General features: G+C 45.9%; 42 protein-coding genes and 1 riboswitch (2 of these 43 running past the window's edge). Of the genes, 25 read left to right on the top strand and 17 right to left on the bottom strand.

Annotated features, from left to right (window positions below; genetic code table 11):
- Positions 1 to 1,981: the 5' portion of an NADP-dependent malic enzyme gene (locus KSX81_RS05855; RefSeq protein ID WP_004297675.1), read on the bottom strand. Its footprint begins 311 nt before the window's first position; only the first 1,981 of its 2,292 coding nucleotides appear in the window; the start codon lies at positions 1,979 to 1,981; its stop codon lies off the left edge, out of view.
- A gap of 269 nt (positions 1,982 to 2,250) precedes the next feature.
- On the opposite strand from KSX81_RS05855, the gene KSX81_RS05850 reads away from it, so the two are divergent.
- The 8 genes from KSX81_RS05850 (at position 2,251) to KSX81_RS05815 (ending at position 15,618) form a co-directional block, all read left to right on the top strand.
- Positions 2,251 to 2,817, top strand: coding sequence for an RNA polymerase sigma factor (locus KSX81_RS05850; RefSeq protein ID WP_004297676.1), 567 nt, complete (start codon positions 2,251 to 2,253; stop codon positions 2,815 to 2,817).
- 97 nt (positions 2,818 to 2,914) lie between these two features.
- On the top strand, positions 2,915 to 3,910 hold the full coding sequence (locus tag KSX81_RS05845) for a FecR family protein (protein WP_004297677.1): 996 nt from the start codon (positions 2,915 to 2,917) through the stop codon (positions 3,908 to 3,910).
- Between the two features lie 227 nt (positions 3,911 to 4,137).
- Positions 4,138 to 7,380: a TonB-dependent receptor gene (locus KSX81_RS05840; RefSeq protein ID WP_217725602.1), complete on the top strand. Its 3,243-nt coding sequence runs from the start codon at positions 4,138 to 4,140 to the stop codon at positions 7,378 to 7,380.
- Between the two features lie 11 nt (positions 7,381 to 7,391).
- Positions 7,392 to 8,867, top strand: coding sequence for a RagB/SusD family nutrient uptake outer membrane protein (locus KSX81_RS05835; RefSeq protein WP_004297680.1), 1,476 nt, complete (start codon positions 7,392 to 7,394; stop codon positions 8,865 to 8,867).
- A gap of 33 nt (positions 8,868 to 8,900) precedes the next feature.
- A complete protein-coding gene (locus tag KSX81_RS05830) occupies positions 8,901 to 10,283 on the top strand; it encodes a DUF5016 domain-containing protein (RefSeq protein ID WP_004297681.1) in 1,383 nt (460 codons plus the stop codon).
- A gap of 38 nt (positions 10,284 to 10,321) precedes the next feature.
- Positions 10,322 to 12,832 carry a family 20 glycosylhydrolase gene (locus KSX81_RS05825; protein WP_004321768.1) on the top strand — a complete coding sequence of 837 codons (2,511 nt, stop codon included), beginning with the start codon at positions 10,322 to 10,324 and terminating at the stop codon, positions 12,830 to 12,832.
- 20 nt (positions 12,833 to 12,852) lie between these two features.
- A complete protein-coding gene (locus KSX81_RS05820) occupies positions 12,853 to 14,481 on the top strand; it encodes a beta-N-acetylhexosaminidase (protein ID WP_004296726.1) in 1,629 nt (542 codons plus the stop codon).
- 21 nt (positions 14,482 to 14,502) lie between these two features.
- Positions 14,503 to 15,618, top strand: a complete 1,116-nt coding sequence (locus tag KSX81_RS05815) for an acyltransferase family protein (RefSeq protein ID WP_004321766.1) — start codon at positions 14,503 to 14,505, stop codon at positions 15,616 to 15,618.
- A gap of 126 nt (positions 15,619 to 15,744) precedes the next feature.
- Here KSX81_RS05815 and KSX81_RS05810 read toward each other — a convergent pair whose 3' ends face one another.
- The 3 genes from KSX81_RS05810 to KSX81_RS05800 form a co-directional block, all read right to left on the bottom strand.
- Positions 15,745 to 17,358 (bottom strand): hypothetical protein, encoded by a 1,614-nt coding sequence (locus KSX81_RS05810; protein WP_217725603.1) that lies wholly within the window; start codon positions 17,356 to 17,358, stop codon positions 15,745 to 15,747.
- Between the two features lie 79 nt (positions 17,359 to 17,437).
- A complete protein-coding gene (locus KSX81_RS05805) occupies positions 17,438 to 18,472 on the bottom strand; it encodes an HlyD family secretion protein (protein WP_004321762.1) in 1,035 nt (344 codons plus the stop codon).
- 79 nt (positions 18,473 to 18,551) lie between these two features.
- On the bottom strand, positions 18,552 to 19,871 hold the full coding sequence (locus KSX81_RS05800) for a TolC family protein (protein WP_004306866.1): 1,320 nt from the start codon (positions 19,869 to 19,871) through the stop codon (positions 18,552 to 18,554).
- A gap of 564 nt (positions 19,872 to 20,435) precedes the next feature.
- Between KSX81_RS05800 and KSX81_RS05795 the strand changes: the two genes are divergently transcribed.
- On the top strand, positions 20,436 to 21,644 hold the full coding sequence (locus KSX81_RS05795) for a multidrug effflux MFS transporter (RefSeq protein WP_004306867.1): 1,209 nt from the start codon (positions 20,436 to 20,438) through the stop codon (positions 21,642 to 21,644).
- A 121-nt stretch (positions 21,645 to 21,765) separates the two neighbouring features.
- Here the strand turns inward: KSX81_RS05795 and KSX81_RS05790 are convergent, their stop codons facing one another.
- The 5 genes from KSX81_RS05790 to KSX81_RS05770 form a co-directional block, all read right to left on the bottom strand.
- Positions 21,766 to 23,202, bottom strand: a complete 1,437-nt coding sequence (locus KSX81_RS05790; RefSeq protein ID WP_217725604.1) for a calcineurin-like phosphoesterase C-terminal domain-containing protein — start codon at positions 23,200 to 23,202, stop codon at positions 21,766 to 21,768.
- Between the two features lie 3 nt (positions 23,203 to 23,205).
- The gene (locus KSX81_RS05785; protein WP_004326049.1) at positions 23,206 to 23,763 is read right to left on the bottom strand and encodes a hypothetical protein; all 558 of its coding nucleotides are present in this window, start codon (positions 23,761 to 23,763) and stop codon (positions 23,206 to 23,208) included.
- 69 nt (positions 23,764 to 23,832) lie between these two features.
- Complete coding sequence (locus KSX81_RS05780) at positions 23,833 to 25,311, bottom strand: SusD/RagB family nutrient-binding outer membrane lipoprotein (RefSeq protein WP_004296736.1); 1,479 nt, start codon at positions 25,309 to 25,311, stop codon at positions 23,833 to 23,835.
- Positions 25,312 to 25,321: 10 nt separating this feature from the next.
- Positions 25,322 to 28,579: a SusC/RagA family TonB-linked outer membrane protein gene (locus KSX81_RS05775; RefSeq protein WP_217725605.1), complete on the bottom strand. Its 3,258-nt coding sequence runs from the start codon at positions 28,577 to 28,579 to the stop codon at positions 25,322 to 25,324.
- A 247-nt stretch (positions 28,580 to 28,826) separates the two neighbouring features.
- Positions 28,827 to 29,675, bottom strand: a complete 849-nt coding sequence (locus tag KSX81_RS05770; RefSeq protein WP_004296739.1) for a helix-turn-helix domain-containing protein — start codon at positions 29,673 to 29,675, stop codon at positions 28,827 to 28,829.
- Positions 29,676 to 29,833: 158 nt separating this feature from the next.
- Here KSX81_RS05770 and KSX81_RS05765 point away from each other — a divergent pair, with 158 nt between their 5' ends.
- From KSX81_RS05765 to KSX81_RS05750, 4 genes are read left to right on the top strand one after another with little or no spacing between them, the layout of a single operon-like run.
- A complete protein-coding gene (locus KSX81_RS05765) occupies positions 29,834 to 31,036 on the top strand; it encodes an efflux RND transporter periplasmic adaptor subunit (protein WP_217725606.1) in 1,203 nt (400 codons plus the stop codon).
- 18 nt (positions 31,037 to 31,054) lie between these two features.
- A complete protein-coding gene (locus tag KSX81_RS05760) occupies positions 31,055 to 34,252 on the top strand; it encodes an efflux RND transporter permease subunit (RefSeq protein WP_217725607.1) in 3,198 nt (1,065 codons plus the stop codon).
- A 42-nt stretch (positions 34,253 to 34,294) separates the two neighbouring features.
- Complete coding sequence (locus KSX81_RS05755; protein ID WP_217725608.1) at positions 34,295 to 35,659, top strand: TolC family protein; 1,365 nt, start codon at positions 34,295 to 34,297, stop codon at positions 35,657 to 35,659.
- A 10-nt stretch (positions 35,660 to 35,669) separates the two neighbouring features.
- A complete protein-coding gene (locus tag KSX81_RS05750) occupies positions 35,670 to 36,278 on the top strand; it encodes a TetR/AcrR family transcriptional regulator (protein WP_195358949.1) in 609 nt (202 codons plus the stop codon).
- 103 nt (positions 36,279 to 36,381) lie between these two features.
- Here the strand turns inward: KSX81_RS05750 and KSX81_RS05745 are convergent, their stop codons facing one another.
- From KSX81_RS05745 to KSX81_RS05720, 6 genes are all read right to left on the bottom strand, one after another.
- Positions 36,382 to 37,257, bottom strand: coding sequence for an Rpn family recombination-promoting nuclease/putative transposase (locus KSX81_RS05745; protein ID WP_004296746.1), 876 nt, complete (start codon positions 37,255 to 37,257; stop codon positions 36,382 to 36,384).
- A gap of 109 nt (positions 37,258 to 37,366) precedes the next feature.
- Positions 37,367 to 38,359: a DUF4373 domain-containing protein gene (locus KSX81_RS05740; protein WP_004296747.1), complete on the bottom strand. Its 993-nt coding sequence runs from the start codon at positions 38,357 to 38,359 to the stop codon at positions 37,367 to 37,369.
- Between the two features lie 33 nt (positions 38,360 to 38,392).
- Complete coding sequence (locus KSX81_RS05735; RefSeq protein WP_004296748.1) at positions 38,393 to 38,836, bottom strand: N-acetylmuramoyl-L-alanine amidase; 444 nt, start codon at positions 38,834 to 38,836, stop codon at positions 38,393 to 38,395.
- Positions 38,833 to 39,594 carry an HNH endonuclease gene (locus tag KSX81_RS05730; RefSeq protein ID WP_004296749.1) on the bottom strand — a complete coding sequence of 254 codons (762 nt, stop codon included), beginning with the start codon at positions 39,592 to 39,594 and terminating at the stop codon, positions 38,833 to 38,835. Before KSX81_RS05730 ends, KSX81_RS05735 begins: the two co-directional genes overlap by 4 nt.
- Before the next feature lie 93 nt (positions 39,595 to 39,687).
- The gene (locus KSX81_RS05725; protein WP_004296750.1) at positions 39,688 to 39,918 is read right to left on the bottom strand and encodes a hypothetical protein; all 231 of its coding nucleotides are present in this window, start codon (positions 39,916 to 39,918) and stop codon (positions 39,688 to 39,690) included.
- A 2-nt stretch (positions 39,919 to 39,920) separates the two neighbouring features.
- Complete coding sequence (locus tag KSX81_RS05720) at positions 39,921 to 40,283, bottom strand: SH3 beta-barrel fold-containing protein (RefSeq protein ID WP_004296751.1); 363 nt, start codon at positions 40,281 to 40,283, stop codon at positions 39,921 to 39,923.
- Positions 40,284 to 40,640: 357 nt separating this feature from the next.
- Between KSX81_RS05720 and KSX81_RS05715 the strand changes: the two genes are divergently transcribed.
- Positions 40,641 to 41,111 (top strand): hypothetical protein, encoded by a 471-nt coding sequence (locus tag KSX81_RS05715; protein WP_004296754.1) that lies wholly within the window; start codon positions 40,641 to 40,643, stop codon positions 41,109 to 41,111.
- A gap of 18 nt (positions 41,112 to 41,129) precedes the next feature.
- Here the strand turns inward: KSX81_RS05715 and KSX81_RS05710 are convergent, their stop codons facing one another.
- On the bottom strand, positions 41,130 to 41,354 hold the full coding sequence (locus KSX81_RS05710) for a carboxypeptidase-like regulatory domain-containing protein (RefSeq protein ID WP_004310107.1): 225 nt from the start codon (positions 41,352 to 41,354) through the stop codon (positions 41,130 to 41,132).
- A 571-nt stretch (positions 41,355 to 41,925) separates the two neighbouring features.
- Here KSX81_RS05710 and KSX81_RS05705 point away from each other — a divergent pair.
- The 8 genes from KSX81_RS05705 to KSX81_RS05670 all read left to right on the top strand — a co-directional run bounded on the left by KSX81_RS05705 (position 41,926) and on the right by KSX81_RS05670 (position 53,947).
- Positions 41,926 to 45,054: a SusC/RagA family TonB-linked outer membrane protein gene (locus tag KSX81_RS05705; protein WP_004326044.1), complete on the top strand. Its 3,129-nt coding sequence runs from the start codon at positions 41,926 to 41,928 to the stop codon at positions 45,052 to 45,054.
- A gap of 40 nt (positions 45,055 to 45,094) precedes the next feature.
- Positions 45,095 to 46,648, top strand: a complete 1,554-nt coding sequence (locus KSX81_RS05700; RefSeq protein WP_195456032.1) for a RagB/SusD family nutrient uptake outer membrane protein — start codon at positions 45,095 to 45,097, stop codon at positions 46,646 to 46,648.
- A 20-nt stretch (positions 46,649 to 46,668) separates the two neighbouring features.
- Complete coding sequence (locus KSX81_RS05695) at positions 46,669 to 47,580, top strand: putative zinc-binding metallopeptidase (protein WP_004326042.1); 912 nt, start codon at positions 46,669 to 46,671, stop codon at positions 47,578 to 47,580.
- Between the two features lie 61 nt (positions 47,581 to 47,641).
- Positions 47,642 to 48,952 carry a DUF4302 domain-containing protein gene (locus KSX81_RS05690; RefSeq protein WP_117610867.1) on the top strand — a complete coding sequence of 437 codons (1,311 nt, stop codon included), beginning with the start codon at positions 47,642 to 47,644 and terminating at the stop codon, positions 48,950 to 48,952.
- Between the two features lies 1 nt (position 48,953).
- Positions 48,954 to 50,123 carry a BACON domain-containing protein gene (locus KSX81_RS05685; RefSeq protein ID WP_117513842.1) on the top strand — a complete coding sequence of 390 codons (1,170 nt, stop codon included), beginning with the start codon at positions 48,954 to 48,956 and terminating at the stop codon, positions 50,121 to 50,123.
- A 217-nt stretch (positions 50,124 to 50,340) separates the two neighbouring features.
- The gene (locus KSX81_RS05680) at positions 50,341 to 51,540 is read left to right on the top strand and encodes a hypothetical protein (protein ID WP_217725609.1); all 1,200 of its coding nucleotides are present in this window, start codon (positions 50,341 to 50,343) and stop codon (positions 51,538 to 51,540) included.
- A gap of 65 nt (positions 51,541 to 51,605) precedes the next feature.
- The gene (locus KSX81_RS05675; RefSeq protein WP_004321716.1) at positions 51,606 to 53,399 is read left to right on the top strand and encodes a hypothetical protein; all 1,794 of its coding nucleotides are present in this window, start codon (positions 51,606 to 51,608) and stop codon (positions 53,397 to 53,399) included.
- A gap of 20 nt (positions 53,400 to 53,419) precedes the next feature.
- Entirely contained in the window at positions 53,420 to 53,947 is a 528-nt protein-coding gene (locus KSX81_RS05670; RefSeq protein WP_004321714.1) for a hypothetical protein, read from the top strand.
- A gap of 196 nt (positions 53,948 to 54,143) precedes the next feature.
- On the opposite strand, the gene KSX81_RS05665 is transcribed toward KSX81_RS05670, so the two are convergent.
- A complete protein-coding gene (locus KSX81_RS05665) occupies positions 54,144 to 54,395 on the bottom strand; it encodes a DUF4248 domain-containing protein (RefSeq protein ID WP_004321706.1) in 252 nt (83 codons plus the stop codon).
- 247 nt (positions 54,396 to 54,642) lie between these two features.
- Between KSX81_RS05665 and KSX81_RS05660 the strand changes: the two genes are divergently transcribed.
- The 3 genes from KSX81_RS05660 to KSX81_RS05650 all read left to right on the top strand — a co-directional run.
- Positions 54,643 to 55,155, top strand: a complete 513-nt coding sequence (locus KSX81_RS05660) for an HU family DNA-binding protein (RefSeq protein ID WP_004296776.1) — start codon at positions 54,643 to 54,645, stop codon at positions 55,153 to 55,155.
- Positions 55,156 to 55,654: 499 nt separating this feature from the next.
- Positions 55,655 to 56,491 (top strand): Rpn family recombination-promoting nuclease/putative transposase, encoded by an 837-nt coding sequence (locus KSX81_RS05655; protein WP_004296779.1) that lies wholly within the window; start codon positions 55,655 to 55,657, stop codon positions 56,489 to 56,491.
- A 281-nt stretch (positions 56,492 to 56,772) separates the two neighbouring features.
- A riboswitch (cobalamin riboswitch) is annotated at positions 56,773 to 56,967 on the top strand.
- Between the two features lie 39 nt (positions 56,968 to 57,006).
- A protein-coding gene (locus tag KSX81_RS05650) for an anaerobic ribonucleoside triphosphate reductase (protein ID WP_004296781.1) crosses the window boundary here: on the top strand, positions 57,007 to 57,671 show its 5' end (the start). Its footprint extends 1,729 nt past the window's final position; the window shows 665 of its 2,394 coding nt (coding positions 1-665); its start codon is at positions 57,007 to 57,009; the stop codon falls past the right edge of the window.

The following is a 57,671-nucleotide window of genomic DNA, read 5'->3' as shown; positions in this document are numbered from 1 at the left end:
CCAGTTCCGGATATTCTTCCTGCATGTGGGCAACAGCTTCGTGCACTTTCACAGGGCTACCTGCAGTATCAGCACCGAAGTTGGAGTATGACAACATTGAGATAACCGGCGTGTGATTGAAGAAGCGAACTGTTTTATCAGACAATTTAGCGATGTCAATCAATGTTTCCGTATCCGGGTGGCGGTTAATCAGTGTGTCTGCCAGGAAGTAAGTACCTTTCTTGGAGTTCAGGATATGCATTGTTCCGAAGTGTTTGAAGCCCGGTTGGATACCGATTACTTCTTTGGCCACTTTGATCGTATTGCTATATCTTGTATAAAGTCCGGTGATGAAAGCATCCGCATCTCCTGTTTCCACCATCATCATACCGAAGTAGTTGCGTTCGAACATTTTATCGTTGGCTTCTTCATAAGTAAAGCCTTCGCGTGCACGTTTTTCTGCAAGAATGCGTGAGTAACGTTCGCGGCGTTCCGATTCGTCCGGGTGACGGAGATTGACGATTTCAATACCTTCCAGGCTAAGATCCATTTCTTCTGCCAGTTTTCCGATAGCCTCGTCATTTCCTAATAAGATAGGATGACAGATACCTTCGGCTTTCGCTTCAACGGCAGCTTTCAGCATATTCGGATGGATACCTTCGGCAAATACGACACGTTGCGGTGAACGGCGGGCTGTATCATACAGCTGACGGGTCAGTTTGGATTCATAACCCATCAATTCGCGCAGGTGAACACAGTAAGCATCCCAGTCTTTAATTTCAGTGCGGGCCACTCCGCTTTCCATAGCAGCTTTTGCCACTGCGCAGGAAACTTCGGTGATGAGGCGTGGATCTACCGGTTTCGGGATAAAGTATTCCGCACCGAAAGAGAGGTTGTTCACGTGGTATGCCGCATTAACTACATCGGGTACCGGCTGTTTTGCCAGATTAGCGATAGCGTGTACGGCTGCAATCTTCATTTCTTCGTTGATAGCTTTAGCGTGAGTATCCAAAGCACCGCGGAAGATATACGGGAAACCGATTACATTATTAATCTGGTTCGGATAGTCAGAACGTCCGGTAGCCATCAGTACGTCAGGACGTGCTGCCATGGCATCTTCGTAAGAGATTTCCGGTGTCGGGTTAGCCAATGCGAACACAATCGGCATCGGAGCCATGCTGCGCACCATATCCTGGCTTAACACATTTCCTTTCGACAGGCCGAGGAATACATCTGCACCTTTGATTGCTTCTTCCAGCGTGTGAATATCCGTGCGGTCGGTTGCAAAAAATCTTTTCTGTTCGTTCAGATCCGTGCGCGCCTTGCTGATAACGCCTTTACTATCCAGCATGACGATGTTTTCGAGACGTGCACCCAGTGACACATACAATTTAGTACAAGATACGGCAGATGCACCTGCACCGTTCACAACGATTTTTACATCTTCGATTTTCTTTCCGGCCACTTGCAGGGCATTCACCAAACCGGCACTGGAGATAATAGCAGTACCGTGCTGATCGTCGTGCATGACAGGTATATCCAGTTCTTCTTTCAGGCGACGTTCGATTTCAAAACATTCGGGAGCTTTGATGTCTTCCAGGTTGATACCTCCGAAAGTAGGAGCAATAGCCTTTACTGCAGCAATAAATTTCTCTGGATCTTTTTCATCCACTTCGATGTCGAAAACGTCGATGCCCGCGTAAATTTTGAAAAGCAGACCTTTACCTTCCATTACAGGTTTACCGCTCAATGCACCTATATCACCCAGTCCGAGTACGGCTGTACCGTTGGAAATAACGGCTACCAGATTACCTTTAGCCGTATATTTATACGCATCTTGCGGATTCTTCTCAATTTCGAGACAAGGTTCTGCTACACCGGGAGAATATGCGAGTGATAAGTCGGTTTGTGTACTGTAAGGTTTGGTAGGCACTACCTCAATCTTACCGGGTTTGCCCTGTGAATGATAGAGCAAAGCGGCTTCTTTCGTTATTTTAGCCATGGTATTTATGAAATTTGTTAATAAGTTATCATTTGACCGCAAATGTAGGAATAAAAGTTCGAAATTGTAGCTGTTGATTAATAATTTCTATTAATTTTATAGCAAAATGGCTGAATTTATGATATGATATGTCAAGGATGTGTTTTTGTATTCTATTCCCTTTTAAATGCTATGATATTGATTTATTGAAATTTTAACAAGTGCTTTGGTTGTCGGCTTTAGTTATTTCGCTATTTTTGAATCGATATATGATTTAACCTTATTTTATAATGATTACCACCCAGCAACTTCAATTATTGAAAGAAGGAAATAAAAATGCTTTTGAGGCATTGTATCGTGGATACAATGCTCGCATTTATAATTTTGTCCTTTCTATGGTGAGCAATGCCGGGGTGGCGAAAGATATCACACAAGATATTTTTCTCCATATCTGGGAGAAGCGGCTTAATATCGATCTGGAAGGGAATTTTGACGGCTATCTTTTTAAAATATCCCAAAACATGGTATATCATTATGTAAGACGCGAACTCCTGCTTCAAAATTATGTAGACAGGCTTGCGAATGAGTCATCTGACGAATCCGTAGAGATAGATGAAGAACTGGATTATTTGTTTTTGGAAGAATATATCCTGAAACTTTTAGAAGAACTGCCTCCAGCGCGCCGGGAAGTTTTTATGCTTTATTGGAAATCAGGGTTGAACTATCGTGAGATAGCCGACCAGTTGAATATCTCGGAAAAGACTGTTGCCACACAGGTACACCGTTCTTTGGATTTCTTGCGTGACAAACTGGGAATAATTGCCTTTTCAGTCTCTCTCTTCTTACATGATATCTAATATAGAAGTTTTAATAAAAGTTAATATCTGAACTATTTCGATTTCTCTGTAGTCCTTTTCTGTCTCTCAAGACTAGTATAAATAGAACAGGAAAATTATGGAGCAACACGATTACATAGTACTATTGGAAAAATTCTTCAAAAAGGAGGCCTCTTCTGAAGAAAGAAGGATACTTATTGAATGGATTCGTAAACCCGGAATTCGTAATGAGTTTAATCTGCTTTGCGAGCAAATGTGGAAAGAAGCAGCCGTCGAAATCGATAAGACAGTGGAAGAAGAAATGTGGAACCATCTGCAGAGGAATCTGGATGAGCCCAAGATACTATCTCCGAAGAAACGGCGCTGGCAACCTATTATATATAAGGTGGCAGCCACTATCTTATTACCGGTTTGTTTGGGACTGGCCACTTACTTTGGGGTAGAACACATGAATAAGGTGTCACAGGACCCTTTCATGGTGGCTGTCGATTATGGACAGAAAGCGAATCTGACTTTGCCCGATGGAACGAAAGTCTGGTTAAATTCGGCTACTCATCTTTCTTATGATGCGGAGTACAACAAATCCGACCGGAAAATCTATTTGGACGGAGAAGCCTATTTCGAAGTGGCGAAAAACAAAGATAAACGTTTTATCGTCTGCTGCAATGATCTGGAGATAGAAGCGTTGGGAACCACCTTTGATGTGAAAGGCTATTGTGACGATCATTCTGTCACAACACTGCTGGCAGAAGGAAGCGTCAAGGTTTCTAATAAAACGGACGTAACCTTGTTGAAACCCGGGGAGAAGGTAGAATACCATAAGAACAAGCAGACATTTACTAAATCGCCCATCTCGGATATGCGTGAAATCGACTTTTGGCGGAACAATATGTTGATTTTTAATTCATCCTCTTTAGCGGAGATCGCGACTACGCTGGAGCGGATGTACGGAGTGAAAGTCGTGTTTGACTCCGAGAAACTGAAGAACGTGCTATTTTCCGGAACCATCCGGAACAGTAGCTTGCATAATGTATTTTACATTATAAGCCTTACTTATCCTTTAACCTATGAGTTAGAAGGAGATACGGTGAGAATAGGAAGTAGTATTAACTAAAAAAGGACAATTTATGGAAGACACCTCATAATAAAATAAAGAGGGTAGAATTATGTAGCAGCATAATTCCACCCCGAAATCAAATACGGTTTATACATGATAGTAAAAAAGAAATTTTCCTTATGCGGATAAGGGAAAGGGAATCCTTTTTGCTTCACGATTTTACAAAGATAATAAAAAGTCTAATTTTCAGACTTATATTTTAAAGAATTTAAAGCTAATTACTAATGAGAAAACAATTACATATCATATTCAGGCTTGTTATGTTCAGTTGTATCTTGTTGTTTGTGTCTCAAGAGGCAAGTGCGCAGATCACTTTCTCTGTGAAGAATCAGACGATACGCCAGACGATACGAGTGATTGAAAAGAAGGCTGATTACAGCTTTTTTTATACGGATAAGCTTCCCGGATTAGATCAAAAAATTTCATTGACAGTGAGTAATGAAAGTATTGATGCGGTTTTAGAAAAAGTTTTCAAAGGATCATCTATTAGTTATAAAATAGAATCGGGTAAGCAAGTGGTGCTTACTCTGAAAAGTGAACAGAACGCCCCCCAGAAAGGCGATAAGAAAACAATCACCGGTGTTGTGGCCGACCGGAGGGGAGAACCCTTGATTGGTGTCACAGTGAGAGTGGAGGGAGAGAATATTGGAACCGCTACCGATATAGACGGTCGTTTCTCTTTGGAAGCTCCTGTGGGGGCAAAAATCAGTTTCTCCTATATCGGTTATGTTTCCCAATCTCATACGGTCAATAAGCAGAACATATACAATGTGTCATTGAGCGAAGATTCGCAGGTACTGGAAGAGGTAGTCGTAGTGGGATACGGTTTTATGAAACGGAAAGATATTACGACTGCGGTATCTGTCGTTTCCACGGCAGATATTGAAGAACGTCCGATTATGACAGCTGCACAGGCTATTCAGGGAAAGGCAGCCGGTATTCAGGTTGTGCAGCCGTCGGGTATGCCGGGTTCCGGAGTGACAATCCGGGTGAGAGGAGCCACTTCGGTACAGGCATCCAATGAACCGTTGTATGTGGTGGACGGTTTGCCGTCGGATGACATTTCGAATATCAGTCCGAATGATATTGAAAGCATGCAAATTCTGAAAGATGCCTCATCGGCAGCTATTTACGGAGCACGTGCGGCAAACGGAGTAGTGTTGATTACGACTAAAAGAGGAAAGATCGGTGCACCACAAGTGAAAATGAGTGCTTATGTGGGTTTCTCTAAATTAGGGAAAAAAATAGATGCGTTGAATACAGAACAATATAAAGACTTGATGAAAGACTTGAAAGCAGTTTCGGATGTTGCCCCAAATATCCCCGAAAGTGAAACGCGCTATGTGGACTGGACTGATTTATTCTTCGGTACGGGTGTCAATCAGAACTATCAGTTGTCTGTGGCAAATGGAATCGAGAAACTGCAATATTTTGTTTCCGGAGGTTATTCCGACGAACAGGGTATCGTGGAAAAAGCACATTTCAATCGGTATAATTTCCGTGCAAACCTGGATAGTGAGCAGACCAAATGGCTAAAGATGGCACTCAATTTTGCATATTCGCATACAGGCGGACAATGGGTGAACGAAAGCCGTAGTTCTTTGCGTGCCGGTTCCATCTTATCCGTTGTGAATACTCCTCCGTTTATGCAGAAGCGGAATCCGTATGATCCGAACGAATATGATGAACAGGCTTACGGTGCACGTATTCTGAATCCGCTGGCTGCCAATGCCGCAGACAGTAACACGAATACAGACCATATAAATGGCTCACTCGGCTTCACGGTTGACATACTCAAAGGACTGAAGTTTAAAACCACTTTTGGCATTGAACTGACCAATGAACATTGGGACTACTATCTGGACCCGATTTCAACTTCGGACGGACGGGGTACAAAAGGGCGTGTGGAAGAGAGTTTCTCACGAAACTTCGAATGGCTTTTTGAAAATTTGCTGACCTATGATTGTTCATTCAACAAACATAACCTTTCTATTTTGGGAGGGGCTACCCAGCAGCGTGCACAATATAACGGTTCGTGGATGGCAGGTTTCGACCTGGCAGAGTCTTATCCCGATATTCATTCCATCAGTGCCGCCAATCAACTGGATAAGGACGCTTGCGGTTCTTCTGCTTCCGCATGGACGCTGGCCTCTTTTCTGGGTCGTGTAGCCTACAATTACGACAGCCGTTATTTGCTGACGGTTAACTTCCGTGCAGACGGTTCTTCTCGTTTTGCCCCGGGACATCGTTGGGGTACTTTCCCTTCTGTTTCTGCAGGTTGGAGAATTTCAGGCGAAAAGTTCATGCAACCTTTGCAAGACATTGTTACCGACTTGAAATTACGTGCCGGATGGGGTATGAATGGTAACCAAGGCGGTTTTGGAAACTACGCTTACATGGCTTCCATGAGCGTCAGTAAACTGCCCGTTTCGGAGGGAAACTTATATCCGGGACTTGCCATTAAACCCGGCTCGGCAGCCAATAAAGAACTGACCTGGGAAAAAACAAGCCAATGGAATCTGGGACTCGACCTGACCATGTTTGATTCCCGCTTATCCTTCTCGGTTGATGCTTACTACAAAAAGACCACCGATTTACTATTGACAGTCAGCCTGCCGGAGAATGTGGTGCCGAGCAGTGTGACAAGAAACGACGGTGAGATGGTGAATAAAGGTATGGAGTTCACTCTCTCTTCCCAGAATTTTAAAGGTAACTTTCAGTGGAATACCGATTTCAATATATCTTTCAACCGGAATAAGCTGACGAAGCTCGGTTTGAATAAAGTTTATTATTATGCTGAAATGTACGAATCCAAGGAGAAAGCCGTCATCCTGAAAGAAGGTCTTCCGTTAGGCACATTCTTTGGTTACATATCAGAAGGCGTTGATCCGGAAACCGGAGATATTATCTATCGTGACTTGAATGGTAACGGTTTTATCGATCCGGAAGATCGCACTACTTTGGGAAATGCCCAGCCCAAGTTCATTTACGGTATGACGAATACATTTTCGTATGCCGGTTTCGACCTGTCTGTATTCTTGCAGGGAAGTCAGGGCAATAAGATTTTTAATGCATCGCGTATTGATATGGAAGGCATGACAGACTTTAGAAACCAGTCGGTTCGTGTGTTGGATCGTTGGAAACGACCGGGTATGATTACCAATGTCCCCCGCGTTGGTAATACAGAGAATAATCATAACTCCTCCCGTTTTGTAGAAGATGGATCTTACCTGCGCCTGAAAACAGTCACTTTATCCTATAATTTTCCTAAGAAATGGTTGAATAAGATACATCTGTCCAGATTGCAGGCTTACGTCACCGGACAGAATCTCTTCACACTGACTAAATACAAAGGATACGATCCTGAAGTAAATGCTTTTGGCGGAGACTCCGTTGCTCAAGGGGTGGACTATGGTACTTATCCTCAATCGAGGGCGGTAATTTTTGGTTTGAATATTGAATTTTAATAGCTGCGAAAATGAAAAACATAATAAAGTTAGCGTATGTCGTACTCTGTACATTAGTCGTTTCATGCAGTAGTTTCCTAGATGAGAAACCGCAATCGGATTTTATGCAGGAAGGTACCGGAACGGAAGATCAGGAGTCTAAATATGGAAGTCTGGCAGATGCACAGGCCGAGTTGCAGGGTGCGTATGAGAGTTTTAAAGCAGATATATTCCAGTCGGAAAATTATACTATTGGAGATGTGCAGTCCGATAATTGTTATATCGGCGGAGATGGTGTGGCCGAACAGGAGTTTGATTTGTTGAAACTGACCTCTACCAATTATAAAGTAGAACTGGTCTGGTCACAGTATTATTCGATGGCGGGCACTGCAACCAGTGTGATTGAAAATACGAAGATGATGGATCCTACTTCTACCGTAGCAGAAGAACGTAATCGTGTTATTGCAGAAGCCAAGTTCTTGCGGGCATGGGCGTATTTTGATATTGTCCGTTTATGGGGTGATGCCCCGATGGTGCTGGATTTGATTCCGACCATTACAGCCGAAAACCTCGATAAATGGTATCCGGTGATGTATCCGGAACGTTCTGCCACAGATAAAATATATGACCAGATCCTGGACGACCTGAATGAAGAAAATACCATTCGTTACCTGGTAAGCAAGAATAAAGGAATTTTCCAGGCAACCAAGGGAGCAGCCTATGCTTTACGTGCCAAAGTGTTAGCAACGAGAGGGGAGAAATCAACACGCGACTATACCAAAGTGGTTGAGGCTTGTGACAAAGTAATAGCAGAAGGCTATACGCTGGTCAGCAATTTTGACGAGTTGTGGCAACCCGATAAGAAATTTTCTTCAGAAAGCATCTTTGAAGTCTATTACACCTCCGATGCACCCAACTGGGCTTACTGGGTATTGCTGAAAGAAGATGACGGATCAGTAACCTGGCGACGTTATTGTACACCTACTCATGATCTGGTTGCTAAATTTGACAAAGAGAAAGATACCCGTTATGCATCCAGTATTCTTTGGAAATCAGTGCCTTATGATACCTATTGGCCGGCAGACAGTTACCCGTTGTCTTATAAGATTCGCGAGAAGACTTCCAATATCATTTTGATGCGGTTGGCAGATATACTGCTGTTGAAAGCCGAAGCACTGGTAGAGTTGGACCGCACCCCGGAAGCCATCCGGATTGTAAACAGCATTAGAGAGCGTGCCGGTTTTGCTCCTTCTTCTTTAGATGAAAATATGGGGCAGGCCAGAGGACGCCTGGCGGTAGAGAACGAACGCCAATTAGAGTTGTATATGGAAGGTCAGCGCTGGTTCGACCTGGTACGCAATAATCGTTTGCTGGAAGTGATGCAGAAGCATAAAGACAAAGACGGCAGATTGCTGTTTGCAGGTTTGCAGGCTTTTCGGCAGTTGTGGCCGATTCCTCAAGGAGAGAAAGATAAGAACACCAATCTGACTCAAAATGAAGGCTATTAATGAAAAGAGGAACGTAAAACTTTAAAAGAAAAAATGATGAAACACAATAATCTGTTTTTATGGCTGCTGGGGCTGACTGTTTGTTGGCTGGCTTCATGCAGCGAAGAAGATGGCCGGGTGACGTATCCATATTCGTGTCCCGAAATATCGGAACTGCAATTCTCAACTACCGATCAGACACCTGCTGCCGATTCTCTTTATTTTTCTGTGAAGATTCACGATCCGCAGACTCCTTTGTCTACGCTGGAAGTGAAATTGATGACAGGTGAAACTTTGGTCAGTTCGCAGTCGATCCGTACGAAAGGCACTGATGTCTCGATTGTTGAAAAAGGGATTTATATCCCGTTTGAAGCCGGACTTGAAGAGAATCAGGAAGCGAAGGTGATTCTGACAGCCATTAATGTGGAAGGTAGTGAAGTCACTCAAACATTTGATTTCCATATAACCCGTCCGCAGATTCCCGAAGTGCTTTATCTTCACTATAACGGTGAGGTGGTAGAAATGAACCGGAGTGAGGACAATCCTTACCTGTACCTTACGGAAGTTTCCGATTCGGAAGAGGGTTATCCGATGGAGCTATCCGGAAAGATCTCAACCACAGTATCATTGGATGATGCAAAACTGATTTGGGGAGCTGCCGAAGCAAGCAATACGGCAGTCCTTATTGAAGCGTCGGGCCCTAGCTTTGCTTTTGATTACCGGGATTGGTTTGTCGAACAAATCACTTTCAATGTGATGACTTTTGAACTGGGAGTAGTCGGCTACCAAAAGAACCTGAAAATTAAAGAAACCGAGTTGATAGCCAGTGAGGGATTTTTCCGTGCACAGATTAGCTTTACGCAGGGGGAAGAGTTCGAAATGAGTGGATTTGAAGATGTGGAACACGCTTACAATCGCGACTTCTTTAGCTATAATCCGAATAATGGCAAGTTTACCTTCTTGCGCAAATCAGGAACCTGGGAGATCTATTATTCTTCTAAGTATAATTATATCTGGGTGGCACGGATGGGTGATACGGCTCCCACTTGCTTCTGGCTGGTAGGACACGGATTTACATGCGCACCCGTCTGGAATGAAGCATATAATAGTGGAGGCTGGAATTTGGAAGACATATCACAGTTAGGATATATTGTGCCAATCGGTGAACAGAAATACCAGACCACCGTGTATTTGAGTAACACTCATGAATGGGAATCCTTCGAAATTGAAATTTACAGCGATTTGCAATGGAATAAAGATAAAGGCATGCTACTGCAAGAGGGTTCATTGTCCGGCGATACGGATGGAATTGAACTATCTGGTTCCAATGGAATAACGAGTGGCGACGGTTTCGTTCCCGGCTATTATCGTCTGACTTTCGACGCCTCGCAGGGAGTAGGCAAAGAAACTTTGCACATCGAACGATTGAGTGATTAATACCTAAAAGAATGATATATAGAAAAACAGGAAAGCCTATGAGAAATATGCTATATATAATATGGGGAAGTCTGTGCCTCCTGCTGGTCATTTCCGGTTGTAAATCGACTGACGGGGCGAAAGCCCCCGTGTCATTGACTTGGAAGATGGGAGCTGTGGAAGTACAGCCCGGTTACTATGAGAATTCATTTGTCCTGAAGAACATCTCAGATGTTCCTTTAGAAAAGGATTGGATCATCTATTATTCGCAGCTGCCTCGTGAGATTCTGCAGGAAGAGTCTGCTCCGGTCAAAGTGGAAGTGGTGAATGCGAACTTCTTCCGGATGTATCCGGCAGAAAATTTTCAACCACTGGCTCCGGGAGATTCGTTGACCGTCAAATTCTGTTGTACCAACGGATTGAAAAAAATGTCACATGCTCCCGAAGGCACTTACTGGGTGAGTCAGTCAGGCAGTAAGCAAGGTATTCCCTTGCCTGTCGGACTGACCATACAGCCGCTGAAAGGAATGGAGACAGAAGACTGGTATCCCGCACCTGATAAGATATATGCTTCGAATTTGGCGTTGGAGACTACAGCCCAGTTGCAGCAAACTGATATTTTTCCGTCAGTGAAAGAAGCGGTGCCGGCTACCGGCAAAGAGGGTTTTGCTATAGAAAATAAAGTAAAACTGACTTTCCATCCCGATTTTGCCAACGAAGCTGAATTACTGAAAGAAAAGCTGGCAACCATCCATGGCCTGGAAGTTGTATCCGAAGCACCGGTAACAGTTCATCTGGATTATTTGCCGGAACGGGAAACAGCAGTGAACGGCGAATATTATCGGATTGATACGGGAAACGGGCTGATAAATATTTCAGCTTCCACTTCACATGGCATTTTCAATGGGACGCAAACCTTGCTCTCCCTGTTGAAAGGTCAGGAAAAGCCGTTTCGTTTGGAAGCTCTCTCCATCCGCGATTATCCCGACTTGCCGTATCGCGGGCAAATGCTCGATATTGCCAGGAACTTTACGACTGTTGAACATCTGAAAAAGCTGGTAGATGTAATATCTTCTTATAAACTGAACGTACTGCATTTCCATTTTTCGGATGATGAAGGCTGGCGTCTGGAGATTCCCGGCTTGGAAGAATTGACCTCGGTTGGCGCACGCCGGGGACATACCACGGATGAACTGGAATGTTTATATCCGGGCTACGATGGCAACTATGATCCGTCTGCAGCTACCTCCGGCAACGGATATTACACCCGTGAAGAATTTATCGATTTATTGCGTTATGCAGCTCAAAGACATGTGCGTGTGATTCCGGAGATTGAGTCTCCGGGACATGCCCGTGCGGCAATCGTGTCCATGAAAGCGCGCTATCATAAGTATGTGAATACTGCCCCTGAAAAGGCCAACGAATATTTATTAAGTGACGCACAGGACACTTCCCGTTATGTTTCCGCGCAGTCTTATACGGATAATGTCATGAATGTAGCATTGCCTTCTACATACCGGTTTATGGAAAAAGTGATTCGTGAGTTGATAGCCATGTATGAGGAAGCGGAGGTACCTTTGACTACGATTCATTTAGGTGGCGATGAAGTACCCGAAGGAGCCTGGATGGGTTCTCCTGTCTGCCGGACGTTTATGGATGAAAACGGGATGACAAGTGCCCACGAACTGTCTGAATACTATATTACGAAGATGGCAGACTATCTGCAACAACATCATTTGCAATTCAGCGGCTGGCAGGAAGTAGCGTTGGGACATCCGGAAGCAACCGATCGGCATTTGAACCAACTTGCAGCAGGAGTGTATTGCTGGAATACGGTTCCTGAATGGGAAGCGGATGAAATACCTTACCAGATAGCCAACAAAGGATATCCGGTGATTCTCTGCAACGTGAACAATTTTTATCTGGATTTGGCCTATGACGCTCATCCCGACGAAAGAGGTCTCTCGTGGGCGGGATATGTTGACGAGTCCAAAGGTTTCTCCATGCTTCCATATAGCATTTATCGTTCTTCGCGTACCGATATGGCAGGCAATCCGGTCGATCCGGACATCGCAGGAAAGGGAAAAACGACTTTGACCGCTTCCGGAAAGGAACATATCCAGGGAGTGCAGGCACAATTATTTGCTGAAACCATCCGTGATTTTGAATGGGTGGAATATTACACCTTCCCCAAAATCCTCGGATTGGTGGAACGCGGTTGGAACGCTTTTCCCGCCTGGAGCACTTTAACAGGAGAGAAAGAACGTCAGGCTTTCAATAAAGAACTGGGCCTGTTCTACTCCAAAGTGAGTGAGAAAGAAATGCCTCACTGGGCGTCCCGAAGTATCAATTTCCGTTTACCTCATCCCGGACTTTGCATCAAAGAAGGGCAACTCCATGCCAGTACCCCTATCCGGGGAGGTGAAATACGCTATACGACCGATGGCACGGAACCGACCCTTCGTTCGGAACTTTGGAAAGCTCCCGTAGCCTGTGATGCTTCCGTTGTGAAAGCGAAACTGTTTTATTTAAATAAAGAGAGTGTAACAAGCACTCTCAAAGTAGATTAATCCACAAAAGTAGATAAGTTATGAACTATGATAAGATAAAAAGAACCGGAATATTATTCTTGTTGGGAATAGGTGCGATCACATCGTTGTCGTGCAATGATAATGATAACGCGAACTACCCGGAGCGAGTGCCCACCCGCCTGTCGGTGATGCCTTTGCCGGAAAGAGTCGATTATAAAGAATCGGTTGTCTCTCTCCCGCAGAATGTAACAGTCAGCCAGAACATTCCGGCTTCCACGTCGCAACTGTTGAAATCCACCCTGGAAGAGAAACTTTCTCTTTCCGTCAGTGATGCCTCCAACGATCGTGCCTTTATCCGTGTGAAACAGGAATCGGATTTGGCAAAAGAGGCTTACCGGCTCACCGTTACCAAAGAGGGAGCCTGCGTTTATTATTCAACGGAAACCGGACTTCTCTGGGGAATCCAGACATTGAGACAAGCGCTCGAACAAGCAAATTTCTTCACTTCCGGAAGTGCTAAATATCTTCCGATGGTCGATATAAAAGATGCTCCCAAATATGATTGGCGCGGATTTCATATCGATGTAGTCCGCCACATGTTTACGGTTGATTATCTGAAAAAGGTGATAGACTGTTTGTCTTTCTACAAGATAAACAAGCTTCACTTGCATCTGACGGACGATCAGGGTTGGCGCATTGAAGTGAAAAAATATCCGTTGCTGACGCAGGAAGGCAGCTGGCGCGACTTTGACGAATATGACAAGAGATGCGTAGAACTTTCCCAACAGGATTATAACTATGAGATAGATCCCCGTTTCGTGAGAAACGGTTCTCAATATGGTGGTCATTATACGCAGGAAGAGATGAAAGGTTTGGTAAGTTATGCGTTGGAAAGAGGGATCGATATTGTACCCGAAATTGACATGCCAGGTCATTTCTCGGCGGCTATCAAAGTCTATCCCGAGTTGTCGTGCACGGGAGAAGCCGGATGGGGAGAAGAATTCTCTTATCCTATCTGTCCCTCGCGTCCGGAGAACTATCAGTTCGTGCAGTCCATCATTGATGAGATGGTCGAGATTTTCCCTTCGGAATATTTCCATATCGGAGCAGATGAAGTGGAGAAAGATAACTGGGAACAGTGTGAAGTTTGTCAGCGATTGATGCAGCAGGAAGGTTATCAGAAAGTGGATGAACTGCAAAACCGTTTTGTGAAGATTATGACGAACTATGTGAAGGGTAAAGGCAAGAAAGTGATGGGATGGGACGATGCTTTTCTTGAAAAAGAGCCACAGGATTTGATTTATACTTATTGGCGAGACTGGCTGCCCGATCAGCCGGGAAAGATTACCCAGAAAGGTTATCCGATTATATTCATGGAATGGTCCCGTTTCTATTTGAGTGCAACGCCTTCAGACGAAGGATTAAGCTCTTTGTATAACTTCGAGTTCGAACCCCAGTTTCCCGGCATCGTGAAGCAAAATGTATTAGGCTTCCAGGCTTGTGTATGGACGGAGATGATTCCTAATGAACGGAAGTTTGGCCAGCACGTGTTTCCCTCTCTTCAAGCATTTTCGGAGTTGGCGTGGGGAAGTAGCCGTAACTGGATTGATTTTACCAATCGCCTGAAATGGCATGTTAAATGGTTGAATGCGAATGGATTCTATTTCACCAAACCGGGATTTCTTTAATCCCGGTACACTAAGAACAATATGAAATCAGAACGTTTACTTTCATTAGATATACTCCGGGGAATCACCATTGTCGGAATGATTTTGGTGAACAACCCCGGAACATGGGAATCCATTTACGCACCCTTGCGACATGCCGAATGGAACGGACTGACTCCGACTGATTTGGTCTTCCCGTTCTTCATGTTTATAATGGGCGTTTCCATGAGTTTTGCCTTATCCCGGTTCGATCATCATTTCAGTCGCGGTTTTATCATCAAACTGGTACGGCGCACGGTGATCTTGTTTTTGTTGGGACTTTTTCTTTCCTGGTTCTCGTTGGTGTGCACAGGAGTAGAACAACCTTTCTCGCACATACGTATTCTGGGAGTGTTGCAGCGGTTGGCATTGGCTTATTTCTTTGGTTCCTTGCTGATTGTGGGTGTCCGGCGTCCGGCAAATCTGGCATGGATCTCCGGGATCATTCTGGCAGGTTATTCCATCTTGCTGGCTTTGGGACACGGATTTGAACTTTCCGAACAGAATATTATTGCCGTTACAGATCGCACACTATTCGGAGAAGCCCATTTGTATCGGGAGTGGTTGCCGGATGGCGGGCGTATCTTTTTCGACCCGGAAGGCCTGTTGAGTACCTTGCCGTGCATTGCGCAAGTGATTATCGGTTATTTCTGCGGAAATATTTTGCGGGAGAAGACTGAAATCCATCACCGGCTGTTGCAGATCTCCATACTGGGTATTGCTCTTTTGTTTGCAGGATGGTTGTTGAGTTACGGCTGCCCGTTGAATAAGAAAGTATGGAGTCCGACTTTTGTGCTGGTGACTTGTGGTTTTGCTTCCTTGTTGCTTGTGTTTCTCACCTGGCTGATTGATATTCGTAAAAAGCAGAAATGGGGATATCCTTTCCATGTTTTTGGTACGAATCCATTGTTTATTTATATAGTGGCCGGTGTGTTAGCTACTTTGCTGGAGGTAATTACAGTTGGGGAGAGTAGCTTGCAGGAGAAGATTTACACTTCCATTTGGAGCGTTCTTCCCGATGCTCATCTGGCCTCTCTGATTTACGGCCTTCTGTTTATCGGATTCAATTATCTGATTGTATGGGGGCTGTACAAAAAGCAACTATTTATAAAGATATAGAAGGTAAGTGACTAGTTAGAAAAAGGTAGAGTTTATGCCGGATAGCTACGGCAGTTTGTTTTCGTAGCCGGATGGCATAAACTCTATTGATTATCAGTTCAATAAATATACAGGTAAACAGTCTTCCTATTTTTCTTTCTCCGACGGCGTGTGTGTTGTCCGCCAGAACGTATTTTTCACCTCCCTTGCCACATCTTTCCAGCTTGGTATATTTTTTAGTGAGCGTCGAGCCGGGAAATCGTAAAGCAATAACAATAGGAAGAGGAAAATGCAGGCATAAGCCACCCAGCCGTAAATCTGCTTGATGCTTATCTCCATCATCTGACTGATAAACTCTTCCATATAGTGACCCAGATTGAACGGACTACTGCTGAAAGCTACATGATCGATGGCTGAACCGTAACGGGCCAGATTGTCGGGAACATAATACGCCAATCCCTGTGCATAGACTGCGGCTCCCACTACGCCGCCTACTACCATGTGCAGCATATTGAACACACTTAATCCCTGGAAGAAATGCTGGAAAGTCATGATTTCCTCCAGACACACCATAAAAGTAGCACTCAATATGGCATAAGCGAAGCCCCGACATACGGTCGGCAGGTAAAGCTGTGAAATATGGATGTCGGTGGATAAAGTTAGGTAGAAACCGATCAGGTAACCGATCAACCCGATAAAGCCGACAATGACCAGGCGTACATAATTATACTGCTTGACGTGCATCCACCAATACGAAAACACACAACCGCATACGATACCGACAATGGCAAGCCAATCGAGTTGGGAACTGACCAGTTCTTCATATTTCATTACTTCCTCGTAAAAGACTTCCTCCAGCACGTGCTCCGTGGCGAGGAACGCTTCCACTAAAGTGACTAATCCCAATAAAGGCAAAAAATGGCGGTACGTCCACATCTTTGGTTCGAGAAATGGGTGTCGAATGGTCATCATGCGCCAAATACAAATTCCTAAAGTGATGAAAATCACGATGGTCAGTTGGCGGATGACCGGGCTGTTCCACCAGTCGTACCAGTCTCCGTAGTTGAAGAGGAAGGCGATTTCCGCTAATAAGGCAGCCCATAGTATCCCGCCCAGCCAGTCGATACCAAACAGAGGAAATTTGCGCATGAACCGGAAATGCTTCACACAAGTGAACTGTATCAATAAGACAATCAGCATCAGACCGGCAACGAACAGGTTCATGTATGTCCAGTGATAATGATACATCAAACGGGTCGTAATCAGGTCGGATAGCTGGATGCTTCCCAAAATAACAATATGAAGCCAGGGAAAGAAAACGGTGAAATCCCGTTTAGGAGTCATCCACAGCTGAATGTTTGACATACACTCGAAAGTTCCCTGTATTTTGCACATACCTTCGATGAAGCAGACCAACCACAATAGAGGGAGAAAGGTGATATGCGGTGCTATCAGGTTGCAGAGTAATACTCCCAGTGCGGCCGATGTAAGCAGGGTTTTATTGGTAAAACGAAACTTCATGCGGAACAGTAACGGAAAGTAGATCGCCATACCGGCCAGGTTGGCATACATGCACATTAAAATATCCTCCCGCATCAGTGACATGCTGCCGATCATCTGATTCAATGCACCCAAATAGACACCTCCCGAAAGTTGGAAGGTGACGGCTATGAAAAGATAAATCCACGGTTGCATTTTCCGCGGCACGAAGCTGCGGAACATCGGCAAAACAAAAGGACCGTTCAGAACAGGAGCACTCATAAGAATTAAAGATTAGAAATTAAAAATTAAAGCAATTGATAATTAAAACAATGATTAAAACGATAAAGGGTTAAAGCGGTTAATATTTCACTTCACATTCCACGTTAAAACCGGCACGCATGCGTTTCAAATCTTCTGGTTTGTTTCCTTTCAGACTGATACGTACGGGAATACGTTGCTCCACTTTCACGAAGTTTCCGGTGGCGTTGTCTTGCGGAATCATTGAGAAGGCGGCTCCTGTTGCATCGGAGATGGACTCTACTACTCCTTTGAATGTGACGTTCGGCACGGCGTCTGCGGTTATTTCCACTTCTGCACCTTCTTTGATATTCGGAAGCTGGGTTTCGCGGTAATTGGCGATTACCCACAAATCACTGCTGTCTACGATATCAACCATAGTCTGTCCCGGTTGCACCAGTTGCCCTTCCAGGATTTCTTTCTTTCCTGTCGTGCCGTCACACGGAGCAATGATGACTGTATAAGAGAGATTCAGACGGGCAAGTTCCAACGCAGCTTCTGCCAGGCGGACACCTGCTTCATTCTGTCCCAGGCGATGAGTCTGCTCACTTTTCACTAAAGAAGTAGACATTTTAGCCCGTGACACCTGTTCATAACGGGCTTTGGCAGCTTCGTATGCTGTATGTACGTTGTCATATTGCTGTTTCGTCACTGCGTCTTCCTGCAACAGTTTCTCAAAACGGTTCAGTTCACGTTTGGCATTTTCCATCTGTACACGTACTTCTTCAATACTTGCGTCGCTCACACTTAAATTGTTTTGCGTAGTGGCGATACCGATGGTAGTGGCCTGGCGTCCTGCGGTGGCATTCGCCAAATCTGCTTCTGCCTGTGCCACACGGAGACGGAATTCCGCATCTTCGATGATAAGAAGCGTGTCGCCTTTGCGCACTTGCTGATACTCGTCAAAGTAGATTTTCTTGATGAATCCCGGTACACGGGTATTGATCGGCGTGATATGTTGTTTCACCTGTGCATTATCCGTATATTCGATATTTCCCAAGTGGATAAACCGGGAACAAACATAAGTGACACCACCGATAAGTAAACAGATAATTACAATGTTGTATATTATCTTCTGGGTTTTTCTAGCTATCATAATCTGTTCTATTTTAAGAGAGATGAGAATTTGATTCTGTTATAAGTTGGATTCTTTTTGATAAGTCATTACTTCTCTGTCAGAGAGTGTGTGTGATATATTTCATTTTATAATAACTGTATATCAAGTTAATACGTGCATTGACCAGACCGAGGTCGGCACTTAGTTTCATATTGCTGGCATCGAGCATATCGGTGAGCAGGGCAAGGTCGTTTTTATAACGGTTGCTGGTTACGTTATAGTTCTGGTCGGCAAGTTCCACGCTTTTCTCCTGTGTACGCAGGTCTGTGAAAGAGGTGAGAAAGTTGACGTAGTTCGCCTGTACACCGTTTTCTATTTGTTCCTGTGCCAGTGAATATTCCTCCTGTGCTCTGCGGACGTTCAGTTTTGCCTGGCGCACTTTCTTGTTGTTTTTAAATAAAGAAGAAAGATTGTATTTGATACCGACCCCCACATACCAGTAATTGAAGTTATTGTCGAGCACCGGGACTTCGATGGTGATAGGACCATCTAAATGTTCACCGGCCACAAGTGCAATTTTCGGAAGCAGTTCCGAGCGTTCCAATTTCACTTTCTGCTCGTTCATTTTCATAGCCAGCTGGGCTTGTTGCAGTCCTACATTGCTTTGACTGGCCATCATTTGCCAGTCGTTTTCGGCTAATGCTGTCACTTCCTCGTTCAGCAAGGTAGAATCGGGAACGATTTCTGTTCCGGCAGGCAGATGTAAGGTAGTTACCAGTTGATGATTCATTATTTTGCGGGTATCCTGCACCTTTGCCAGTTGCAGTTTCAGCGTCTCTTTCTGTAGCTCATAGCGGGTGATGTCATTTTTTAAGGCCGTTCCCTGTGTGCGGCGTGATTCCATGTTGCGGATCACCTGTTCCGTCAAATCCAGATTCTTCTGTAACACTTGCAGCTGGTTATTCAACTTGTATAAATCCAGGTAATAGCCGGTCAGGAGAAAGCGGATTTCCTGACGGTTCTTCTGCCAGTCCAATGCAGCCATTTGCTGACCGAGTTCAGCCAGAGTAATACTGCTGTTGATGGCTCCTCCGGCGTAAATCACTTGTTGCGCTTCCAACGCAAAGTTATTGCCGAAGTGTGGCATAGGGATATTCTGCCCGTTTTTGAAGTCACGGTCCCATATATATCCGTCGCCCAGGTAACTAAATGAGAGTGAGGCACCTATGTCCGGCAAACGTTGTGACTTGGCAGCCTTCAAAGCTTCATCGGCTGCTTCCTTTCCGGTTTTATACGTTTGAATACTCTGACTGTTCTCGTCTGCCAGACGGAACATTTCGTCAATGCCCAACACTCTCCTGTCAAGCGTCTGGGCAAACAGTCCCTGACTGCATAGCACGGCACATAGCGGCACTATGAGCCATCTTTTTTTGCTCATAAAGTGAAAAGAAATTTAATTAATAGTAGAATTTTGAATTTTCTTCACCACGGAATAATACAGAGTAACACAGAGTTTTTTCTTTTGAAATATGTCAGTTGACACAAGTTAATGAAGATTATTTGAACGCTGTGTCCTCTGGTGTTCTCTGTAGTGAAAATAGGAGGGTTATCAAATCTGCGCTGCTACACCCCAACCGTGAAAGTCATGCATTTTGTTCTTGTAACGAATGGCGATTTGATAATATCTTAGTTTCATCTTGATACCTATTTTTCTATTTTTGGTTTGCAAAATTATGAAAAAAAACAAGTAAGTTGTAACCCTATATAGGCTCAAATATAATGTTTTTTAACGAATGGCAGCTAGCATATCAAATAGGAGAAAGAATAGAAAGAAGTACAACCACTCCTGAAGTAAAGATGCGATATAATATGTACCGTAAGGTGAAGCTATACGACTAAATAAGAAAAATTGTTCTGAAAAGCTCCTTTTTTGTTCTGATTAAGCCTATAAGTAAATAAAAGAAAACCTATACCTTTGCAGTCGAATTTTAATCAATAGTTTATGACTGCAATAATAAATAAGGAGAACTCAAAGGTATTTTTGCTGATTTTGCTCGGTATGTTGTCAGCGTTCGGACCTTTTGTGACGGATATGTATTTGCCTAGTCTGCCAGCCATGGCAGACTATTTTTCTACCCACTCGTCGATGGTGCAATTGGGACTTACCACCAGTATGATAGGTCTGGCATTGGGACAAATTTTTTTCGGACCATTGAGTGATAAATACGGCAGGCGTCCGTTGTTGCTCGTCTCGATGATACTGTTCATCGTGTCTACCGTATTCTGTCTTTTTGCACCGGACATTTATTCGTTTATCACCTTGAGGTTGATACAGGGAATCGGAGGGGCAGGCGGTATTGTCATATCCCGTTCAGTGGCTACGGATAAGTTTTCGGGGAAGGAACTGGCCAAGATGCTGGCCGTGATCGGCGCGATTAATGGAGTGGCTCCCGTGGCAGCTCCGGTAGTCGGAGGGTTGGTGACCGGGACGATCGGATGGAAAGGGATTTTTGTGATATTGCTGTTTATTGGCGTACTGCTGTGGATAGGCTGCATCCGTTTTAAAGAATCACTTCCCGTAGAGAAACGCTCGAAGACGGGAATCGTTTCTACTTTCCGTAACTTCGGTGCAATCGTTCATAACCCCCGTTACATGCTCTATGTTCTGCAACTGGCGTTTGCACAAGGCATCCTCTTTGCTTACATAGCTTCCTCACCTTTTATTGTGCAACAACATTACGGATTTTCCCCCTTTGCATTTAGTATCTGCTTCGCGGTGAATGCGGTAGCTATCGGGGTGGCAGCAGCTATCTCCGTGAAATTCCGCCAACCTGAAACTGGGACGCTGACCGGATGCATCGGTATGTTGTGCCTGTCCGTCTGTGTGATGATTGCCTTGTATAACGGATGCGGCTTCTGGACCTATGAACTGCTGATGTTTGCATTACTTTTCACAATGGGACTGACCTTTACTTCCTCCACTACCTTGGCGATGGATAGCGAACGCCGTTACGCCGGAGCAGCTTCCGCCCTGTTGGGAGCACTCTGTTTTGCTTCCGGAGGTATTGTTTCTCCGTTGGTCGGCTTGGGAAATATCCTTGTATCTACCGGAGTTACATTTGTGGTCTGCGCCATCTGTTCCCTGCTTTGTGCACTATGGGCGATGAGGAAAGTACCGATGAAAGTAGCAATGTGCCGGATTTTCCGTTAAAGTGAGATTGTTTCAAAAATAAAAGTCATGAGGAAGTTAAAGCTTAAACTCCCTCATGACTTTTATAATTTACTACCAGCATAATTATAATTACTACCAGTATAAACAGACTGAAATAAAACTACAGTTTTATCTCTTCCGTGAATATCTCCCCGAAACGATTCTTAACCACCACCTTGACAGATTTTGCATCTTTGGAAGGCTGTGCACGGAAAAGATGACGTGTGCGATAACCCGTTTTCTTTCCCTTTACCATATTGATATAATCCTGATCCTCATCGTCAAAAGCCTGCATAGCACCTTTCAACACTCCATCCTCATACCAGTTTACCGTATACGTCCAGTCCCAATCCCAGATATTGGCTACTATATAGTCTTTCTGGCTTTCAAACTCTCCCGGTTGGTAAAGCCGGAACTGATAGTCGGGAGAACACCCTGTTGCCTTGTAACGCCATTTCACATCATCACCTTTCACTTGTACCACCAGATAACCGTTCGGTGCTCCGCAACGATTCACGTGTCCTGCCCACCATGCGCCGCAAGCAGCCCCGATATTATGTTCGTAAATGGTAGGAGCGGGCGACTGATTTTCATAAAAGTGCGTGTGTCCGGAGAAAATATGTACTTGGTAAGGCCTCAACAGTTGGAAAAGCGCATTGGCGTTGCGCGCATTTCCACCCGCAGCTACCGTGTTATTAGCTACCGGAGCGTGAACGTTCAGGAACACGATATTTCCTTTGGGCACATAACTTAAATCCTTTCTCAACCAGTCCAAATCTTCCGGCGTGAAGCGTTCCGTGTATTTCTTGTTGCCGTCGTAATCAATATCCTTCATTGCTATCACATGAACTTTACCGATATTGAATGAATAGTTGGCCGGGCCGAATGACTGATAATAATTCTGTTCCCCATAACCATCCGCCGGATGATCCGTCTGCGTTATGGATTTGTAGAGCAGGTTGAAGTCGTGGTTTCCCATCAGTTGGAACATCGTCATTCCTAAGTTGGACACCGCTTGACGGTAAGGAGCGTACAGGTTCATGGCATCCCACACCAGATCCCCCAGTCCCATGCCGACGATTTCGAAGTTCTTTAGTGAGTCGGCAGTCTGTTTCAGGTCGGGCACTGTTTCCGTGCGGAAGCGGTCCAGTTGCTTTTCGTTTCTCACTTGCGGGTCGGAAAGGACGATGTAGACAAATTCATCCACCGGTTTCTGCCGTTTAGTCAATACGAAGTCACATTGGTTCTCGCTTTTCCCGGCATCCAGATATTGATAGAAACCATCGGCTACCCCCTCTTTGGAAGGAAGCTCATACGTTGCCGGAGTAGAGATGTAAACCATTGGATAACGTGTCGGATCAGTGTTCAGAACATAATTTCCTTCTGCATCAGTCGTATTGAAATGTGCCCCGTCTGTCACCACTACACCGCTGATGGGTTTACCTGTATTATCTTTCACACTACCTTTCACCACCGTCTGACCAAAGGCGGCAATAGCGTTCAGCTGGAAAAGCAAAACCGCTGCAAACAGCGTTTTTCTAAAATTGATCTTTTTCATTGCTTATAACTTTCTTAAAGTAACCTGATTGAATAATGCGATAATTTCTTCCGGTTCATCTGCCGACTTGAGAGCCTCCTCAAAAGACTTGCTGTTATCATCGAAACACATCACATTGGCGCAATCCAGAATATGACCCATGTTGAATGTAGCAACTTCCCGGCTCACCTCTTCTTTCTTCAATGCCTTCTTATAATATTTATTCACCTTATTAACCGCCTTGTAAATAGAAGGCTTCAAAATTTCGACCGAAGAATCCGTAAATCCGATTGTTACATCATACTCATGCGTATAATTCTGGATGAAAGTATTCCATTTTCCGGTAATGTCACTCCCCAGATAATGTTCCGCTTCAAACACTGGTTTGGTAGTCGGGATTTCTCCATACACGTCGAATATAAACGCCGCTTTCGGCTTTTTGCCTACGGGAGTAGCTTCTTTTTCGTTTTTGGAAATATGGTCTTTTCCGGAGATATTCTCGTTCATGGCGAGCTCTCCTTTTTGCGCCATTGCTGCCATCGTTATAACTAACACAACAGCCATACTGATTATTCTTTTCATATTCATTGAATTTTAAAGATTGATTGAAATGATGATTATTGCCGCAATCTTGGTGACCGACACATTCATTTATTGCTGCCACATCAGTCGGATATGGAAGTCATCGCCTCCCATGTTCGCTTTAGCCGCTTGATAATTCTTCAGATTAGTACGCTGCAGAGCAGATGGATATTTAAAGCGTTTCGGCATTTTGTTATTAGCATTTGCGATGCCGGGCCCCACAGGTAACACAGGAAAACCGGTACGGTTATATTCAAACCACTGCTGATAATCGCAGAAGAACAGTGCGACAAACTTCTGGTTCATGATTCGTTCCAGCGTATCATCATAAGCAGCTTCCGGATTTTCAAAATAATGGTCAGGCATTTTCTGTCCCCACTGTTCGATAGCCGCCTGCACTCCCTTCTGATAAGCCTCTTTGGCAGCGCTACTTCCTCCGTCGATCACTCCTTTTTTCAGTAATTCCGCTTTGATGAATTCCACTTCGGCATAAGGCATCATGGCAAGTTTCATAGGTGCCTTCGCCATTTCCTGATTCAGTCCCGAAGCAGTGATTGAAGGCAACGTCTGATAACCGCTGGGCAAACCCACATAATCTTTAGTCTGGTCGGGGAGAGTGACCTGTGTTGCATACACCTGCAGACGGGGATCGTTCCAACCTTTCAGCAGATTAACAAAGAACTCTGAAATCTGAACATAAGAAGTGAAATCCTGTGGACGGGTGAGCGGAGCTTCCTCCGGATAAGTTCCGCTGATGGCAAGCAGGGCAGCATCATCGTTCGATTCGAATACCGGGTAAGTGGCGGGATCGGTCAGCATGGTACGCAGCTCCTGTTTCGCGTTGAATTCCGGCACGTCGATCACCCGGAGCAGTGCACGCAGACGGAGCGAGTTGCAGAACTTCTTCCATTTCAAAATACCGGTTGCATCCCCTTTGGACGTCTTGTACAACATTTCGCCCGATTGGTTGTAGATCAACCCGTTAGCTTTGTCGAACAACTCGTTAGCTGTTTTCAGATTGTCGATAATCTGTTGGTACACCTGCTGCTGGGTGTCGAACTTCGGTGCAAGTATTCCCTCGTCGGCGGAGCAGGCTTCGCTCATCGGAATATCACCGAAGGCATCCGTCAGAATCTGGTATAGCCAACATTGCAAAGTCAGCGATATAGCATCGTAGTTGGGTTGTTTGGAGGCTTCCGGCAATTTTCCGGTGAGGCGCATCATCTCTTTGGCGTTGTTGATCCATTTATAATAAGTAGTCCATGTGCCGTCTCCTTCGCTGTCCGTCATATACCACCATCCCACACCGTTGGTGCTGCTGGTAGATACGGCACATTGCATCAGGTCGTAGGTATAGCTGTTGTAGCGTTTCCAGTTGTAGACCGATGTTTCGTATAAAATCGGGTTGAGCAGCGTGCCGGGATTCACCTCATCCATGCGGGTGGGGTCTGTATTGAGTTCGTCGAAGCTGGTGCAGGAAGTCGTGCAGAGAGCTCCGCACAAAGTCATTCCCCATACTATATTTTTGAAAAGTTTATTGGTTTTCATAAGTCAGTGTTTAAAAAGATACGTTAATATTCAGTCCGAAAGTGCGTGCCGTAGGCAGTGAGCCCGTCTCCACACCGGTCACCATCGAACTTCCGTTGAGGGCGGCAGATTCGGGGTCGAACAGAGGATAGTCGGTGATACAGAACAGGTTGCGTGCGTAGAGTGCCACCGATGCTTTGCTGAACGGTGTTTTCTTCAGTGTGCTGTTCGGCAACTTGTACTCCAGTCTCATTTCGCGCAACTTGAGGAATGAAGTGTCGAACGTGTTAGTTTCCACATTGGCCATCCGGTAATATTCCTTATAATAACTTTCCACAGTCACCACTTTGGTGTTTGGCGAGTAAGTTCCGTCATCGTTTTTCACCGTTCCCGGAGCAATCATGTACATCCCGTCTTGTGGTGAAAGTCCGGCGGCAGCGATGCGCGGGTCGTCTTTCGACATATAAAATTCCGTTCCCGGCAGACGTCCGTTCAGGGTATGTTGCAGTTTTCCCTGTTCCGTCATTTTGTGGTGCGAGTGCGAGTACATTTTACCTCCCACCTGTCCGTCGAGCAGGACGCTAAGCGTGAAGTTCTTGTAAGAAAATTCATTGTACAGTCCGGCTTTCCATTTCGGATAGGCCGTGCCGACGTATTCAATCTCTCCCGAACGTTCGGGCAATCCGTTGTCGTTGATGACCACATTTCCTTCCGGGTCGCGTACCAGTTTATATCCCCAGAGATCGCCCGTAGTTCCACCCACACGTCCGATGATAGACACACTACCGATACTGCTGATTAACTGGTTCTCATCCGCCCCTTCCGCCAGTGAGAGAATCCGGTTCTCGTTCTTAGACCAGGTGAAAGTAGCGTTCCATCGGAAATCCCTGCTGACTACCGGAGTAACGTCCAACTGGATTTCGTAACCGCGGTTGCGGACGCATCCCGAATTGATGGTAGCTTTGCTGTAACCTGTGGTCGGGTCCATCGGAGCATCCAGAATCTGGTTTTTGGTGCGGTTATAATAGAACGTGAAATCGAGTCCGATGCGGTTGTGAAACATACGGAAGTCGAATCCTGTTTCGTAATTGGTCGAAATCTCCGGTTTGAAATCCTGATTATAGAGCGTAGAAGATACGATGGCCGATCCGGGGAAATCGCTTGTGCCATAATAGGGCGATGTCTTGTAAGGGTCTGTGTCGTTGCCGACCTGTGCCAGCGAACCTCTCACTTTCAACAGACTGATCTGTTCCGGCAACGTGAACCACTCGTTCATCACTGCACTGACGCTGACCGACGGATAGAAGAAAGAACGGTTGCTTTTCGGCAGGGTAGACGACCAGTCATTGCGCCCGGTGACATCGAGAAACAGTTTATCCTTATACGAGAAATTGGCCGTGAAATAAAGACTGTTCAGCGCTTTCTTTTTGATAACCGTCTGCACGTTCGGGTTGGAAACACCGTTTGCCAGTTTGTATACTCCCGGCGTAATCAATCCTACCACCGAGGCAGCCAACATATCGTAGCTTTGTTGCATCATGTTTCCACCTGCCGAAGCGTTGACACGCAATCCGTTGGCGAATGAATCATGGTAAGTAAATAAAGCATCGCTGTTTAATTCATAATCGAACACATTCTGCTTCTTGAAAAACCCGTTTCCGAAAACCACGTCACTGATAGGACGATGCTGTTCGCGTTGGTCTGCTGACAACTGGATACCGGACCGGATCATGAAATCGAATTTACTGTTGATGCGCAGATTGGCAGAAATGGATGATACATTACTGTGTTTCTCCGAAGGATTTTCAGATTCGTATAGAATGACATACGGGTTTCCGATAAAGGAACTGTACGGTTGGAGCTGTTTCACATTTTCCTGTCCGGTACGCCACATCGGACGCAACCAGTCGAGGTTGACATTCGGATTCTGGAAGATAAGGAAGTAGGAGATAGAGTTACTGTTATATCCCAGTGCAGGCGTGTTGTTGAGCTTGCGGTACGTATAACTCGACTTGAAATTAATGCGCAGTGCCCTCGAAATCTGCTGTTGGGCGGAAACCATGGCGGTGATACGCTGGAAACCTGTATTGGGGAGAATCCATTCGTTCTTAGTGTGGGTGATGGACGCCCGTACGCTGCCCCGGTCGGATTTTCCGGTCAAGGCTACCGAGTTGGTCAGGGTGTATCCTGTCTGGAACAAATCTTTGCGGTTGTTTTTGTACGCTACCCAAGGGGTGGCAACAGAAGCGCGTCCCTGCGTTACGGGGTCATATTGGTAGAACAACCTGTTGGCGTCGAAACGTGCTCCGTAAGCGCTACTGGTTCCGCTAGTGCTTGCGTAACTGCCGTCTTCCGCTTTCCCGTAAGAGTAATAGGGCTGGCCTTCGTAGATAGAACCTGCCGGACCGATATTACTCGGCAATCCCTGTCCGAATTCATACTGGTAATCGGGCCATCTCATCACATCGTCAATACTGAAGTTACCGCTGTAAGACACACCGATACCTTTGGGTGCACCCGCTCCCGATTTGGTAGTCACCATAATCACGCCATTGGCTGCACGCGTACCGTACAAGGCTGTCGCACTGGCCCCTTTTAATACTTGGATGCTTTCGATATCATCCGGATTGATGTCGGAGAATCCGTTACCATAGTCCACGGAAAGTTCGCTGTTTGAACCTGCACCGTAGGCAACACCCGGATTGGTCATCGGACTACTCATCGGTACACCGTCCACTACCACCAATGCGTTGTTTCCGTTCTGGTTCAGCGAGACGTCCCCCCGCAGCGAGATACGGCTCGAATTAAGCGGACCACCGGAAGAGATAACACTCAATCCGGCTACCTTGCCGTTCAGTGCCGTCGACCAGTTGGTGGGCAGGGCACTCGTAATCATATCCCCTTTCACGGTTTCCGTGGCATATCCCAATCCTTTTTCTTCACGTTTGATCCCCAGGGCAGTCACCACCACATCATTCAGTTGTTGCGACTCTTCCGCCAGTTTTACGTTCATCGTATTGCCTGCATAGTTCTTCTGTAGCGTTTTATATCCCACATAACTGAATACAAGCAAATCCTTTTGAGTCAATGTTTTCTTAGTCTTCAGGGAGTAGTTTCCGTCGATGTCGGTCACCGTGCCGTCTGTCGAGTTTTTCACAGCTACGGTAGCCCCGATTAACGGTTCCCCGCCTTCACTCGTTATTTTTCCTTTCACTGTTGTCTGTGCGTATGCAGAGCCACAGCACAAGAGCCCAATTGACAGAGAAAGCAGCCATTTGTTTCTTTTCATAATCTTTTACCTTGCTTCTTTTAATTTATTAAATGCAATAAAGTTATTCACACCCGTGTTTTTGTTTCACGGTGCAAAGGAATGCAAGGCAGATTAAGATAGTATTACAGATCTGTTAACAATCTGTGTTGTGCGATAAATACAAATTAATAAAATAAATGGAGGCACGGATTACACGGTTTTAGTTAATAAAAGAACCGCGTAATCCGTGCCTAATAATCTAATAATAAAAGATTATTTTACTTGATTAGATAGAATACTTACTCTGATACTCTTTCGGCGACATCCCCTCGTGCCGTTTGAAGTACCTTCCTAAATACGACTGATCGGGAAAACCAAGTCGGTCGGCTATTTCCTGAATCGTCAGTCCGGTGGATTGAAGCAACACTTTTATCTCCAGGATGGCAAAGTCGTCGATAATCTTTTTGGCAGCCTCGCCCGTCACGCTTTTGCAGATACCTGTCAGGTATTTGGTGGAGATACACAGTTTGCTGGCGTAGAAAGTCACTTCCCGTTGTGAGATACAGTTTTCATGTACCAGTGCGATGAAATTCTTAAAGATTTCATCCTGCCGGCTTCCTCCTTCGATTTCCTGTCGGTCGAAGTAGCGGTAACACTTATCATAAATATCCAGCATAAACGACTGGAGATGATTTTTTGCGATCTGGTTGCGGAAACGGTTTTCACGATCGTTGTATATAGCTGTTGTGGCACGCATTAACCCGTTGATTGCTCCTGTGCTTTCATCCTTGAGTGTATAGCACGGTTTTTCTTTGATGAACCGGAAGAAGATCGGCTCGAAACGGAGGCAGGCTTCGCGAAACATTTCTTTGGGAAATCCGAAGAAAGAAGCTGTGAAATCGCTGCTGTTGCCATTGATGCGGATAATCGTTCCCGGCAAGAGCACGATTTGAGTGTTTTCTACTATTTCATAGTCTTTCAGGTCGATTGTGACGTGTGCCCATCCGCTTCTGCAAAAATAGATGGCACCCCCTTCCAGTTTCCACAGGCGTTGCATAATTGGAGACAGGTTTTCGTCCATTCCGGCAACGAACGGTTCATGAAGTATGGCTAGGCTAGAGTTTTTTGATTCCATTGTTGTTCTTATTTTGGGTACAAAAATAGGACTTTTTCACTAAATATCGGTTTTAATGTTCCTAAAATGAACAAAACTGAAGATGCTAAGTCCAGTTTCCTATGAAGAAAACAGTCTACCTTTGCCGCGTTCAAAAATAGTTAAATAGGTAACAGAAAATGAGTAAAAAGGTATGTAAAGTGAAGCAAGGGCTATTGTTGCTCTGCTGTATGGTAGCTGCTACGGGCTGTAAACAAGCTCCTCCGGCACAAATGGAAACAGAATACGAAGTGATGACCGTTTCTCCGGCCGACCGGATGATTTCAAGCGCCTACTCGGCGACCATCCGCGGACGTCAGGATATTGATATTTACCCCCAGGTAAGTGGTACGCTGACTAAAGTCTGTGTAACGGAAGGGCAGCGTGTAAAGAACGGACAGACATTGTTCATCATCGACCAAGTGCCGTATGAAGCTGCTTTGCAGACGGCAGTGGCAAACGTTGAATCGGCCAAAGCCTCTCTGGCTACAGCGCAACTGACGTATGACAGTAAAGAGGAACTGTATAAAGAGAACGTAATTTCCTCTTTCGATTTGAGTACGGCAAAAAACTCCCTGTTGGCTGCCAAAGCACAGTTGGCACAGGCCAAGGCGCAGGAAGTGAGTGCCCGCAATAATCTTTCTTATACGGTTGTGAAAAGTCCGGCCGACGGAGTGGTAGGCACGTTGCCTTACCGTGTAGGAGCTTTGGTTAGTTCCGCTCTTGCCCAGCCGTTGACTACCGTTTCCGACAATTCGGATATGTACGTCTACTTCTCCATGACGGAAAACCAATTACTGGGACTGATCCGCCAATACGGTTCTAAAGAGGAAGCATTGAAAAATATGCCTGCTATCGACCTGCAACTGAACGATAAGTCAGCCTACTCCGAACGGGGACAGATTGAATCTATCAGCGGAGTGATCGACCGTTCGACGGGTACGGTCAGCCTGCGTGCAGTTTTCCCGAACAAGGAAGGATTGCTGCATAGCGGTGGTGCGGGTAATGTGATTGTTCCTGTTCAAAAAACAGCTGCGCTGACCATTCCACAGGCTGCCACTTTCGAAATACAAGATAAGAGATATGTCTATAAGGTAGTGGACGGCAAGGCTCAATCCAGCCAGGTACAAGTGACCCGTGTCAATGGCGGTCGGGAATTTATTGTAGATGAAGGATTGGCACCGGGCGATGTGATCGTGGCAGAAGGAGTAGGTTTGCTTCGTGAAGGCACTCCGGTCAAGGCAAAGGCTGATCAAACTCCAGTGGCAGGAGTGACAAATGCTAATCAATCCTCATCAACAGAGACAACAACGAAGTCTCCGGCAACTACTACTGAAAATTAAACCAAGGAGGAATCATTCATGAATTTAAGAACCTTTATAGAACGCCCCGTATTATCGGCAGTCATCTCTATCACGATTGTCGTAGTGGGTATCATCGGGCTGTTCAGCTTGCCCGTTGAGCAGTATCCCGATATTGCTCCGCCTACCATTATGGTGAGTACCACCTATTATGGCGCCAGTGCGGAAACATTGCAGAAGAGTGTTATTGCGCCTTTGGAAGAGGCGATCAACGGAGTGGAAGACATGACCTACATGACTTCCTCCGCCACCAATTCCGGTTCGGTGAGCATCACCGTCTATTTTAAGCAGGGCACAGACCCCGATATGGCGGCTGTCAACGTGCAGAACCGTGTATCACGTGCTACGGGACAACTTCCGGCGGAGGTAACCCAGGTCGGTGTGACCACTTCCAAGCGTCAGACGAGTATTCTGCAGATGTTCTCATTGTATAGTCCGGACGACAGTTACGACGAGAACTTCCTGTCCAACTATATCAGCATCAACCTGAAACTGCAGATTCTTCGTATCTCCGGTGTGGGCGACCTGATGATTATGGGCGGTGAATATAGTATGCGTGTATGGATGAAACCGGACGTGATGGCACAGTACAAACTGATTCCGTCCGATATCACCGGTGTGCTTGCCGAGCAGAATATCGAATCGGCTACCGGTTCGTTCGGTGAAAATTCCGATGAGACTTATCAGTATACGATGAAGTACACCGGACGTCTCATTACTCCCGAAGAATTCGGGGATATCGTCATCCGTTCCACCGACAATGGCGAAGTCTTGAAACTGAAAGACGTTGCCGATATCCAACTGGGACAGGACAGCTACGCTTACCACGGTGGTATGGACGGTCATCCGGGGGTATCCTGTATGGTGTTCCAGACGGCAGGTTCCAATGCGACCGAAGTAAACCAGAATATCGACAAACTCCTCGAAGAGGCAAGTAAAGACCTTCCGAAAGGCGTGGAACTGACGCAGATGATGAGCTCCAACGACTTCCTGTTCGCTTCCATTCATGAGGTGGTGAAAACGTTGATCGAGGCTATCATTCTGGTTATCCTTGTGGTGTACGTCTTCTTGCAGGACTTCCGTTCTACATTGATTCCGCTGGTCGGAATTGTGGTTTCCCTGGTGGGTACGTTTGCTTTCATGGCGATAGCCGGATTCAGTATCAACCTGCTGACCCTGTTTGCGCTAGTGCTCGTTATCGGTACGGTGGTGGATGATGCCATTATTGTCGTCGAGGCGGTGCAGGCGCGGTTCGATGTGGGCTACAGGTCGTCATATATGGCAAGTATCGACGCTATGAAAGGTATCAGTAATGCCGTTATCACCTCTTCGCTGGTATTTATGGCGGTGTTCATTCCGGTGTCTTTCATGGGCGGCACTTCCGGTACGTTCTATACCCAGTTCGGTTTGACGATGGCGGTTGCGGTAGGTATCTCCGCTATTAACGCGTTGACTTTGAGTCCGGCTTTGTGTGCATTGCTGCTGAAACCTTATATTAATGAAGACGGAACGCAGAAGAACAACTTTGCGGCACGTTTCCGTAAGGCTTTCAATTCGGCTTTCGATGTGATGGTGGATAAATATAAGACGATTGTATTGTTCTTTATCAAGCGCAGATGGTTGACATGGTCGTTGCTGGCTTGTTCCGTGGTATTGCTTGTGTTACTGATGAATAACACGAAGACCAGTCTGGTACCCGACGAAGATCAGGGTGTTATTTTCGTGAATGTAAGTACGGCGGCAGGCAGTTCGCTGACAACGACGGATAAGGTGATGGAACGTATCGAAAAACGCCTGATAGAAATACCTCAACTGAAACACGTGCAGAAAGTGGCCGGTTACGGATTGTTGGCAGGACAGGGTAGTTCGTTCGGTATGTTGATTCTCAAACTGAAACCGTGGGACGAACGTTCGGGTGATGAGGACAATGTGCAGTCGGTGATCGGTCAGGTATATGCGCGTACGGCTGATATCAAGGATGCCAGTGTGTTCGCCATCTCCCCGGGTATGATTCCGGGTTACGGTATGGGTAATGCGCTCGAACTCCACATGCAGGATAAGATGGGCGGTGATATGAACGAGTTCTTCACCACCACCCAGCAATACTTGGGAGCTTTGAACCAGCGGCCTGAAATATCGATGGCTTATTCGACGTTCGACGTTCGCTATCCGCAGTGGACGGTAGAGGTGGATGCAGCTAAATGTAAGCGTGCAGGTATCACGCCCGACGCTGTATTGAGTACGCTGTCCGGTTATTACGGTGGACAGTATGTGTCCAATTTCAACCGTTTCTCTAAAGTGTACCGTGTCATGATTCAGGCCGATCCGGTGTTCCGTTTGGACGAAACTTCCCTCGATAATGCTTTTGTGCGTATGTCGAATGGAGAGATGGCGCCGTTGAGCCAGTTCGTTACGCTGACCCGTAGCTACGGTGCGGAATCGTTGAGCCGTTTCAATATGTATAACTCCATTGCGGTAAATGCGATGCCGGCCGACGGATATAGTACGGGAGACGCCATCAAGGCTGTGCAGGAAACTGCCGAACAGTCTCTTCCGAAAGGCTATGGCTATGATTACGGAGGTATCACCCGTGAGGAAAACCAGCAGAGCGGTACGACGATCATTATTTTCGGTATCTGCTTCCTGATGATTTACCTTATTTTGAGTGCGCTTTATGAGAGCTTCATTATTCCGTTCGCTGTTCTTTTGAGTGTGCCTTGCGGATTGATGGGTAGCTTCCTTTTCGCCTGGATGTTCGGACTGGAGAATAATATTTATCTGCAAACAGGTTTGATTATGTTGATCGGTCTGCTGGCGAAGACGGCTATTTTGCTGACGGAATATGCTGCCGAACGTCGTAAAGCAGGTATGGGGCTGATTGCTTCTGCGGTCAGTGCGGCTAAAGCCCGTCTGCGTCCGATTCTGATGACGGCATTGACGATGATTTTCGGTCTGTTCCCGTTGATGATGTCAAGTGGAGTGGGAGCCAACGGTAACCGTTCATTGGGTACGGGTGTAGTAGGTGGTATGACCATCGGTACGTTGGCGTTGCTCTTCATCGTGCCTACTTTGTTTATTGCTTTCCAGTGGTTGCAGGAACGTTTGCGTCCCGTGCAGAGCGTCCCGACGCATGACTGGCAGATTGAAGAAGAAATCAAAGTGAGCGAGGAAGAAAAATCTAAAGCTGGAAAAGAATAATTGATGATTAAAGGTTTTAGACCTGAATTAAAATAAGAACTAATGAGAAAAATAATCATTCTGTCCGCAGCAACGCTTATATTGAGTAGTTGCGGTATCTACAATAAATACAAACCGGTATCGGAAGTTCCCGAAGGACTTTACGGCAGCGAGTCTGTTGCTGCCACCGATACGGCAAACTTCGGTAACCTCTCGTGGCGGGAGGTCTTTACCGACCCTTATCTGCAGAATTTGGTGGATTCGGCACTCTTGCGCAACACCGATATGCAGACTGCCCATTTGCGTGTGAAAGAAGCGGAAGCCACGCTGCTGACGTCCAAACTGTCTTATCTGCCTTCTTTGTTTCTGGCACCGGAAGGAGCTGCCAGCAGCTTTGACCGTGGAAAGGCTACACAAACTTATTCGCTGCCCGTGACTGCTTCGTGGGAACTGGATATTTTTGGAAAGGTGACAACAGCAAAGCGTCGTGCGAAAGCTGCCTACGAACAGAGCAAGGAATATGAACAGGCTGTCAAGACGCAGTTGGTAGCATCCGTTGCCAATACGTATTACACCTTGCTGATGCTCGATTCGCAGTATGAGATAGCTGTGGCTACCGAAGCTGCCTGGAAAGAAAGTGTGAATGCTACCCGTGCCATGAAAAAGGCCGGGATGGTGAATGAGGCCGGACTGGCGCAGACGGAGGCTACCTACTTCAATATATGTACCACTGTGCTCGACCTGAAAGAGCAAATCAATCAGGCGGAAAATTCACTGGCACTTTTACTGGCAGAAACTCCTCACAAAATACAGCGTGGCAAATTGGGAAATCAACAGTTGCCGGAAAACTTCTCCGTGGGTGTTCCCTTACAGATGCTTGCCAATCGTTCTGACGTGCGTAGTGCAGAATTTTCGTTGGCACAGGCTTTCTATACCACGAATGCCGCCCGTGCCGCTTTCTATCCTTCCATCACGTTGAGCGGCAGCGCAGGATGGACCAACAGTGCAGGGAGCATGATTGTCAACCCGGGTAAGTTCCTGGCCTCCGCCGTGGCTTCCCTGACGCAGCCTTTGTTTAATAAAGGAGCGAATATTGCCCAACTGAAAATAGCGAAAGCCCAACAGGAGGAAGCCCGCCTTAGTTTCGAACAGACCTTGCTGAACGCAGGCGTGGAAGTGAACGAGGCATTGGTGCAGTACCAGACTGCCCGCGAGAAAGCCGACTATTACAACAAGCAGGTGGCTTCTCTGCAAACAGCAGCCAAGAGCACAAGCCTGTTGATGAAACATGGCAACACCACTTATCTGGAAGTATTGACCGCCCAACAGACGTTGCTCAACGCGCAACTGTCACAAGTAGCGAACCGCTTTACCGAAATCCAAGGCGTAATCACTTTGTATCAGGCATTGGGCGGCGGCCGTATGTAGGGAGGTATGTATGAATCCAGAAACACTGCGTTGCCGGATACTCGACTACACCAAGCGGGAAATGTACCAGCATGGTGCCGACGGGTTGACGATGGATGATATAGCCAGGGGAATGAAGATGTCGAAGCGGACACTCTACAAGCTCTTTCCCAGCAAAACGAGTCTGTTCCGTGTCTGTCTTTCTGATTTTGCCAACGGAATCAGAAGCCGGATACAGCAAAAACAGATACGGATGGACAGCTCGTGCATGGAGGTACTTTTCATCACAGTGGATGGCTATCTCACCCTGCTTCATTCGCTGGGGAAGAAGTTGCTGATGGATATTGCTGCCGACAGGGAATACCGTGCTGCTTTCGAGCGGGAGGAGGCTTTCTGGTTGCAGCAGTTGATTGATGTTTTGACGCATTGTAAGATTTGTGGTTATCTGCTTCCCGGAGTCGATCCCGACCGTTTTGCACCGGATTTGCAGGAGGTCATCTACCAGAGTAGCTTGCAAGGTACCCCGTACTTAGTGCAGCGTATGTTGAACTATACGCTTCTGCGGGGGCTTTTTAAGATGGACGGTATCCGTTATATTGACGAACACCTGAAACCTGATAATTTGAATGTTTGTGTATGAAGAGAAAGAGGTGGACTACCCTGCAAAGGGAGCTCACCTCTTTTTATTTTCTTCGTTCGTAAACGGTTGGTTACAAGATAGTGCCTTTATGAATCCGATTACTTTATAATCCTTCGATTATGCTTAAAGGTAAATCGGTACATTCGGCGATAGACTCATTGTCTATCCCTTTGGCTTTCATGTTCCGGGCTATTTTCAGCTGGGTTTCTTGTGCACCTTTTTGTTCAGCTGCATCCATTGTCACCAAATAATCTCGGTACACTTTGACGCTATTGTCGTATCGCTCCCTGTCTTCCGGAGACATAGAAGCCACATCAGCGATATCTTCCAATTTCTCGAAGACAGCTTTTCGTGCCTTGAACGGCATGCGTTTTAAAGTTTCCATATTATTTAATATATAAATCCAACGTTCAAAATTCGTTTCGCATTCCTCTTCGTTTTTGTTGAAGAGAGGGAGAGCGATAAAGATTTCCCGGAACTTATCCGAGAAGAGTTCTCCTGTTTCCCTGTCACTTAGAATAACATCCGTGCGGAGTTTTATGTTCTTGTCGATAATGAAATTCATCAAGAAAACTCCGTATACGGCTTTTATTTCAAACTTCCATTCATTGCCTACCCTTCCTTGATTGATGATGGCACGCGATAAATAATAAATCGAGCGTTCTTTGAAGTTGCTTTGCATACGGTTCTGCATTTCAACGATGATTTTTTCGCCTGTGTCCGTGGTGCAATATACATCATAGATAATACCTCGTCCTTCCGGATAGAGCGGCAATTGCTCATTATTCAAAAACTGTAAGTCCGTTATCACTCGTTCACCTTCGAGCAGGTCGTTCAGAAATTCGATTAGTAAATCCTTAGACACTTCTCTGCCGAATATTAGTTTGAATCCGTAGTCGGTGAACGGATTGATAAATTTACTCATTGTTTTGGGTCGCTTCTTTTTATGTTTTGCAAAGAGACGTTTCTCTTTATACATAAAAAAGAGGCTTTTTCTTCGTACTACAAAGGTACGATAATTCTTGGTTTTCCATCCCTTTTGCAGTAAAAATAAAAAGGTTCCTTGTTTATAGGCAGACTTTTCCGCTTTATCTTCCCCTGATTAGCTTTTTCAGTGTCCCGTTGTAGGTGTTTTCAAATTCCGTCGGATGATTGAGTGCCCAAAGAATGTAATCACCCGGTTCATTCTTTTTGAGTAGGGTAGGGCGGTATTGGGAACTAAGAATTTTCCATAAAATACCGCCGGGGCCTCCCAATTCTTTACGTCGGGCAAGGGCGACAATCGCTTTTACGGTCTGTTCGTTCCGGATGCCGATAGTTTGCATATTAAGTAGAAGTATAGCTTCCGAGCCTCCTCCCGCTTGCATCCCTTCCGAAACCGTTTCTTTTCCAATCGATTTATCCAAAGACAAACCCTCTACAACGACAGGCGAAGCCTGAAAAACGCTGTTTGACGGAACGGGCGGCATGCTCCTCTCATTCTCCTTTCCGTCTTTTCCTTCCCTCTCTGTCTCTATGTCTTTTTTTATTTCAGGTTTGATTTCATTTTCCATATTCCTTTCCTGTTTACCTTTGATATCTGTATCCGTTTCTTCTTTTGTTTGTGGCATTGTTGTAGCAAATTCATGGGGTTTTGTAACATCTTTGCCGGAGTCATCCGTATTTTCCGGTTCTATTTCACTACTCTCCTCCTTGATAATCCAGAAATGTTCCAGGGGTAATTTATATTTTCTCCGGCTGTCGGTGATGATTTTATGATATTGTTCCTGAATCGCCTGTGAAGTCAGTACGCCATACTCCTTATATATAAGATCATCGAACAGCCCCACTGACAGGCAATCATCAATGATGGCCTGCATTTCCTCCTCCCCGCAACACGCTTCCTGGGCGATGTCGAAAAGAGTGTCTTTGTTCCACAAAATATAATAACCTTTTTCTTTATAGATGAGGCAGAGCAGCGAAGTGAGTGCGGCAATCCCTGCCGCGTGGTGGCGACAGGAGATGCGGCGTACTTTTCTGTCCTGCAGAAAATTGACATCGAGGGGGAAATAATCTAATCCGGGTTTGGAAATGCGGGCCATGATGATAAAATGCTGGTTGTAAATGGTTGATTATTACTGAATAAATTCTGCTTTTACATCGAAGCAGGGGCAGGATTTTATATACTCGTCAGGTGAGATAATGCCGTCTCCATTGAGGTCAGGACTGGTGTCCCGATGCCCTATCACCTGCTTCAGAGAAGGGAAGACAAGGCGCAAATCTTCTACCAGCCGGACGAGCGCTTCACGTTGCGCTTCCGTTCGTGTGTCGGCAGGCCGGCCGTTCCTGTCCAATCCGCCAATGTAGCAGATGCCGATAGACCGATGGTTCCAACCTGTACAATGCGCTCCGTCGAGAGCAACATCTCTTCCCGGTTCTATCGTACCGTCGAGACGGATGACGAAATGATAACCGATAGAACGAAAACCACGTTGACGATGCCAGCGGTCGATGTCGGTAGCGGTAAAATCCTGTCCCGCACGAGTGGCGGAACAGTGGATGATGATCGTGTCTTTCATGGAAGAATCCTCCTTTCCTGTTTGCAGACGGCACGTGAGATAACCCCGAACGCAATAGCCTCCTCTTTGGACAGTTGGCGGTAATATTGCTTTGTTACTGAATGGAGCACCGGAGAGAAGGGAGCATCCATCGGCGGCGTTGTCGTTTGATTAGGCATGGTGGGCCGATTAGGTATTGTCGTCCGATTAAGCACTGTGGTCTGGTTAGGCCTTGTCTGAACCATAATAAAAGCATCTCCCCGATGATGTTGCACACGCAAGGCGTGTTGTTTCACGCGGTCCGGATGCTTTAGTTGGAGGATAAGCCAGTTTCGGTGCGCAGGCTTCAGACGTTCCTCTCTGACCATTTCTTTCATAGACGGGTAGGCACGCAATACTTTCCCCGTTGCATCCGTAACGGCGAAAGGTGTTTGATGAGATCCCACTCCCGTACGTCGTAATCCCGTCCGGATGGCGTGCATCATATTGGTGTATGCATCGCACCATTCGAGGTTTGACACGTGGTTGTTCATCGTATTGCCATCGAGGTGGTTAATCTGTGGCAGCTGCTCCGGGTTGGGGATGAATGCTTTGGCAACCAAACGATGAATTTTGTATTCGATACAAACACCTTTATTCGGCAGTATGACAGTTTCGTAACCGGTCCCCATGATTTTGGCACAAAGGATCAACTTTGATCTGCCCTTGAAACTCAATACCCGTCCGTGATCTGAAATCATATAGTCGGGGTTTTCTTCAATAAATCTCCAATTTTCCATACTTGATATTGATAATGTTAATAAAATTATACTCTGTTAAAAAATAATCGTTTTTCTGAATCATGCGGGGAGAAACGGCGTTTCCTCCATCTGTTAAACGGCGCTTTCTGGTGCGGAGAAACGCTGTGGTCTGTATGTGTTAAACGGCGTTTCTTCCTCCTCCTCCGTATGAGGTTCGAGCCGTTCGGCACAATGAATCAGAAACTCCAGTTCTTCCCGGCAGCCTTGAATGGCCTCGTATAGCGAATCTACGTTATACTGTCTGCAAAGCGCCTCCCATTCTTTTCGTTCCTGCCCGTTCATTCCGTTCTTTTGCAGATTCATTTTTACTTGTTGCTGTCTTGCCCGTCCGTTTCGATATCCAGAAAATTTTCAGCGTGAAAGGTGCGCCAGCCTTTGGCTTCGATATCATAGTAGACAACGAACGTATTTTCCGGTTTGGGTAGATACGGACGGTGGAAACTATGTTCATATCCGGTGAGGGTGCCGGTGGCATGTCGGATGGTTCCATCCTGTTTGGTGTAGCGGAAACAGACATTTCCGTGATGCATCTGCCGGATGAGAGCCCCTATCCGGTGAGCCGTGACGAGTGCATCGTGCCGGTTCATACCGTTGTTTTGCCGGATGACGGCAGCTTGCTTCATTAGCTGTACCCGTTGGAAGGAATGATTTTTTTCAGTTTCAGTCATTTTGATTCGTTTTAATGATTTGATTATGGGGACAAAGGTAGAGAGCAGGTAATGCAAAGGCTGTCCAAGCTTGAACCATAATGAAACGTTGAAACTTTTAGTGCAGGAATGCTTTCTCTTTTTTAGCGCAAATCACAGCTTTTGGAACGAGTGATTTCTTTCCTCTTTGGCAGATTTTATTTCATCTATTTTCTTGATAATACCGGTAAGGTAGAAAATGGGTACCCCAAACCCTCTTTCTTTGTGAAAATATGGATGAAAAATATAGAATGTGTCATGCTTGAACATATATGTTAAAATAAGCATTGTACTTTTGTCGTGAATTTTATATGTAAATATTAAATAAAATGTAAAAAAATGACTAAGGTAGAAAGAGAAGTGGTTTTTAACAGTGAAAATGGTCAGAAAGAAATGACCGGTGTACGTCACAGCGACGATGATGTTAAGAAGAAAGTAATTGATTGTGTTTTTAAGTTGGGGCAACTGAATAATATTCCAGAAAAATATGTTGAAAAGAATTCGGATTGTTCGCGTTCGTCCGTGGGGCGTGTGTACAGGTGTAATTTCGACGGTCGGAGTCCTATACCAAATTGGACAACTATCTTTAATTTTTTCTCTTGTGTGATTGGAAAGGCAACGATTATTGTCAATATTCCGGAGGTGTTGTGCTGGATTCTGAAGCTTTTTCTAGGAGATTCTGCGGATGTAGGCTATACAGTTGATGATAGTCATCATATTCGTATAGATATTCAGTTTCATGACGATAAAACACTGTTCCTGGAGACTGGTGAAAAGGAAGGAAAGGTGAAGAAAAAAGATGGAAAATAGAGGAAAGCGGGAGGGGAATTACCAAGTTCTTGATGAACTTGGTACATTATTGATAACGAACTTTCCATCGAGGTCGGTGGTGGTTCCTATAGATGTACCTTTAACTAAAACGGATGCTCCTATGACGGGCTGGTTGTCTTCCTCGGAGAAGACAACGCCCATTACCTTTCTGGAGGTTTGAGCGATTGCCAGGCTAATGCCTGCTAGCAGGCAGGTTAATAACAGCGTTAGTTTTCTTTTCATATAGTTTTTATATAGTAGAATAGTCTGTTTTGCTATCTTACGATTCGCAAAAGTAACCACTTTTTTAGAAAAACAAAGAAAAATATGAAAAAAATATGAATTTGTGCTGTCGATACAAAATACTTGTAGCAAAAGGACTTAAATACAAGATAAGTACATGAAAGGCGGTTTCTTATTTCTTTTTGGTGATTAATAAACGAAAATAAGTATCTTTTTGATAAATAAATGTGGATAAATTCGTAGATAAGATGTTTAATAACACATAATAATCTGCAAATAAATAATTGCAGGTAGAAAAAAGATAGTTTATTGGACAAAGAAAGAAATTCTATCCGTAGTCTCTTATATTAATACCCTAATTGGGGAGACGAGAGTTGCTGCCGGACTTGAAGTTTGCTACATGAAAGATATTTTCTACCTTTTCAGTAAGTAGATAAAAAGCAAAAAAGGACGATTTATTTTGCGTTTCACTTCCTTTTTTGCTTTTCTTATTCCCCTTTCTGTATTTTCTTTTTTATATTTATTAAATATTTTGTGCTCAAGCACTTATGGAAGGAGGGGCAGAAAATGCATGAGTTCATCAAGAACTTTGCAAATCACCTATGTCGGCATGAAGTCGCAGGATGTTCCCATCAAGTCCGGGACCATCAAGGTAATGATGAAATCCGATTCCGAAGTATTACAGGAAGTGGTAGTGACCGGTATGCAGAAAATGGATAAACGTCTTTTTACCGGAGCCACCAAACAATTAAATGCCGATAATGTGAAGCTGGACGGTTTGCCCGACATTAGTCGCGGACTGGAAGGTCGTGCGGCAGGAGTTTCCGTTCAGAATGTTTCGGGCACTTTTGGAACTGCCCCCAAGATTCGTGTGCGTGGAGCCACTTCCATTTACGGAAGTTCCAAACCGTTGTGGGTTGTTGACGGCGTGATTCTGGAAGACGCCATCGACGTAGGTCCCGATGATCTTTCCTCCGGTGATGCCGAGACACTGATTAGTTCCGCCATAGCCGGACTGAATTCCGACGATATCGAGAGTTTCCAAATTTTGAAAGACGGTTCGGCAACCTCCATTTACGGTGCACGTGCGATGGCAGGCGTTATCGTAGTCACCACTAAGAAAGGACGTGCCGGAGTCAGCAAGATCAGTTATACGGGCGAGTTCACCACCCGTGCTATCCCCAGCTACAAAGAATTCAATATCATGAATTCGCAGGAACAGATGGGAATCTACAAAGAAATGGAACAGAAAGGCTGGTTGAACAGTGCCGACCTTTTCCGCACCAGAGACACCGGAGTGTACGGTCGTATGTACCGCCTCATCGACGAATACAACAACAGTAACGGCCAACGCGGACTGCTCAACACCACCGAAGCCCGTAACGCTTACCTCCGCGAAGCGGAAATGCGCAACACTGACTGGTTCGACGTGCTTTTCACCAATGCCGTTTCGCAGAACCATTCCGTCAGCATCACCGCCGGAACGGAAAAATCCTCTTTCTATGCCTCCTTGAGTGCCATGCTCGATCCGGGTTGGTACAAGCAGAGCAAGGTGAAACGCTACACGGCCAATGTGAACACAACCTATAATATATATAAAAATCTGTCGCTCAACCTCATATCCAACGCCTCCTACCGCCAGCAGAACGCGCCGGGAACGATGAACTCCACCCTCGACATCGCATCAGGAAAGATGTCCCGCGGATTCGACATCAACCCTTATTCATACGCGCTCAACACAAGCCGCACACTCGACCCCTCTGTGGACTATATCAGCAACTACGCCCCATTCAATATTCTCCACGAACTCGACAATAACTACATCGAAATCAATATGGTCGATGTGAAATTTCAAGGCGAGATGAAGTGGAAAGTGATTCAGGGACTCGAATTGAGTGCCCTCGGAGCCGTTAGATACCAGACTTCATCGCAGGAACACAACGTGCTCGACGACGCCAATCAGGCAATCGCCTACCGCACCGGTATGGACGACGCCACCATCCGCGAGCAAAACAAATTGCTCTATACCGACCCCGACAACCCATACGCCCTGCCTATCACCCTGCTGCCCGAAGGCGGTATCTACCAGCGTCAGGACCGCCGTATGCTGGGACTCGATTTCCGTGGAACACTCTCATGGAATCATCTTTTCGCCGAAAAGCACATCACCAACTTCTTTGCCGGAATGGAAGTGAACAGCCTTCAAAAAACATATTCCTCTTTCCAAGGCTGGGGAATGCAATATTCGATGGGGGAAATTCCGTCCTACATCTACCAGTTCTTTAAGAACGGCATCGAATCCGGTTCGCGCTATTACAGCCTGGGACACTCCGAAACCCGGAGTATAGCCAGCTTCTTCAACGCCACGTATTCTTACGACGGACGCTACACCCTCAACGGCACTTTCCGCTATGAAGGAACCAACCGCATGGGACGCAGCCGTTCATCCCGCTGGCTACCCACATGGAACCTGTCCGGTGCCTGGAACGTGCATGAAGAATCTTTCTTCAAAGCGCTGCAACCCACCCTTTCCAACCTGACACTGAAAGCCTCATACTCCCTCACCGCCGACCGCGGCCCGGCGGAAGTGACCAACTCGCAAGCCATCATCCGCAGCTTCTCGCCCTACCGCCCCTTTACCGACATTCAGGAAACGGGACTTTATATCGATGACATCGAGAACAGCGAACTCACTTACGAGAAAAAGCATGAGCTGAACATCGGCATCGACCTCGGCCTGCTCGAAAATCGCATCAACTTCTCCGCCGACTGGTACCAGCGTAACAACTACGACCTGATCGGTGTAGTCCCCACACAGGGAGTAGGCGGCGTCATCAACAAATATGCCAACGTAGCCACCATGAAATCTCACGGTGTGGAATTTACGCTCTCCACCCGCAACATCCGCACGAATGATTTTTCATGGAACACAGACTTTATCTTCTCCTATGCCAAGAACGAAGTCACCCAGCTGAAAGGACTCACAAGTATGATGGAACTCGTTTCCGGCAACGGCTTTGCCCGCGAAGGATACCCCGTGCGCGGACTCTTCTCCATCCCTTTTGCGGGACTTGATGAAGACGGTATTCCGCAATACCTCATCGACGGAAAAGTGACTAGCACCAGCATCAACTTCCAGGAACGCGAAAAACTGGATTACCTGAAATACGAAGGTCCTACCGATCCCACCGTCACGGGAAGTTTCGGTAATGTATTCACCTATAAAGGCTTCAAACTAAATGTCTTTATGACTTACTCTTTCGGCAACGTAGTCCGCCTCAACCCGGTGTTCAACTACAAATATTCCGACCTTACCGCCATGCCGCGTGAATTCAAAAACCGCTGGACTGTTTCCGGCGACGAAGCGAGAACGAATATCCCGGTGATACTTAGCGACCCGCAATATAGGACGAATACATCGCTTTATCTTGCCTACAACGCCTACAACTATTCTACGGAGCGCATCGCCAAAGGCGATTTTATCCGCATGAAAGAAATATCACTGATGTATGAGTTCCCGAGAAGCTGGATCGCTCCTGCCAAAATATCCAACCTGTCGCTCAAGTTGCAGGCTACCAACCTCTTCCTGATCTACGCCGACAAGAAGTTGAACGGGCAGGACCCCGAATTTGTGAACACCGGAGGGGTGGCATCCCCCGTTCCGCGTCAGTTTACCCTCACCCTGCGTCTGGGACTGTGATTGTAACCCCCAATAGAGAACCCGAAAAAATATACGATAGATGAAGACGAAAATAAACCATATACTCCCTGTGCTGCTGCTCACCGCAGCTTCCGGTCTGACTACCGTTTCCTGCAATGATTTTCTGGACAAAACACCGGACAACCGCACGGAACTGAACACCGACCAGAAAATAGCCAAACTGCTTGTATCGGCCTATCCCGACGTATCGCCCAACGAACTGTTCGAACTCTACAGCGACAACTCCGATGATAGCGGCCCCACCTACGGTTACTACCAGCTTTCCGAAAAGGAATGTTACAACTGGGAAGATACCAAAGAGGAATATCAGGACACACCCAATTCCCTTTGGGGAGGTTATTACGGTGCAATTTCAGCCGCCAACATGGCACTCAAGGCGATAGAGGAGAAAGGAAATCCGGCATCGCTCAACCCGCAGCGCGGTGAAGCACTGGTGTGCCGTGCCTACTGCCATTTCATGCTGGCAACTATCTTCTGCAATGCTTATGACACTCATGCCTCCGAATCGTTGGGAATCCCCTATATGGAAGACGTGGAAACCACCGTGTCTCCCCGTTACGAGCGCGGCACGCTGGAAGAAGTGTACCGGAAAGTGGAGCGTGACCTCCTGGAGGGAGTGGAACTGATTTCGGACGACGGATATTCCGTCCCCAAATACCATTTCACCCGCAAGGCCGCCTATGCCTTTGCCGCCCGTTTCTACCTTTATTATATGAAACCCGATTTCTCCAACTGCGACCGGGTGATTGACTTTGCCACCCGTGTGTTGGGCAGCAACCGCGACGACCTGCTCCGCGACTGGGAAGCATTGAGCAATCTTTCCGTGAACGGAAATGTGCAGGCAGATGCGTATATTGCTTCTTCCAATGAGGCCAACCTGCTGATAAGCAGCACCGTCTCCAACTGGGGCGCACTCGGAAGCGACTACCTGGTAGGCCCGCGTTACTTCCACAACCAAACGCTCGCCACCAGCGAAACCTGTCTTTCTGCAGGACTGTGGGGCAGCTCGGATTATTTGTATCTGAAACCTTTCTCTACCACCGGATTTGTAGCCAGCATCCTGCGCAAGAGCGGACTTTATGATGGCGGCTACCTTTATTATATGCCGGTATTGTTTTCAACGGACGAAACCCTGCTTTGCCGTGCCGAAGCATACGCGTTGAAGAAAATGTACCCCCAGTCGGCTGCCGACATCACGAGCTGGCAACGTGCCTACACCCGCAACAAATCGGCCCTGACACCCGACCAGATCAATGCGTATTATGATAAAATGAATTTCTACACGCCTTTCACGCAACAGACGCCCAAGAAACAGCTAGCTCCCGATTTCACTATCGAGGAAGGGATGCAGGAAAATATTCTTCACTGTATTCTGCACATACGCCGTGTCACTACCCTGCACGAGGGGATGCGCTGGCCCGATATCAAACGGTACGGTATTATGATTTACCGTCGCAACATGGCTACTCAACGTGTCACCGACGAAATGCCGCCGAACGACCTGCGCCGTGCCATCCAGATTCCGCGAAACGTGATCGTGGCGGGAATGCAACCTAACCCGAGAAGAAACTAACAGAGAAAAAAGTGAAAATTATGAAGAAACAGATCATTTACTCTTTGCTTGCTCTCACCACAGTCTGCCTGGGGGCTTGCAACAATAACGACGAGATAGACACCGCGAACAGCATCTTCTCTACCGAACCTCTGGAGAGAAATGCTTTCGATTACTGGCTGCTCGACAACTACACCTATCCTTATAACATCGACTTCATGTACCGCATGAAGGATATCGAGAGCGATCATAAATACAACCTCGTGCCCGCCGACTATGACAAAGCGGTGGCACTGTCGAAAATCATCAAACACGTCTGGATGGACGCTTACGTCGAACTGGCAGGAATGGATTTTCTCCGTGTCTACGTACCCAAGACATTCCACCTCATCGGATCGCCCGCCTACGAAAGTAGCGGTAACATGGTGCTCGGCACGGCAGAAGGCGGGAAGAAAATCACCCTCTACAACGTGAACGACCTCAACATAAAGAAGATCAATATCGAAAAGCTCAACGAGTATTATTTTGAAACGATGCATCATGAATTTGCCCATATCCTGCATCAGAAACGGAATTTCGACCCTTCTTTCAACCGCATCTCGGAAGGAAAATACGTGGGAGCCGACTGGTATTACTACATGACCGCCCAGGGTGCCATGCCCCGCACGGACGATGTGGCCTGGTCCGACGGTTTCGTGACGGCTTATGCCATGAGCCAGTCCAACGAGGATTTTGTGGAAAATATAGCCATGTACGTCACGCATACGCAGGCCTACTGGGACAATATGATGACGGCAGCCGGAGAATCGGGCGCTGCCATCATCAACAAGAAATTCACGATTGTCTATAACTATATGCGCGACACATGGGGGATCGACCTCAACGAACTTCGTAAAATCGTGCTGCGCCGCCAGCAGGAGATTACCGAAATTGACTTGAGCACTATTCAATAAGTGCCGGTCACCTCTTGTTTTTTTGATTGACGATTGGATGATTATTTAATTACACATTATTATGATGAAGAAAAATAGAACGATATATTTCCTGTTGGCCCTTGTCTGCCTGGGTTTGCAGTCGTGCCTCTTTCAGGAAGAAGATTATTTTGACGATTCGTCTGCCAACCGTGCCACGGCCGATGTGAAGCGTTGCAGCGAACTGCTGGAAGCAGCACCCAACGGATGGGTGATGGAATATTACGTCGGTAAGGACTACTCGCTGGGAGGTATTACCCTGCTTTGCAAGTTCGACGGCCAGCGGGTGACGATGGCTTCGCAGATAGCGGGAGCGGATGAGACGGTCAGTTCGCTTTATAGCGTCAAGTCCGAGCAGGCGACGATGTTGTCTTTCGATACCTACAATTACCTGGTGCATTATTTCGGGCAACCGCAGGGAAGTATGGCCGACGACCCGAACGGAACGCTCGGAGGCGACTACGAATTCGTGATCTCCGATGCCACCGCCGACCGTATCGAACTGAAAGGCAAGAAATATGGCAACCGCATCGTGATGAAGGCTTTTTCTGCCGACCAGACGTGGAAGCAATATCTCACCCGGATAAAGAAAGTGGAAGACGATGCTTTCTTTTATGAATACGACCTGCGGATGGACGGACTCTACACCGGGCAAATGCTACGCAGCAACTATACGTTCATTGTGACCTATTATGACGAAGTTGGAAAGGTGCATCAGAAAACCGTACCTTTTATGTTTACCACCGACGGAATGCGTTTTCACGAACCGGTGACGATAGACGGACAAACCATGCAGAATTTTGTCTGGAAGAACGAGGAAATCAGCTTTGTCTGTACCGACGAAGGAGCTACAGAAGTGAAGATGAAAGGCATCTACATTGACGGATATCAGAGCTACGACTATTATCCGGGCACTTATTTGATGGATTTCTACCGCCTGAACGGTGCGACGAACCAACTGGAAGTGGCTTCGCAGGAGATTCAACTGGTGAAGAACGAGGACGGCAAGAGCTACTGGCTTAAAGGACTCGAATATGACATTCTGGTAACTTACGACAAGCCGCGCGGCGGACTTTCCATCCTGCCGCAATTCTTGAAGAAAGTACAGGGAGGTTACGTATATCTGGCTATGTGGGATTTGATGAATGATTACGTTTTGCGTAGTCCGGCAATCGGTCTTATCAGTTATCCTACCACCGACGGCATTTATCTGGTGGACAATGGAGTGTGGATGGGTGAAATCTCCGGATTTATCTTCGGTGTGTACAACTCGCAGGATGAGGAGGCCTCTTTCATGGGATACACGGATGCAGTTGCAGCAATCAGGTTGGTTAAAAAAACAATAGAAGAATGATATGATGAATAAGTTTTTTATACTGTTATTATCTGCGTGCTGTCTGCTGACGACAGCGTGCGACAAGGAAAACGATGAAACGGCACAAGGCTTTCGCATCATGAAGGCGGACGTCGATCTGGTAGCCGGAGGCGGAACAGTGGAAGTGGCTTTGCAGGCTACCGGAGAACTAACTGCCGTTTCGGGTGCGGACTGGTGCAGGGTAATCGAAGTGACAAACGAAAAGATAACTTTGCTTGTCAGAGCCAATTATGAATATACGTCACGTGCCACGCAGGTGACCGTGAGCGATGGCAATAGCGAACAGAAAATTGTAGTGACGCAGGAGGGAAATATTTTTGCTCCCGACTCCGACCAGCAGGTGATACGCCTCGGAAATGCTCCTTCACAGACGATTGTACGGGTGAATAGTTCGTTTGATTTCAAAGTGAGTGTGCAGCGGGGAATCGACTGGCTGGAAGTGCCGGCTGCTTCAAAAGAAGATGGTTTCTTGCTTGTGTTGAAAGAGAATAAAACCGGAAATCCCCGTGCCTGCCAGTTGTTGGTCAGCACCAATGAAGGGCGGAAGTTCCTTTACTACGTATATCAGTATGAAGTGACAGACTTGCTCGGAGCGTGGGGAAACAGCCGGATTTATGTGAAATGGGACACGAAGGATATCGAAGACGCCTATCCCTTGTCGGCTACTGAAATTTCGAAGAATGTCGATGGCGAGGGATATACCATTAAGATGTCGTTGGCAAATACTCCGGCGGCACAATATCTGAAAGACCCCGCAAAGGCTACGGTTTCATTGCAGGCTACCTATAAGAATGGATCGTTTGTGGTACCTATCGGTGCGGCACAGAAAGACTTTACAGTCGTGGAAGAGGTTGCGGATGAGGCGGCAGAAGGCGCATCGGACGGAACATCGGATGATGGGGCAGGTGTTGTTTTGCAAACCCTGTACGGTTTTTCTGTAGCGGCTTCTTCCAATATTTATTCGAAAGGAAATTTCGGTTTCGCTCCTGTGCTCTATCAGGACGGTTCTGTCGGAATCAGTTTTCAGGACGTGGCCGGAGCACCGGAAAGCGGATGCTACCTGGCGATAGCATTGTTTGACGGACAGCAGTTCCTGACCGGAACGCTGAAAGATTATATCCTTTTCCCGGATATTGCACTTTTCAGATAAAACGAATATTACCTTGATGAATAAAGAAAAGAACTACCGTTGTGAAACGGAATGAGAATTTACTAATTCTCTCTTAATTTAACTTTACTATATGACAGGCGGGGATACTCGCGCGAAGAATGGGAATCCTTTTCCCGAGCTTACTCCGCCTTTTTTATGATTCCCAGTCGCTACAGAAGTTCTTTTCAATGATGTAAAATATATAAATCAGTCTGATATGGATAAGAAAATAATGAAGTTGTTGGGTGTCTGTCTGTTTGTTGTTGCGTCTGTGGGTGCGTTGACCGCTTGCAGTGACAATGATACCGAAAATCCGGAGGGAGGAAAACCCGGTGGAGAAGACGTAAACCCGGTGCCGGAAGTGGTGGAGTTTGTCAATTCCAACCTGGTGTATTGGGGAGATGAGGACGGAGTGGGAACGGATCATTTTGTGTTGACGCTTTATACGGATATGGAAGTAGATGTCACCGGAAGCCCGATAGGACCGGGCAAGATTATGGCATTCAGCCTGAACGTCCCGCCATTTGCTTCGGAAGCTACGGAATTTCTGCTTCCCGAAGGCACTTTCGAGGCGGCATTGAACGGATACACGTTTGATGAATGGACGTTCAACCTCGGATATATGAATCAAATCGATCTCCCGACCGGAAAGGTGGATATTCCTGCCGGAACTTTCTACGGTGATGTGAAATCTTACTCTACGAGTGTCGATGCCGATTTGCTTTCCGGTGGTAAAATGACGGTGAAACGGCTGTCCGGTGGTGAATATTCGATTAGCGGAACATTGGTGGGCGATCTTTCCTTGAAACGTTATTTCACCTATACGGGAAAAGTAATCACCATCGACCGTCACGAAAGCAAGGATGAAACTCCTAATTCTACCCTGACCGCCGATATTGCACTGAACGGATGGACGCAAGCCCGCCTGCAGGATAAGGGAGATTCTTATTATCTGCAAGATGAATCGTGTCGTGTAGTCGAGTTGTATCTGGCGGAAGACGGTATAAGTCTTGCCGACACCTGGCCGTCCGGTAACGGAAGAGTATTGAAGGTGGAATTTTTCGTGGAATGGGCTACGGATGTAACACAGGGTATTCCGGCAGGCACCTATACAATGGTGGCGCGTGATGAGGGATCGCAGGGTATCCCGCGTGAGTTGCTGAAACCGGGAGGCATTGCCCCGGGTTACCCCAATGTCTTTACATATCCGGGAGGAACCTGGTATGAGAAACTGCAGAACGGAGCCATGAAAGAATATGCACGCATAGACGGCGGAACCATGACCGTGGCACGCGACGGTGACAAACACACGCTGACGATAGACTTTATTGACTGTGATAAGGAACACCCGCACCATGTGCGTACCACTTATTCGCAGGATACTCCTATTACCGTATTCAGCTATCGCCCGCAGTAAATACGGGTGGATGGCATCATTTTACTAATAACGCGATTTTATAATTAACCCTAAAAATAAGAAATATGAAAATTAGATTTATTTCCTTTTTCTTGTTCATGCTGGCAATGAGTTGTTTGGTGGCATGTAGTGACGATGATCCGGCCCCTGATCCCGAACCGGAGCCGGAACCTGTGGAAACTGTGAATACGTACACGTATAAGGATAAGACCATACAAGCCCAATCGGTGTCTTGTTTTGAACAGGATGGCATTGTGTATGTGTGTATGAGTCCGTTGCAGAGTTTGGAAACGCTTGAAGACTTTATGAACAGCGGTAAGGAATATGTGATGTTGGGAGTGAGTAAGAGTCTGGTGGGCAGCCCGGTTACGATAGGCGGCTCTGAAGATGACAATTATGTGCTTTATTACATGGATGCCGATGGTGAGGCTATTCTGGCCGTCAATCCTTATGAGTGGAAAGAGGTGCTGACGCAAGGTAAGTTCACCTTGACGATGACTCCGGGTGAGAATGAAACATCGGCTGTGAAAGCTACTTTTGATTGTACGCTGAAAAGTGGCGGTAAGTTTACAGGGGAGGCTGGTTGTAGCTACAAGGCTCCTGCAAAGTTGCCCAGTGAATTTTCTTTCGGAAGTGAAGTGCGTCCGTTGAAATCGGTGGTGGCTACTGTCATCGGGGGAATTCAATATTTTTATCTTAGTCCGTACGCAGGACTGACAACGGTGGAAGATATGTCGGATACGGAGTTCCTGATGATCGGAATCAATCCCGCTATGTTGGGACAGGTATTGGATATCACGTCTTATGACGGTATGGATTATGCTTTCTATAATATGACAGAATTGGGAGCTGACGACCTGACTGCGGTAGATCCTTATGGATGGTCTGAAATATGTTCGGCAGGTAAGTTCAAAGTGGAAAAGACGGATAATCGGGTGAAAATAACTTTCAGCTTTACTTTGCTTTCGGGTGGAAAGTTCGAAGGTTCTTACGAGGGTGCTTATTCTGAAATTAAACAGAGTACGACGAATATATTAACGTTGAACGGAGAAAACACGCGTGACATCAAAGCTACTTTCTATGAAAAGACGGATGAAGGAGTGGCATTGTATCTCACTCCGTCGAGAATTTCGTCTGCTGCGGACTTGGAGAATGTAAACACATATTATGTGCGTCTCTTTGTCCCGAACGCAGGACTTAACGGGCAGGAAGTGGATATAACAAATACCAATCTGGCTTTTGAATTTACTTATTATAGCCCGTATGACGAAGAAAGAATACAAATATCCAAAGGTCGCCTGGAGGATGCGGCAGGTACGTTCAGTGTATCGAAATCAGCGGATAATGAATATTCATTGACGCTTAACCTCAAATATTTGGGTGATAATAGCCTTAAAATATCAGGTAACTATAACGGTGCTTTCGCGGTGTATGATACGACGATCCCGAATGAATATCGCTTAGGGGTGGACGGTACTCCGGTCACTATCCAGTCTGTGGTGATAGATAAGACGGATGCGGATATTTGTGTTATTTACCTTTCACGACAGCCAGGTATCACTACTGTGGTGGGAATGTCGGCAGCAGATGCAGTGGTGCGTCTTTCGAAAACAATGCTGGATGGAGTGCTCCGCGGATTCTCCGGTGATGATGAAAATGTGAAAATCTCGATTACGTATGAAGGAGTGACTTACAGTCGGGCTAATACCACATTGGGCAATCTGGCTCTGGGAGGCCGGACTTCGGTGTCTCTTCAGGGCAATGAAGTTGAAATGACTTTTGAAGTGGTAGGTATTAAGAAATATGGCGATGCCAGTTTGTCCGGCTACTATAAAGGTGCGGTGACAGTAATAGAGTGACGATTTAATGAAGTGTATTCATGAAGAAAATCTTATTGAAATATTTAAATTTATATGTTTTATCGGGATTGCTTCTGGTGGGTTTTGCCGGATGTAGTGACGATAAAGATAATGATCCGGTAAATCCCGGTCCGGATGTGGAGGAATTGCCTTCCATCGGTACTTATTCATTCCGGGGGGAAGCGAACAGGATCGTGTCCGGTGAGGCTACTATGGACGGTGGTTATTTTACCTGTATCTTTTCTCCGGAAAAGATACAGGACGGGAAAACTAGTACTTATTTTTTGTTTTCTCTGGGTATGTATTGGGAGGGGCAAGTGGTGGATGCATCGACCTTGTACCAAAACGACCAGTATTTCTTTATTTACGAAGATCCGTTCTATTATTATTCCCAATATAAAAGGGTGACGGGAACGTTTTATGTGAAGCGTAACAACGATGAGAATGTTACTGTCAAATTGAATCTGCGGCTTCACGACGGTGTCCGTTTTAAAGCGGAGGTTACAGCCGATTTGATGAAGCCGTCGGGAGGAGGTACTCCGGAATGATATAATCCTTTTTTTATATAATGAGCGGACAGTTCGTTACAGATTATCTTGGACTCTTTATAACAGCAATCAGCAAGTTATAATTTGATTCTCGTGATCTGTGATGAAATGTCCGCTTTGCTTTGGCTTGCCTTTTTTCTTGCCTTGTTTGGCTTTGTCTTTCTCCGAATGATATTTTCCTTATAAAAGAGCCGTTTCAAGGCTCTCCTAAAAACTTGAAGAACAGCCTTACTTGTGCCGGAGTGAGCAGGATGGCTTTTTCACTATATCCGGTTTGAGCGAGTGCGGCTTGCAGTGCAGTGTTCTTGGCAATCCAACTACGGAGGGTGCGTCGTGCCGAGGCGGACTGTATGTGAGGTAGGTAAAGTCCGGCCAACTGGCTTTTGCTATAGGCTTGTATGCGGGTACGGCTCTCTGTTTCTGCTTTTGGGGTTGTTTTTGTTTTCATATTGACTGTTTTTTAGAGGTTTATTTATGAACTCATGCAAAGGTACGCCTTTTTATGTCGGTTGGTTCTGTTTTGTACAGAAGCCTTTGTAGGCATGAATCGTATCAAATTGTGTTTGTCTGTTCTCTCTTGCGACGGGTTGTAACATCGTGTTTCCCTGCTTTTTTCTCTTCGTGTACTTTTGTCTTCGTAATCGGTTACAAACAGTAGTTATTTATTCATCAATCAAAAAAGAAAGGAAAACAGTATGCCATTAATTTACAAACCTTATCAGGCAACACTTGCCAACAAGGAAGGACAGAAACTTTATTATCCCCGTCTGGTGAAATTCGGGAAAATGGTCAATACGCAGAAAATGGCGGAATTGATTGCAGAAAAAGCCTCGCTGACGGCGGGTGATGTTCATAACGTGATTCGTAACCTGATGTCGGTGATGCGCGAACAGTTGCTTAACAGCCGTACGGTGCGCCTCGAAGGCTTGGGAACATTTACAATGATTGCCAAAGCAGGAGGAAAAGGAGTGGAGTTGGAGAGTAAGGTCAGCAGTTCGCAGATCACTTCATTGCGTTGTCAGTTTACCCCTGAATACACCCGTGCCGCTAACGGAAGTGCTACCCGCGCATTGACCACCGGAGTGGAGTTTGTGCACATCAAGGATGTAGCGGGTTCGTTTGTGGCCGACGATGTCGTTGACAAAGACCCGGATGACGGCGACGAACCCGGTGGCGGAGGAGGAGAAGCGCCGGACCCGGCCGCTTGACCGGAAGTGCAGCTGGCAGCTGAATCCGTAGGGATTAACTGATAAGTTTGTCAGGCAAACTAAAGCTTATTGATAGACTTATCAGTAGCCGCGAATCGGGTATAGCTGATGGTTGCACTTCGACCGATATAAAATAGATTATCAACCTTAATAGAAAAGCGAATGAAATTATTACTGGAAAAGTTGTTAGACATTCTTGAGGCTGTTCTGCGGTTCCGTCATCGGAGAAGCAGTAAGACGGAAAAAGATTAGTGTACGTGTAAAAAAATGATCCTGAAAAAAAACGAAACGTGCCGCCCGCACATAGCTCACGGAACCGGTAACAAACGTGGAGCAACTCATAAAGTGAAAGTAAAGTAAGGCTCAAGGTTCAAATGAAGAAGCTGTCTCCCGATGAATGAGGCAGCTTCTTTTTTTGTACCCATTTATTTTTTTCTATTCTTGACCGTATTCAACAAAAAAACTCTATCTTTGTTTTGTAATTGAGACACAGCATATAATGGGAAGATTTATCAATCCCTTTACCGATTTTGGCTTTAAGTTTTTATTCGGCAGAGAGGTAGAAAAGGAGTTGTTAATCGACTTCTTGAACGATTTGCTCGTAGGAGAGCATGTGATTACCGACATTCAGTTCCTTAACAGTGAACAGCAGCCGGAAGTAAAAACAGAACGAGGTCTTATCTACGACATCTATTGCGTAACCGATACCGGTGAACGTATTATCGTAGAAATGCAGAACCGGGAACAGCCTTACTTTAAAGATCGTGCCCTCTTCTATCTTTCTAGGGCCATTACGCAGCAGGCGAAAAGGGGAGTTTGGAACTTTCAATTGGATGCCGTGTACGGAGTGTTCTTCATGAATTTCGTGATGGACAAGGATATGCCCTCTAAAATCAGAACGGATATCGTTCTTTCTGACAGGGATACGGGGAAGCTCTTCAGCAACAAGTTCCGGCAGATTTTTATCGAACTGCCGAACTTCAACAAAGAGGAGGATGAATGTGAAAATGATTTTGAACGCTGGATTTATATACTAAAGCATATGGATACACTTGACCGGATGCCTTTCAAGGCTCGCAAGGCCGTCTTCGAGCGACTTGAAAAGTTGGCTTCCAAAGCAAATATGACCCAGGAGGAAAGAGCCCGGTATGAAGAAGAATGGAAAGTTTATAACGATTATTTTAATACGTTGGACTTTGCTGAACAGAAGGGGGTGCAGAAAGGCTTGCAAAAAGGTAAAGAAGAAACAGCTCGTAATTTGAAAGAATTAGGAGTGGCTGACGATATTATCATAAAATCTACCGGGCTTTCGAAAGAAGAAATCGAAAAATTATAATTTCTTTCATTTTATCGGAAAGAAAGGTTTGGTCGAAAGTGAAAAATAGTCTGTAACTTATGAAGCAAAAGATAGTTGTGGAGACTTTTAACACATTCTTTTTTCGCTAAGAGTGAAGTAGCTAAAAACTATATATGTCTTTTGGGTGAAATAAACGGAATTGGAATATTATCCACGTTAAAATCAGAAAAAAGTTTTCCGTTTTGGAAAACTTTCTGTATCAGCGAGAAAGAAATGTTTCCCGAAATTTAATGTTAAAAGCTAACCAAGCTATTAGATTATCTTCTATCTTTGTATCCGGTTTCGGAGCTAAAAGAGGTTTAGTCAATGAGGGAACGCTGTGTAAATCGGCGACAGTACCCGCTGCTGTAATTCTCTAAGAATCCGCACAATAAGCCACTGCATTGATGTCGGTGTGGGAAGGTGTTGCGAGGGAGGGATAAGTCAGAAGACCTGCCGGAACTTTTTCTTTTAGTTATCAATATTTTAAATTTAAACTTTCGGGAGTTAAAGTTATGAACTACGCGGAAATTTGTATCATCAAACGTGATGGTAAGAGAGAAGATTTCTCTATCAGTAAGATCAAGAATGCAATTAGTAAAGCATTCAGTGCAACAGGTATTCAGGATGAGCAGCAGTTGGTGGCTGACATCACTATGAACGTAATCAGTCAGTTTACTACTCCTACTATTACCGTAGAAGAGATTCAGGATTTAGTAGAAAAGTCGTTGATGAAAGTACGCCCGGAAGTAGCGAAGAAATATATTATTTATCGCGAATGGCGGAATACGGAGCGCGATAAGAAAACCCAGATGAAGCAAGTGATGGACGGCATCGTTGCTATCGACAAGAACGATGTCAACTTGAGCAATGCCAACATGAGCAGTCACACGCCTGCCGGACAGATGATGACGTTCGCTTCCGAAGTAACCAAAGATTATACGTATAAATACCTGTTGCCGAAACGTTTTGCCGAAGCGCACCAGTTGGGAGATATTCACATTCACGACTTGGATTATTATCCGACAAAGACGACGACCTGTATCCAATATGATATGGATGACCTCTTTGAACGTGGTTTTCGCACCAAGAACGGTAGTATCCGTACCCCGCAAAGCATCCAGAGTTATGCTACGTTGGCTACTATTATTTTCCAGACGAATCAGAATGAGCAGCATGG

Source organism: Bacteroides sp. MSK.18.37, from assembly GCF_019129155.2.
GTDB classification, from domain to species: Bacteria; Bacteroidota; Bacteroidia; order Bacteroidales; family Bacteroidaceae; genus Bacteroides; species Bacteroides ovatus.
This window is presented reverse-complemented; position numbering and strand designations above follow the sequence as displayed.

Coding starts and splice junctions, on each gene's coding strand:
- KSX81_RS05720 (WP_004296751.1), bottom strand. CDS start 40,283: ATGACTGAAACTGAAAAAAATCATTCCTTCCAACGGGTACAGCTAATG.
- KSX81_RS05825 (WP_004321768.1), top strand. CDS start 10,322: ATGAGAAATATGCTATATATAATATGGGGAAGTCTGTGCCTCCTGCTG.
- KSX81_RS05710 (WP_004310107.1), bottom strand. CDS start 41,354: ATGAAAAGAAAACTAACGCTGTTATTAACCTGCCTGCTAGCAGGCATT.
- KSX81_RS05790 (WP_217725604.1), bottom strand. CDS start 23,202: ATGAAAAAGATCAATTTTAGAAAAACGCTGTTTGCAGCGGTTTTGCTT.
- KSX81_RS05810 (WP_217725603.1), bottom strand. CDS start 17,358: ATGAGTGCTCCTGTTCTGAACGGTCCTTTTGTTTTGCCGATGTTCCGC.
- KSX81_RS05815 (WP_004321766.1), top strand. CDS start 14,503: ATGAAATCAGAACGTTTACTTTCATTAGATATACTCCGGGGAATCACC.
- KSX81_RS05805 (WP_004321762.1), bottom strand. CDS start 18,472: ATGATAGCTAGAAAAACCCAGAAGATAATATACAACATTGTAATTATC.
- KSX81_RS05655 (WP_004296779.1), top strand. CDS start 55,655: ATGGGAAGATTTATCAATCCCTTTACCGATTTTGGCTTTAAGTTTTTA.
- KSX81_RS05770 (WP_004296739.1), bottom strand. CDS start 29,675: ATGGAATCAAAAAACTCTAGCCTAGCCATACTTCATGAACCGTTCGTT.
- KSX81_RS05675 (WP_004321716.1), top strand. CDS start 51,606: ATGAAAATTAGATTTATTTCCTTTTTCTTGTTCATGCTGGCAATGAGT.
- KSX81_RS05700 (WP_195456032.1), top strand. CDS start 45,095: ATGAAGACGAAAATAAACCATATACTCCCTGTGCTGCTGCTCACCGCA.
- KSX81_RS05840 (WP_217725602.1), top strand. CDS start 4,138: ATGAGAAAACAATTACATATCATATTCAGGCTTGTTATGTTCAGTTGT.
- KSX81_RS05740 (WP_004296747.1), bottom strand. CDS start 38,359: ATGGCCCGCATTTCCAAACCCGGATTAGATTATTTCCCCCTCGATGTC.
- KSX81_RS05730 (WP_004296749.1), bottom strand. CDS start 39,594: ATGGAAAATTGGAGATTTATTGAAGAAAACCCCGACTATATGATTTCA.
- KSX81_RS05665 (WP_004321706.1), bottom strand. CDS start 54,395: ATGAAAACAAAAACAACCCCAAAAGCAGAAACAGAGAGCCGTACCCGC.
- KSX81_RS05705 (WP_004326044.1), top strand. CDS start 41,926: ATGAGTTCATCAAGAACTTTGCAAATCACCTATGTCGGCATGAAGTCG.
- KSX81_RS05845 (WP_004297677.1), top strand. CDS start 2,915: ATGGAGCAACACGATTACATAGTACTATTGGAAAAATTCTTCAAAAAG.
- KSX81_RS05695 (WP_004326042.1), top strand. CDS start 46,669: ATGAAGAAACAGATCATTTACTCTTTGCTTGCTCTCACCACAGTCTGC.
- KSX81_RS05795 (WP_004306867.1), top strand. CDS start 20,436: ATGACTGCAATAATAAATAAGGAGAACTCAAAGGTATTTTTGCTGATT.
- KSX81_RS05830 (WP_004297681.1), top strand. CDS start 8,901: ATGATGAAACACAATAATCTGTTTTTATGGCTGCTGGGGCTGACTGTT.
- KSX81_RS05750 (WP_195358949.1), top strand. CDS start 35,670: ATGAATCCAGAAACACTGCGTTGCCGGATACTCGACTACACCAAGCGG.
- KSX81_RS05680 (WP_217725609.1), top strand. CDS start 50,341: ATGGATAAGAAAATAATGAAGTTGTTGGGTGTCTGTCTGTTTGTTGTT.
- KSX81_RS05755 (WP_217725608.1), top strand. CDS start 34,295: ATGAGAAAAATAATCATTCTGTCCGCAGCAACGCTTATATTGAGTAGT.
- KSX81_RS05835 (WP_004297680.1), top strand. CDS start 7,392: ATGAAAAACATAATAAAGTTAGCGTATGTCGTACTCTGTACATTAGTC.
- KSX81_RS05760 (WP_217725607.1), top strand. CDS start 31,055: ATGAATTTAAGAACCTTTATAGAACGCCCCGTATTATCGGCAGTCATC.
- KSX81_RS05775 (WP_217725605.1), bottom strand. CDS start 28,579: ATGAAAAGAAACAAATGGCTGCTTTCTCTGTCAATTGGGCTCTTGTGC.
- KSX81_RS05735 (WP_004296748.1), bottom strand. CDS start 38,836: ATGAAAGACACGATCATCATCCACTGTTCCGCCACTCGTGCGGGACAG.
- KSX81_RS05765 (WP_217725606.1), top strand. CDS start 29,834: ATGAGTAAAAAGGTATGTAAAGTGAAGCAAGGGCTATTGTTGCTCTGC.
- KSX81_RS05670 (WP_004321714.1), top strand. CDS start 53,420: ATGAAGAAAATCTTATTGAAATATTTAAATTTATATGTTTTATCGGGA.
- KSX81_RS05725 (WP_004296750.1), bottom strand. CDS start 39,918: ATGAATCTGCAAAAGAACGGAATGAACGGGCAGGAACGAAAAGAATGG.
- KSX81_RS05660 (WP_004296776.1), top strand. CDS start 54,643: ATGCCATTAATTTACAAACCTTATCAGGCAACACTTGCCAACAAGGAA.
- KSX81_RS05715 (WP_004296754.1), top strand. CDS start 40,641: ATGACTAAGGTAGAAAGAGAAGTGGTTTTTAACAGTGAAAATGGTCAG.
- KSX81_RS05820 (WP_004296726.1), top strand. CDS start 12,853: ATGAACTATGATAAGATAAAAAGAACCGGAATATTATTCTTGTTGGGA.
- KSX81_RS05800 (WP_004306866.1), bottom strand. CDS start 19,871: ATGAGCAAAAAAAGATGGCTCATAGTGCCGCTATGTGCCGTGCTATGC.
- KSX81_RS05785 (WP_004326049.1), bottom strand. CDS start 23,763: ATGAAAAGAATAATCAGTATGGCTGTTGTGTTAGTTATAACGATGGCA.
- KSX81_RS05685 (WP_117513842.1), top strand. CDS start 48,954: ATGATGAATAAGTTTTTTATACTGTTATTATCTGCGTGCTGTCTGCTG.
- KSX81_RS05780 (WP_004296736.1), bottom strand. CDS start 25,311: ATGAAAACCAATAAACTTTTCAAAAATATAGTATGGGGAATGACTTTG.
- KSX81_RS05745 (WP_004296746.1), bottom strand. CDS start 37,257: ATGTATAAAGAGAAACGTCTCTTTGCAAAACATAAAAAGAAGCGACCC.
- KSX81_RS05850 (WP_004297676.1), top strand. CDS start 2,251: ATGATTACCACCCAGCAACTTCAATTATTGAAAGAAGGAAATAAAAAT.
- KSX81_RS05690 (WP_117610867.1), top strand. CDS start 47,642: ATGATGAAGAAAAATAGAACGATATATTTCCTGTTGGCCCTTGTCTGC.